The 56215-nt window shown below is 36.8% G+C and carries 71 protein-coding genes (2 of these 71 running past the window's edge); 15 read left to right on the top strand and 56 right to left on the bottom strand.

Going from position 1 to position 56215, the window contains the following annotated elements:
- Positions 1–63: the 5' end (the start) of a hypothetical protein gene (locus HCH28_RS01525; RefSeq protein WP_221679334.1), read on the bottom strand. 213 nt of this gene lie to the left of the window's left edge; the window shows 63 of its 276 coding nt (coding positions 1–63); its start codon is at positions 61–63; its stop codon lies beyond the left edge, outside the window.
- A gap of 222 nt (positions 64–285) precedes the next feature.
- Positions 286–1158, bottom strand: coding sequence for an agmatinase (gene speB / locus HCH28_RS01520; protein ID WP_221679333.1), 873 nt, complete (start codon positions 1156–1158; stop codon positions 286–288).
- A gap of 301 nt (positions 1159–1459) precedes the next feature.
- On the opposite strand from speB, the gene HCH28_RS01515 reads away from it, so the two are divergent.
- Positions 1460–3514 carry a transglycosylase domain-containing protein gene (locus HCH28_RS01515; RefSeq protein WP_221679332.1) on the top strand — a complete coding sequence of 685 codons (2055 nt, stop codon included), beginning with the start codon at positions 1460–1462 and terminating at the stop codon, positions 3512–3514.
- Positions 3515–3866: 352 nt separating this feature from the next.
- Here the strand turns inward: HCH28_RS01515 and HCH28_RS01510 are convergent, their stop codons facing one another.
- On the bottom strand, positions 3867–4385 hold the full coding sequence (locus tag HCH28_RS01510) for a YwhD family protein (protein ID WP_004231517.1): 519 nt from the start codon (positions 4383–4385) through the stop codon (positions 3867–3869).
- A 166-nt stretch (positions 4386–4551) separates the two neighbouring features.
- Here HCH28_RS01510 and HCH28_RS01505 point away from each other — a divergent pair, with 166 nt between their 5' ends.
- On the top strand, positions 4552–4737 hold the full coding sequence (locus HCH28_RS01505; RefSeq protein WP_004231516.1) for a 2-hydroxymuconate tautomerase: 186 nt from the start codon (positions 4552–4554) through the stop codon (positions 4735–4737).
- A gap of 120 nt (positions 4738–4857) precedes the next feature.
- Positions 4858–5526 carry a class A sortase gene (locus tag HCH28_RS01500; protein WP_221679330.1) on the top strand — a complete coding sequence of 223 codons (669 nt, stop codon included), beginning with the start codon at positions 4858–4860 and terminating at the stop codon, positions 5524–5526.
- A 52-nt stretch (positions 5527–5578) separates the two neighbouring features.
- Here the strand turns inward: HCH28_RS01500 and HCH28_RS25285 are convergent, their stop codons facing one another.
- The 3 genes from HCH28_RS25285 to HCH28_RS01485 all read right to left on the bottom strand — a co-directional run bounded on the left by HCH28_RS25285 (position 5579) and on the right by HCH28_RS01485 (position 13070).
- A complete protein-coding gene (locus tag HCH28_RS25285; RefSeq protein WP_221679328.1) occupies positions 5579–10963 on the bottom strand; it encodes a collagen binding domain-containing protein in 5385 nt (1794 codons plus the stop codon).
- Positions 10964–11336: 373 nt separating this feature from the next.
- Entirely contained in the window at positions 11337–12644 is a 1308-nt protein-coding gene (locus HCH28_RS01490; RefSeq protein WP_221679326.1) for an HD domain-containing protein, read from the bottom strand.
- A 201-nt stretch (positions 12645–12845) separates the two neighbouring features.
- Positions 12846–13070, bottom strand: coding sequence for a YuzB family protein (locus HCH28_RS01485; protein WP_004227652.1), 225 nt, complete (start codon positions 13068–13070; stop codon positions 12846–12848).
- Between the two features lie 235 nt (positions 13071–13305).
- Between HCH28_RS01485 and HCH28_RS01480 the strand changes: the two genes are divergently transcribed.
- Positions 13306–13956: an RsfA family transcriptional regulator gene (locus tag HCH28_RS01480; protein WP_004227650.1), complete on the top strand. Its 651-nt coding sequence runs from the start codon at positions 13306–13308 to the stop codon at positions 13954–13956.
- 36 nt (positions 13957–13992) lie between these two features.
- On the opposite strand, the gene lipL is transcribed toward HCH28_RS01480, so the two are convergent.
- Positions 13993–14826, bottom strand: a complete 834-nt coding sequence (gene lipL / locus HCH28_RS01475) for an octanoyl-[GcvH]:protein N-octanoyltransferase (RefSeq protein ID WP_221679325.1) — start codon at positions 14824–14826, stop codon at positions 13993–13995.
- A gap of 156 nt (positions 14827–14982) precedes the next feature.
- Between lipL and hemQ the strand changes: the two genes are divergently transcribed.
- Positions 14983–15732, top strand: a complete 750-nt coding sequence (hemQ, locus tag HCH28_RS01470; protein WP_221679324.1) for a hydrogen peroxide-dependent heme synthase — start codon at positions 14983–14985, stop codon at positions 15730–15732.
- A gap of 485 nt (positions 15733–16217) precedes the next feature.
- On the opposite strand, the gene HCH28_RS01465 is transcribed toward hemQ, so the two are convergent.
- On the bottom strand, positions 16218–16388 hold the full coding sequence (locus HCH28_RS01465; protein WP_004227634.1) for a hypothetical protein: 171 nt from the start codon (positions 16386–16388) through the stop codon (positions 16218–16220).
- 245 nt (positions 16389–16633) lie between these two features.
- Between HCH28_RS01465 and HCH28_RS01460 the strand changes: the two genes are divergently transcribed.
- Positions 16634–17059, top strand: a complete 426-nt coding sequence (locus HCH28_RS01460) for a cell wall hydrolase (RefSeq protein WP_004227631.1) — start codon at positions 16634–16636, stop codon at positions 17057–17059.
- Positions 17060–17081: 22 nt separating this feature from the next.
- Complete coding sequence (gerQ, locus tag HCH28_RS01455; RefSeq protein WP_004227629.1) at positions 17082–17417, top strand: spore coat protein GerQ; 336 nt, start codon at positions 17082–17084, stop codon at positions 17415–17417.
- A gap of 82 nt (positions 17418–17499) precedes the next feature.
- Here gerQ and HCH28_RS01450 read toward each other — a convergent pair whose 3' ends face one another.
- The 5 genes from HCH28_RS01450 to HCH28_RS01430 form a co-directional block, all read right to left on the bottom strand.
- A complete protein-coding gene (locus tag HCH28_RS01450; protein WP_255600391.1) occupies positions 17500–18675 on the bottom strand; it encodes a M20 family metallopeptidase in 1176 nt (391 codons plus the stop codon).
- A 164-nt stretch (positions 18676–18839) separates the two neighbouring features.
- Positions 18840–19220 carry a DUF423 domain-containing protein gene (locus HCH28_RS01445; protein ID WP_004227623.1) on the bottom strand — a complete coding sequence of 127 codons (381 nt, stop codon included), beginning with the start codon at positions 19218–19220 and terminating at the stop codon, positions 18840–18842.
- 26 nt (positions 19221–19246) lie between these two features.
- A complete protein-coding gene (locus HCH28_RS01440; protein ID WP_202342029.1) occupies positions 19247–19513 on the bottom strand; it encodes a YwdI family protein in 267 nt (88 codons plus the stop codon).
- Entirely contained in the window at positions 19513–19689 is a 177-nt protein-coding gene (locus HCH28_RS01435; protein WP_048393435.1) for a hypothetical protein, read from the bottom strand. The genes HCH28_RS01440 and HCH28_RS01435 overlap by 1 nt, the downstream gene beginning before the upstream one ends.
- 75 nt (positions 19690–19764) lie before the next feature.
- Positions 19765–20442, bottom strand: coding sequence for a uracil-DNA glycosylase (locus tag HCH28_RS01430; protein WP_004227613.1), 678 nt, complete (start codon positions 20440–20442; stop codon positions 19765–19767).
- A gap of 175 nt (positions 20443–20617) precedes the next feature.
- Between HCH28_RS01430 and thiD the strand changes: the two genes are divergently transcribed.
- Positions 20618–21448, top strand: coding sequence for a bifunctional hydroxymethylpyrimidine kinase/phosphomethylpyrimidine kinase (thiD, locus tag HCH28_RS01425; protein ID WP_221679320.1), 831 nt, complete (start codon positions 20618–20620; stop codon positions 21446–21448).
- 45 nt (positions 21449–21493) lie between these two features.
- Here thiD and HCH28_RS01420 read toward each other — a convergent pair whose 3' ends face one another.
- On the bottom strand, positions 21494–22003 hold the full coding sequence (locus tag HCH28_RS01420; RefSeq protein ID WP_255600527.1) for an acyl-CoA thioesterase: 510 nt from the start codon (positions 22001–22003) through the stop codon (positions 21494–21496).
- A gap of 235 nt (positions 22004–22238) precedes the next feature.
- On the opposite strand from HCH28_RS01420, the gene HCH28_RS01415 reads away from it, so the two are divergent.
- The 3 genes from HCH28_RS01415 (at position 22239) to bshB2 (ending at position 24135) form a co-directional block, all read left to right on the top strand.
- Positions 22239–22520: a hypothetical protein gene (locus HCH28_RS01415; protein WP_221679317.1), complete on the top strand. Its 282-nt coding sequence runs from the start codon at positions 22239–22241 to the stop codon at positions 22518–22520.
- Between the two features lie 561 nt (positions 22521–23081).
- Positions 23082–23432, top strand: a complete 351-nt coding sequence (locus tag HCH28_RS01410) for a YojF family protein (RefSeq protein WP_004225428.1) — start codon at positions 23082–23084, stop codon at positions 23430–23432.
- A gap of 13 nt (positions 23433–23445) precedes the next feature.
- A complete protein-coding gene (gene bshB2, locus HCH28_RS01405) occupies positions 23446–24135 on the top strand; it encodes a bacillithiol biosynthesis deacetylase BshB2 (protein WP_221679315.1) in 690 nt (229 codons plus the stop codon).
- Between the two features lie 42 nt (positions 24136–24177).
- On the opposite strand, the gene HCH28_RS01400 is transcribed toward bshB2, so the two are convergent.
- The gene (locus HCH28_RS01400; RefSeq protein ID WP_004225430.1) at positions 24178–24921 is read right to left on the bottom strand and encodes a TerC family protein; all 744 of its coding nucleotides are present in this window, start codon (positions 24919–24921) and stop codon (positions 24178–24180) included.
- Between the two features lie 289 nt (positions 24922–25210).
- Between HCH28_RS01400 and ilvA the strand changes: the two genes are divergently transcribed.
- The gene (gene ilvA, locus HCH28_RS01395) at positions 25211–26473 is read left to right on the top strand and encodes a threonine ammonia-lyase IlvA (protein ID WP_009371610.1); all 1263 of its coding nucleotides are present in this window, start codon (positions 25211–25213) and stop codon (positions 26471–26473) included.
- Positions 26474–26720: 247 nt separating this feature from the next.
- Here ilvA and HCH28_RS01390 read toward each other — a convergent pair whose 3' ends face one another.
- The 6 genes from HCH28_RS01390 to HCH28_RS01365 form a co-directional block, all read right to left on the bottom strand.
- The gene (locus HCH28_RS01390) at positions 26721–26864 is read right to left on the bottom strand and encodes a hypothetical protein (RefSeq protein ID WP_221679313.1); all 144 of its coding nucleotides are present in this window, start codon (positions 26862–26864) and stop codon (positions 26721–26723) included.
- 87 nt (positions 26865–26951) lie between these two features.
- Positions 26952–27746: an ABC transporter ATP-binding protein gene (locus tag HCH28_RS01385; RefSeq protein ID WP_004225432.1), complete on the bottom strand. Its 795-nt coding sequence runs from the start codon at positions 27744–27746 to the stop codon at positions 26952–26954.
- On the bottom strand, positions 27739–28767 hold the full coding sequence (locus HCH28_RS01380) for an ABC transporter permease (RefSeq protein WP_009371612.1): 1029 nt from the start codon (positions 28765–28767) through the stop codon (positions 27739–27741). The genes HCH28_RS01385 and HCH28_RS01380 overlap by 8 nt, the downstream gene beginning before the upstream one ends.
- 84 nt (positions 28768–28851) lie before the next feature.
- Complete coding sequence (locus tag HCH28_RS01375) at positions 28852–29874, bottom strand: ABC transporter substrate-binding protein (RefSeq protein WP_221679312.1); 1023 nt, start codon at positions 29872–29874, stop codon at positions 28852–28854.
- 563 nt (positions 29875–30437) lie between these two features.
- On the bottom strand, positions 30438–30977 hold the full coding sequence (locus tag HCH28_RS01370) for a hypothetical protein (RefSeq protein WP_221679310.1): 540 nt from the start codon (positions 30975–30977) through the stop codon (positions 30438–30440).
- Positions 30978–31086: 109 nt separating this feature from the next.
- Positions 31087–31278: a hypothetical protein gene (locus HCH28_RS01365; protein ID WP_221679308.1), complete on the bottom strand. Its 192-nt coding sequence runs from the start codon at positions 31276–31278 to the stop codon at positions 31087–31089.
- 77 nt (positions 31279–31355) lie between these two features.
- Between HCH28_RS01365 and HCH28_RS01360 the strand changes: the two genes are divergently transcribed.
- Positions 31356–31568 (top strand): helix-turn-helix domain-containing protein, encoded by a 213-nt coding sequence (locus HCH28_RS01360; RefSeq protein ID WP_221679306.1) that lies wholly within the window; start codon positions 31356–31358, stop codon positions 31566–31568.
- Positions 31569–31644: 76 nt separating this feature from the next.
- Here HCH28_RS01360 and HCH28_RS01355 read toward each other — a convergent pair whose 3' ends face one another.
- A complete protein-coding gene (locus tag HCH28_RS01355) occupies positions 31645–32307 on the bottom strand; it encodes an EcsC family protein (protein WP_221679305.1) in 663 nt (220 codons plus the stop codon).
- Between the two features lie 122 nt (positions 32308–32429).
- Between HCH28_RS01355 and HCH28_RS01350 the strand changes: the two genes are divergently transcribed.
- Both HCH28_RS01350 and HCH28_RS01345 read left to right on the top strand, forming a co-directional pair.
- Entirely contained in the window at positions 32430–32951 is a 522-nt protein-coding gene (locus HCH28_RS01350) for an SHOCT domain-containing protein (RefSeq protein ID WP_221679303.1), read from the top strand.
- Between the two features lie 15 nt (positions 32952–32966).
- Complete coding sequence (locus HCH28_RS01345; RefSeq protein ID WP_221679302.1) at positions 32967–33146, top strand: hypothetical protein; 180 nt, start codon at positions 32967–32969, stop codon at positions 33144–33146.
- A gap of 74 nt (positions 33147–33220) precedes the next feature.
- Here HCH28_RS01345 and HCH28_RS01340 read toward each other — a convergent pair whose 3' ends face one another.
- The 34 genes from HCH28_RS01340 to HCH28_RS01175 form a co-directional block, all read right to left on the bottom strand.
- Complete coding sequence (locus HCH28_RS01340) at positions 33221–33766, bottom strand: hypothetical protein (protein WP_221679300.1); 546 nt, start codon at positions 33764–33766, stop codon at positions 33221–33223.
- On the bottom strand, positions 33757–33933 hold the full coding sequence (locus HCH28_RS01335) for a hypothetical protein (RefSeq protein WP_221679299.1): 177 nt from the start codon (positions 33931–33933) through the stop codon (positions 33757–33759). Before HCH28_RS01335 ends, HCH28_RS01340 begins: the two co-directional genes overlap by 10 nt.
- 413 nt (positions 33934–34346) lie before the next feature.
- Positions 34347–35015, bottom strand: coding sequence for a M15 family metallopeptidase (locus HCH28_RS01330; RefSeq protein WP_221679298.1), 669 nt, complete (start codon positions 35013–35015; stop codon positions 34347–34349).
- Entirely contained in the window at positions 35012–35416 is a 405-nt protein-coding gene (locus HCH28_RS01325; protein ID WP_221679297.1) for a phage holin family protein, read from the bottom strand. The genes HCH28_RS01330 and HCH28_RS01325 overlap by 4 nt, the downstream gene beginning before the upstream one ends.
- Before the next feature lie 72 nt (positions 35417–35488).
- The gene (locus HCH28_RS01320) at positions 35489–35650 is read right to left on the bottom strand and encodes a hypothetical protein (RefSeq protein WP_221679296.1); all 162 of its coding nucleotides are present in this window, start codon (positions 35648–35650) and stop codon (positions 35489–35491) included.
- Positions 35650–35937: a hypothetical protein gene (locus tag HCH28_RS01315; protein WP_202341517.1), complete on the bottom strand. Its 288-nt coding sequence runs from the start codon at positions 35935–35937 to the stop codon at positions 35650–35652. Before HCH28_RS01315 ends, HCH28_RS01320 begins: the two co-directional genes overlap by 1 nt.
- Before the next feature lie 4 nt (positions 35938–35941).
- On the bottom strand, positions 35942–36670 hold the full coding sequence (locus HCH28_RS01310) for a hypothetical protein (protein WP_221679295.1): 729 nt from the start codon (positions 36668–36670) through the stop codon (positions 35942–35944).
- Positions 36667–36939: a hypothetical protein gene (locus HCH28_RS01305; protein WP_221679294.1), complete on the bottom strand. Its 273-nt coding sequence runs from the start codon at positions 36937–36939 to the stop codon at positions 36667–36669. Before HCH28_RS01305 ends, HCH28_RS01310 begins: the two co-directional genes overlap by 4 nt.
- Positions 36939–37754, bottom strand: a complete 816-nt coding sequence (locus HCH28_RS01300) for a putative phage tail protein (RefSeq protein ID WP_221679293.1) — start codon at positions 37752–37754, stop codon at positions 36939–36941. The genes HCH28_RS01305 and HCH28_RS01300 overlap by 1 nt, the downstream gene beginning before the upstream one ends.
- Before the next feature lie 10 nt (positions 37755–37764).
- Entirely contained in the window at positions 37765–38112 is a 348-nt protein-coding gene (locus HCH28_RS01295; RefSeq protein WP_202341521.1) for a phage tail fiber protein, read from the bottom strand.
- Entirely contained in the window at positions 38109–39149 is a 1041-nt protein-coding gene (locus tag HCH28_RS01290; RefSeq protein ID WP_221679292.1) for a baseplate J/gp47 family protein, read from the bottom strand. Before HCH28_RS01290 ends, HCH28_RS01295 begins: the two co-directional genes overlap by 4 nt.
- The gene (locus tag HCH28_RS01285) at positions 39150–39596 is read right to left on the bottom strand and encodes a DUF2634 domain-containing protein (protein WP_221679291.1); all 447 of its coding nucleotides are present in this window, start codon (positions 39594–39596) and stop codon (positions 39150–39152) included.
- Entirely contained in the window at positions 39586–39876 is a 291-nt protein-coding gene (locus tag HCH28_RS01280; protein WP_221679290.1) for a DUF2577 family protein, read from the bottom strand. Before HCH28_RS01280 ends, HCH28_RS01285 begins: the two co-directional genes overlap by 11 nt.
- The gene (locus tag HCH28_RS01275; protein ID WP_221679288.1) at positions 39876–40853 is read right to left on the bottom strand and encodes an XkdQ/YqbQ family protein; all 978 of its coding nucleotides are present in this window, start codon (positions 40851–40853) and stop codon (positions 39876–39878) included. The genes HCH28_RS01280 and HCH28_RS01275 overlap by 1 nt, the downstream gene beginning before the upstream one ends.
- Positions 40853–41269 carry a hypothetical protein gene (locus HCH28_RS01270; RefSeq protein ID WP_221679286.1) on the bottom strand — a complete coding sequence of 139 codons (417 nt, stop codon included), beginning with the start codon at positions 41267–41269 and terminating at the stop codon, positions 40853–40855. The genes HCH28_RS01275 and HCH28_RS01270 overlap by 1 nt, the downstream gene beginning before the upstream one ends.
- Positions 41270–41282: 13 nt before the next feature.
- The gene (locus HCH28_RS01265; RefSeq protein ID WP_221679284.1) at positions 41283–43310 is read right to left on the bottom strand and encodes a phage tail tape measure protein; all 2028 of its coding nucleotides are present in this window, start codon (positions 43308–43310) and stop codon (positions 41283–41285) included.
- Between the two features lie 200 nt (positions 43311–43510).
- A complete protein-coding gene (locus HCH28_RS01260) occupies positions 43511–43903 on the bottom strand; it encodes a phage tail assembly chaperone (RefSeq protein ID WP_112117161.1) in 393 nt (130 codons plus the stop codon).
- A gap of 24 nt (positions 43904–43927) precedes the next feature.
- Positions 43928–44362: a phage tail tube protein gene (locus HCH28_RS01255; protein WP_112117160.1), complete on the bottom strand. Its 435-nt coding sequence runs from the start codon at positions 44360–44362 to the stop codon at positions 43928–43930.
- Between the two features lie 14 nt (positions 44363–44376).
- A complete protein-coding gene (locus HCH28_RS01250; RefSeq protein ID WP_221679282.1) occupies positions 44377–45435 on the bottom strand; it encodes a phage tail sheath C-terminal domain-containing protein in 1059 nt (352 codons plus the stop codon).
- Between the two features lie 3 nt (positions 45436–45438).
- Complete coding sequence (locus HCH28_RS01245; protein WP_221679280.1) at positions 45439–45921, bottom strand: phage tail terminator family protein; 483 nt, start codon at positions 45919–45921, stop codon at positions 45439–45441.
- The gene (locus tag HCH28_RS01240; protein WP_221679278.1) at positions 45918–46346 is read right to left on the bottom strand and encodes an HK97 gp10 family phage protein; all 429 of its coding nucleotides are present in this window, start codon (positions 46344–46346) and stop codon (positions 45918–45920) included. The genes HCH28_RS01245 and HCH28_RS01240 overlap by 4 nt, the downstream gene beginning before the upstream one ends.
- Complete coding sequence (locus tag HCH28_RS01235; RefSeq protein ID WP_255600387.1) at positions 46343–46681, bottom strand: phage head closure protein; 339 nt, start codon at positions 46679–46681, stop codon at positions 46343–46345. Before HCH28_RS01235 ends, HCH28_RS01240 begins: the two co-directional genes overlap by 4 nt.
- Positions 46659–46919 (bottom strand): head-tail connector protein, encoded by a 261-nt coding sequence (locus HCH28_RS01230; protein WP_221679274.1) that lies wholly within the window; start codon positions 46917–46919, stop codon positions 46659–46661. The genes HCH28_RS01235 and HCH28_RS01230 overlap by 23 nt, the downstream gene beginning before the upstream one ends.
- A gap of 4 nt (positions 46920–46923) precedes the next feature.
- Complete coding sequence (locus HCH28_RS01225) at positions 46924–48261, bottom strand: phage major capsid protein (RefSeq protein ID WP_221679273.1); 1338 nt, start codon at positions 48259–48261, stop codon at positions 46924–46926.
- A complete protein-coding gene (locus HCH28_RS01220; protein WP_370635277.1) occupies positions 48254–48838 on the bottom strand; it encodes an HK97 family phage prohead protease in 585 nt (194 codons plus the stop codon). The genes HCH28_RS01225 and HCH28_RS01220 overlap by 8 nt, the downstream gene beginning before the upstream one ends.
- Positions 48807–50021 carry a phage portal protein gene (locus HCH28_RS01215; protein WP_221679271.1) on the bottom strand — a complete coding sequence of 405 codons (1215 nt, stop codon included), beginning with the start codon at positions 50019–50021 and terminating at the stop codon, positions 48807–48809. Before HCH28_RS01215 ends, HCH28_RS01220 begins: the two co-directional genes overlap by 32 nt.
- 49 nt (positions 50022–50070) lie before the next feature.
- On the bottom strand, positions 50071–50742 hold the full coding sequence (locus HCH28_RS01210) for a hypothetical protein (protein WP_221679270.1): 672 nt from the start codon (positions 50740–50742) through the stop codon (positions 50071–50073).
- Positions 50743–50801: 59 nt separating this feature from the next.
- Positions 50802–52520 carry a terminase large subunit gene (locus HCH28_RS01205; RefSeq protein WP_221679269.1) on the bottom strand — a complete coding sequence of 573 codons (1719 nt, stop codon included), beginning with the start codon at positions 52518–52520 and terminating at the stop codon, positions 50802–50804.
- Entirely contained in the window at positions 52517–53047 is a 531-nt protein-coding gene (locus HCH28_RS01200) for a phage terminase small subunit-related protein (protein WP_221679268.1), read from the bottom strand. The genes HCH28_RS01205 and HCH28_RS01200 overlap by 4 nt, the downstream gene beginning before the upstream one ends.
- A gap of 122 nt (positions 53048–53169) precedes the next feature.
- On the bottom strand, positions 53170–53517 hold the full coding sequence (locus HCH28_RS01195) for an HNH endonuclease (protein WP_221679267.1): 348 nt from the start codon (positions 53515–53517) through the stop codon (positions 53170–53172).
- Positions 53514–53816, bottom strand: coding sequence for a Rho termination factor N-terminal domain-containing protein (locus HCH28_RS01190; RefSeq protein WP_221679266.1), 303 nt, complete (start codon positions 53814–53816; stop codon positions 53514–53516). The genes HCH28_RS01195 and HCH28_RS01190 overlap by 4 nt, the downstream gene beginning before the upstream one ends.
- Before the next feature lie 293 nt (positions 53817–54109).
- Positions 54110–54793, bottom strand: a complete 684-nt coding sequence (locus HCH28_RS01185; protein WP_221679265.1) for a hypothetical protein — start codon at positions 54791–54793, stop codon at positions 54110–54112.
- A gap of 98 nt (positions 54794–54891) precedes the next feature.
- The gene (locus HCH28_RS01180) at positions 54892–55857 is read right to left on the bottom strand and encodes a hypothetical protein (protein ID WP_221679263.1); all 966 of its coding nucleotides are present in this window, start codon (positions 55855–55857) and stop codon (positions 54892–54894) included.
- A gap of 221 nt (positions 55858–56078) precedes the next feature.
- A protein-coding gene (locus tag HCH28_RS01175) for a hypothetical protein (protein WP_221679261.1) crosses the window boundary here: on the bottom strand, positions 56079–56215 show its 3' portion. Its footprint extends 67 nt past the window's final position; only the last 137 of its 204 coding nucleotides appear in the window; the start codon falls outside the window, past its right edge — the gene reads right to left on this strand; it ends in the stop codon at positions 56079–56081.

Below are 56215 nucleotides of genomic sequence, written 5' to 3'. Positions count from 1 at the left end.
CCAAAAGTATTCCATTGTACTGACAAAAATGAATAAATCATTAATGAGAAGTGACCAAATCATAATACTCCTCCTTCCTCTATTAAAATTGAAGAAACATACATTTTACTAACTAAAAGATGACATTGTTTTCATCAATCTTTCTCTCTTTGTTATATAAACTATTACCTTACTTATCTACGCTATAAAGTAAAATAAGTTTCAATTTTATGCTAAGGCTCATTCTTCATTTCAAAAATATAAAAAGGGGCTTGCTCATAGCTCACCCCATTTAACCAATCTTATTTATTTTACCCAGCCTAAGATCATTTCTCGTAATAATTTTGAGGCTGTGTTTGCTGTCATCTCTGAAGAATCGTAGATCGGTGCTACTTCAACTAGGTCGAAACCTACTACATTTACACCACTTGCTGCAATAGCATGGATGGAAGCGAGTAATTCTTTCGAAGTAATACCACCACAGTCTACTGTACCAGTTCCTGGTGCGTGTGCTGGATCTAAAACATCAATATCAATTGTTACATACACATTGCGTCCAGCTAGTGTTGGTAGGACCTCTTTTAACGGTTCAAGCACTTCAAATTTTGATATGTGCATGCCGTTCTCCTTTGCCCATTCAAATTCCTCTTTCATACCTGAACGTATACCAAATGAATAGACATTTTTTGGTCCTATATGTTCCGCAATTTTACGAATTGGTGTAGAGTGCGAAAGTGGCTCTCCCTCATATTCCACACGTAAATCCGTATGTGCATCAAAGTGAATAATAGCAAGATTATCATATTTAGCTGATACAGCCTTCATTACTGGCCAAGACACTAGATGCTCCCCACCCATGCCGACAGGAATCTTGCCATCCGCTAATATTTTTTCAATAAATTTTTCAATTTCATCTAATGAACGCTGTGCATTCCCAAATGGTAGTGGAATATCCCCTGCATCAAAGTACTTTACTTCCTCAAGCTCACGATCTAGATATGGACTGTACTCTTCAAGACCAATGGATACCTCGCGGATACGCTGTGGACCGAAACGTGATCCTGGACGATAACTCACTGTCCAATCCATTGGCATGCCATAAATTACTGCCTGTGCATCGTCATATGTAGGATGACTTTTTATAAAAACATTTCCTGAATAAGCTTCATCAAATCTCATTGCTAGCCCTCCATATAATTAATCATCATTTTTCGTCTTCTTCTATTATGGCTTACAGGATTGTAATGAAACCTGTATCCTTTTATCCTCGTATACATTATTGGAACGTCTAGCAAATTTCGATTAAAATCTACAAGGTGCGATTTTTTTGTCGAATGCCAGCATTTCAAGTAGTACAAAAAAAGTATAGATGTTTTTGAATAAAGTGCAATAGTTTTTAGTTAGAATTTAGATTAAAGATGAATGTTCGAACACATACTAAAGCTAAGTTCGAAGTTGTGAGAAAACGAGGTGAAGTCGGATGAAACGAAAAAGCTATCATCGAAAGCAGCAACGTGTAAAGCGCACACGCAAAAGCCTTACGTTATTTGTGGCCTTTACATCTGCAATTGTCGTAGCGTTTGTCGCACTCCGCATCTATGTTCAAGTGGCTGGTGCACCGCCTTTAACCGTACCAAAGGCTTCTATTTTCTTAGATGAAAATGAGAACCAAATTGGGGATCACTTTACAAATCAACGACGATATTGGGTCGGCCTCGATGAGATGTCACCTTATTTAAAGGAAGCAGTTGTTGCTGTTGAAGATAAAGATTTTTATCAACATGGAGGTTTCGACTATTCACGTATTGCTGGTGCCATTTTAGTGGACATTAAAGCTGGCGGTAAGGTTCAAGGAGCTAGTACTATTACGCAACAATATGCTCGTAATCTTTATCTTTCCCACGAAAAGTCTTGGACACGTAAATTAAACGAAGCCCTGTATGCTTATAGATTAGAAGTTTTTTATGACAAGGACAAAATACTAGAGGGCTATTTGAATACGGTATATTACGGTCATGGCATGTATGGAGTAGAAGCTGCCAGTCGTTTTTATTTCGGAAAATCTGCCAGTGATTTAACACTTGCTGAAGCAGCAATGCTAACAGGCGTACCAAAAGGACCTAGTATCTACTCACCAATTGCCAATTTAGATAAGGCTACCAATCGTCAACACGTTATTTTAAAACTTATGGCAGACCAAGGTGCCATTACACAAGACGAAAAAACGCGTGCTGAAAATGAACAGCTCGTCTTAAAAAATGATAGCTGGGTTGCAACCAAATCTGTTGCTCCATATTTCCTGGATGTGGCTTGGCAAGAAGCCAGTGAAATCTTAAAATCAAAAAATCTTGATATTAGTGAAGGTGGCTGGACAATTCAAACAACGCTTAATCTGGAGCATCAAAAAGCAGCTGAAGAAGCAGTAGCCAAAAATATGCCTGCCAATGATCTGCAATCTGCGTTTGTAAGTATGGAATCTAAAACAGGAGCTGTCACTGCACTAGTTGGTGGTCGTGATTATTCAGTAAGCTCATTTAACCGAGTTACACAAGCCAAACGTCAACCAGGCTCTACTATTAAGCCGATCTTATATGCAGCGGCGCTAGAAAATGGTTACACGCCACTAACTTTTTTAGATGTTGGTGAAACAACTTTTACGTATGATAATGGGCGTGGCACTTATGCACCTAAAAACGTCAACGGTCAATTTGCAGATCATGATATGACGATGGCACAAGCTATTGCTATCTCAGATAATATTTACGCAGTAAAAACCTTAGAGGACATTGGCTTCAAAGAGTTTCATGATATGGCAAACCGTTTTAATGTAGGAATTGGTGCGAAGGATAATTTATCCATTGCACTAGGAACGATTGAAACGACATTATACGAAATGACAAATGCATATAATATTTTGGCGTCGCAAGGACAGCAAACAACACCAACAACCATTGTATCCATTAAAAATGCACATGGAGATGTTATTTATGAAAACAAAGATGTAGCAAGCAAAGCTGAAACAGCCATTTCTAAAGAAAATGCATACATCTTAACAGAAATGATGACAGGTATTTTTGATCCTGTTTTCAGTGACTATTCACCCGCTACAGGAATCAGTATTCGTTCACGTATGACACACACATATGCTGCTAAATCAGGTTCTACGAATAGTGATCAATGGTTAATTGGTTTTACTCCAAAACTAACTGCTGGTGTATGGAATGGCTATGATCAGGGTAAAAACCTTACCACGAAGGAAGATACTGCTGCAACAAAGCAAATCTGGATTGACTTTATGGAAACGGTCAACAAAGGTACAAAAAATGAGGATTTCAAAAAACCTAAAGGTGTAGAGGGCGTTGTCATTGATATTGAAACAGGTAAATTAGCGACTGACGCTTGTCCTAAACAACGTCTAGTCTATGTAGAGTCGAAGGATGTACCAACTGAAAAATGTACAAACTTCGATATTCTCGACAGTAATACATGGGGAGAATTTTGGAATATGCTACCATTCTCTATATTTAAGGACTAAAACGAGGTAATTTCGGAAACCTTTTTAATCCTAATACGTTTTAAGCTACGAAGGCTCTCGACAAAGTAACTGATATACGAAAAATAAGAAAAGCTTTCTCTTCCCCGGAGACGTGTCCGTGGGAACAGAAAGCTTTTCTTTTTTATGGTCCGCGAAGTATGAGCATCATGGGGCATTTGGCTTGGGTTTGGGTTGTTCAAATGCCGCATAGCGCTCATCACATTCGCGATACCAAGTGTCCTAGCTTACTAAAATGTAAGCTCTGCCTCAAGTGTACTTTGTTTCAAACACACTTTCAACCTAATATCGAAAGCGATTGCAAAATGTCACAGATTGTTCAATCATTACGAGTCTATTCGACAAATAAGTCTTGACGTAATTGCTCCTCACTACGTTCCCACAATTCTGGATTAAGTTGCTTAAGGAAAGAAGCTAACACTTTTTTAGACGGTGCATCCATATGCTCTACAATAATATGACGTTTCATGGACTTATCCATTTTATTTACATGATCAGCTAGAATTTTATAGCCACGTCGTTTTTCACGATTTACAACCATCTCACAGGCTGTAACCCCTGCATAATATGGCCCATTTTCTTTATGGTCTATCGTCACCCACACGAGCCAATACGGTTTCCCGCCCTCTGAATCAGCACGGTCCATTGTAAATTTAATTCCACGCTCTACGTCACTTCTTGCATGCATGGCACCAATTTCAACCGAAGCCGTCCCCTCTTCTACATCAACTATTACGGGCGATACATTCTCTAATGAAAGCGAACCGATACCAAACCCTTTATGTCCATCTGTTGGATCGTTTTTTATAATGGTAAAACCCATTTTTTGTTTTGGTTTTTCTTCATTTGTCATACTTAAATATCCTCCATTCTGCTATTATAAAGGAAAGCATATCAACGCATATTTTATCGAAACAATCACTATTTTCGCCATTGCGTATATGCCTCAACGCAAGTAAGAAGTTTATACTTTCTTATAAACTAACTATACAACATTATTCTATAAAGGAGGCAATATTATGCCATATGTAACAGTGAAAATGCTTGAAGGTCGTACAGAGGAACAAAAACGCGCTCTTGTAAAAGAAGTAACAGAAGCAGTATCTCGCACAGTTAATGCACCTGCAGAAAATGTAACAGTTTTTATTGAAGAAATGTCTAAAAACCATTACGGCGTTGCAGGCGTTCGTTTTAGTGACAAATAATAGTAAGATGGATGGAGCAAGCATCTTAACGCTCTATCCATTTTTTTAAATGAGCATAAGTTAACCATCTTTTGCTGGAATAAAACCTTCTATTTCAAAAACAAGGATGTGATCTACGTAATGAATAAACTGAAGATAATACTGCTCATCACTATGCTCGTCCTTGGCCTAATACTTGTATTTATCAGCCCCATTCAAAATGCAATCATTGCCCATTTAAGCCATCAATTAAATACTACTGAAATCAGTGTAGAAGAGATTGAAAAGAATAATCAGGTTAATGCAGATTATGTATTTGAGGATGTACAATCGCTGTCCATAGCGGAGGTCTTAAAGGCTCAAACAAAGGCGAATAAAATGCCCATAATTGGTAGTATCGCCATACCAAGTGTTGACATGCAACTTCCAATTGTCAAAGGTGTTGAAAATGCTGCACTGGCCGTAGGGGCAGGTACCATGAAGCCAAATCAAAGCCTCGGGCAGGGAAACTATGCCTTAGCAGGACATTATTTTGAAGAAAAGGATATCTTATTTAGTCCTCTATATAAAGCAAGTATAGGAGATACAGTCTATATAACGGATTTAACGAATATTTATGAATATCAATTAGCTTCTAAGAAAGTCATTGCTGCAACAGATATTTATGTAATCGATGATATTCCAAATAAAACTGTTTTAACACTCATTACTTGTGCTGATAATGGATCAAAGCGTCTTGCCATACAAGCTGATTTTGTTCAACAATATCCATTTGATGAAGCACCTGAAGAGCTATCAGAAGCATTTTAAAAATAGGTGCAGCCCCTAAGATTTAAGAGTCTTAGGGGCTTCTTTTAAATAATTATTTAACTTCAGCGTTGCGGCGACGTAAGAAGAATAATGCACCAAGAATAAGTGCTACTCCAATCAGAGTTAGTGCTGTTTGATCGGCACCATCTGTCTGAGGTAATTTACCTTGTGCTTTTAATTGAGCTTCTAATCGTTTTGCATCCGATTTAATTTTGTTAATATCAAGTGATTCTGCAACAGCTTCCTGTTCCTCTTTAGTTAATTGACTATACTTATTCAAGAAATCCTTATAAGCATCTAGTGTATCTTTTGTAGCTTTAGTTGGATTATAAGGCGGTAAGTTTTTCCCTTGATCAATGACACCTTGAACAGAAGGTTTAGATCCCTCAGTTTTTCCAGGATTGGCCGAATTGTTTGAATCTGGATTTGGTTTGTTTGGTTCTACTGGATTCTCAGGATCTGGGTTGTTCGGATCCACCGGTTTCTCTGGATCTGGATTTGGTTTATTCGGATCCACTGGTTTCTCTGGATCTGGATTTGGTTTGTTCGGATCCACCGGTTTCTCTGGATCTGGATTTGGTTTGTTCGGATCCACCGGTTTCTCTGGATCTGGATTTGGTTTGTTCGGATCTACCGGTTTCTCTGGATCTGGATTTGGTTTGTTCGGATCCACTGGTTTTTCTGGGTCTGGATCTGGATTTCCAGGATTAGGTGTAGGAGGTGTTACTGGTAGATTTGGCTGAATTTTAGCCTCGCATGTATTACCCACGATAACTGTACCAATAATTGTCTTACCATTCTCTCTTACAATATACTTACCTGGTTTGATAATTGAATTACTGATTGTAATTTGACCCTTACTATCTGTTATAAACTCTGTTGAACCATTATCTTCAACCTCTATACCATCTTCACCTGTAATTGTTACTTTTACGCCTACACGTGGTTGACCAAACATATTGTTAATTGTCAATGTAAAGGCTGGACAAACTGGTGCAATTGATAATGTAATTTCACAAGGAACACTCGCATAAGAAACTTCAATCTCACCTAAGTAAAGATTTTTATCATATACTTCATATTTACCCGCAGGTGTTGTTTTAGATACAAATGTTAAATTTCCATCTTTATCTTTATTCGTTGTGATTACTTTTCCAGATTTATCTTTAATAATGACATCGTTACTTGGCTTTATGATACCATTATTATCTTTGATCATTACTGTGAAGTTTTCACATTTTGGGGTTGGTTGAACGCTCTCTTTACAATCGATATTGCTTTCAAACTCATCAATTTCTTCTCCATCAACTACAACTGTGTAAACCCCTGGCTCTAAATCATTTAATTCAATTACACCGTCTTTTGTAGTTTTTGTAGCTATAATGTTACCTGTATCTTTATTTTTAACCGTTACTGAAGTACCATCAGCAACTAAATTACCATCAACATCATAGACAGTTAATTCAAACGTTTCACATTTTGGTGCTAACTGTACTTCACTCTGACAATTATCATTGTGATACGTAACATTTACTTCCCCTAAATATTGGATACCCTCATATAGCTTATATTTTCCTGCTGGAGTTGTTTGATCAATGATGAATTGACCATCACTATTTGTTGTGCCAGTAGCTATAACAGTATTACTTAGATCTTTAAGTGTAACTGTTACATTTGGACGTGGATTTCCATTCTCATTTTTAACAGTAATTGTAAAGTTAGGACAAGAATTTGTAGGTTGGATAGTATCTTGACATTCTCCCGTACCATACTTCATGGTAACAGTACCTAATGGGATATCATTTTCATCCACTACTGTATACACGCCTGCTTGGACTTCTTTACCACCTGTACCAGGTCGCTTAATATCTGATACTTGCCCCGCAGCATTTGTTGTACCCGTGTATTTTGCATTGCCGTTGCTATCAATTAATTTAATATTTTTATTAGCAATAGCTTTACCATCAATATCTTTCACAGTTAATGTGAATGCTGGACAGGCATTTGTTAAATTAACATCCTCAATGTTATCAATAACATAGGCTTTACCATCCACACCTGAAGTAATATCTATATTTGCTCCCATTGTAATCGTGATTGGTGCAATCGCAATATAGCCCGCTTGTGATTCCTCTCTTAACGTATACTTTCCGTAACGCACTTGTTCAAATGTCAATGTACCATCTGCATCTGTTGTTCCTTCATCAAGTTTGATTGTGTTATTTTTATTCCATAATTCAAACTTAACACCAGCAAACTCTTCACGTTTACCTGTTAAAGGATTTACTTTATATTTTTTTAATTGCAATGTACCCTTAACACCTGATGCACTTGTATCAGATGAGCTATACTTAAATGTTTTGCTATCGCCCCCGTGGTCACTTGTACCTGCAGCTGTTGCTCCAGCGTAACCAATAGAGGCACTATTAGAAATTGTTTCACCCGCGTTACCATCCCCCATAAAGAATGTGGAATACGTAACAACATAACCTTTGCCATTTAATTCTCCCAAATTAAGACTAAAACTACCATCTTGATTGAAGACGATTTCGCTAGCATCCACAGTAATAGGGGATCCTATATTTTGAGAAGTCCCATTTGTATTTAGTTTAATCTCTTGTTTCTTGAACGTGTTTGTTAATATTTTTTGGTTACTTGATGGTTTGTCTGTTAATGTAATATTTCCTAATTTTGAATTAGAAGCATTCACTGTAACTGTCCAATTAATAATATCGCTGGCTGGAACAGGTGTCGCTGATTTTTTAATTAACTCATTTGCAAGATTACTAATTTTTGCTGTTGCATTATAATTATAGCTTCCATTGTGTGGTGTATCTAAAGTCGCTGTATTTGTGTAATCTCTTGAAGCAGTAGTTGAGTTTTGACCATAAATATCGTCAGCATCTTTTGTTTTGTATTCAATTAAATACGCTTCGTTGTTATCAGTAATTGGATCTAGGTTAATAAACGTAATTTCAAAACCTGTAACCTTGTTATCTGTTAGTGTTTCTGTAACAGTCCATTTAGCAGGATCTAATGTACCATTTTTTGTTCCCTCTTCTGTTGTTAAGTTTAGCTTAGAAATGGTAATTTGATCTTTTAATGTTTGACCATCTGGAACAGGAATATAATGACCCGCACCTAATGTATCTGTTAAGGTAGCACTGTTTATATCTTGTTTATTGATATTAACCCCAATACGCCAAGAAAACTCTTGTGTCTGGTTATCTACGACAACTTTTTTGTAACCATTATTGTTTGTTGGAGAAGTAGAATCTGGCGTATAATTAGCAGTTCTATCTAATGCTTGGTTATGAGAATCTATTGCGCCATCCCATGTTGCATCAGCCGTATTAATATACGCTGTTGCTACACCTCCGTTTGGCTTAATATCGTACTTTGTTTTGTATCGAATAGTAACTGTGCGGTCTTTTGGAATGTCACTTGAAAATTCCATTTTAAAACCTTCGTTGCCTATAGTTGGGGCACTCCCCCCCTTATCTGTAATCGTGTACGTTAAACCATTTGCACCAGTAACCTCATAGAAGTCAGTACCGTTCCATGGTGTTAAAGTGTGTTTTAACGTTTCTCCAGCTTTATTTGTGGTTGTAAAGTCATCTTCTATTACAAAGTTTTTCAAATCTTTCTCAGCATTAATGGTTAAAGTCCATGTAATTGTTTTGTTTACATAGTCAATTGCCCCGCGTGCTTTATTAAAGATGTTTGAAGCCAGGTCTAGAGTTGCTGTGTCTGAACCACTATCTCCTCTTGTTACAGTATTTGTAATCGTGCCCGTATTTGCATCTGTAACAAATTCATCTTCCAACTCTGTATCATAAACGATTTTAAAGGCAGATGTTACTTCACCATTTGGACCTGAGGTGTTAGTTGATTTATCAAAGTCAATCTCAAAATCATAGTCATGTTCAGTTAAAGCATAGTCTGTGTCTTTAGTTAAAAGAGTTGAAGATTGTTCACTTTGACCATCACTTGATAATATTACACGATATACTTTAAAACTACTGTAATCAATTTTATGCTTACCAGTTGTTGGCGACGAGCCTGTTAGTGTATCTGTTAGTTTCGCTTTATCAGCAGGTATTTTTTGACCTAGCCAGTTATACTTGATTGTCCATGTCGAATTATATTTATCGCCACTTCTTGTTTTATCTAAGCTTGGTCCATACTGTACAGTTTGTGTTCCATTGGCTGTTGTGTTAGCAGGGATATTTGTCCCTGTCAAAGTAGCTACGTTTGTATATGGCATACTTGATGCAGTTGGATCTGCTGTTACAACAGTGTTATATGTTACTTTGTATGCATAGTATCCATCTGTCAATGAGATAGGGAATGAGGTTTCATTGCTTGTATCGTCTACAGCACCTGGGCTGTTTGGATTAAATCCACTCAAACCTATTTTATATCGCTCAACTGTAATATTTCCTGCCAGCTCATGCTTTATATCTGGTACATCATTCAAACTTGCACTTTCAAGTTTTTGCCCACCAGTATTCACCCAAACTGTCCATGGAATCGTTACTTCACCACTTGCGTCACGTGTAATAGAACCAGCATTTTTAGTTAGTAATTGCCCATTACCTGTAGGTGCAAATTCAAAGTCTAGTTGAACATCCGCTCCTCCAAGCACAGGGATTATTAATGATTGTTCAAGTTCACTTTCATCAGCAAAATTACCAAATTTAGCCATAAACTCAAAGTTCATACTACCTGATTGCCCTTGTTCTAATTCACTATCTATTGTGACTGTTACTGTTTTTGTAGCACTGTTATAGCTTGCCGAATAGGCTAACCAATCACCAGTCTCCGTTAATGTTCTTGATTGATTAAAAGAACCTGCTGTGTATTCTTCAATCATATTGGCAGGTAATTGGAATGTGAATGTAGAACCTATTCCATAATCAATTGTTGGATCCAAAGAGAATGTGTAGTTTAAATATACTTCATCACCCTTTTTGGGTTTTGGCCCTGAATAATTTGCTAAATCTGTAGCATTTGTAATTAATGTTCCACCTTGTGAAAAGAGCTTTAAGCCACTAAATGACATTGTCACATCTGCTTGCATATTTTCAATAGGGTAACCGACTGGCGCACCTAAAGGCATTATTAGCTGTGGCTGGTTTTCTAATTGCTCTTCTTCCGGCTGTTCTTCTGGCTGTCCTTCTGGTTGTCCTTCTGGTTGTTCTTCTGATTTTGTTTCATCTTCAGGAGTTGTCACTTCAGCAGTATCTTCACTTGGTAATTCACTTGGAATGTTTGGGTTTCCTTCTTCTCCATCAGAATCAATCACAGTATTTTCGCTAGATTCATTTTGAGGAGTCACAGGAGGTTGACTCTCGTCGGCAAACACTGAAATTGGTGAAAGTACTGTTTGAAATACAAGTAGCAAGATAATAATCGCTATGTTTAATTTTTTCATGTTTCTCTCCTTTTTTAGTTAGAGAGCTAACTGATACTGTTTGCTACAAAGATTGATCCTTTCGTGTTTAGGAAAGGAATGAACAAACAATAGGTCACTCTCTCTTTCCTTTAATTTTTATGGAAACATCGCAAATAAAATTCAACCATTATCTTAATATAGGTCATTAGAATTATTCACGAATTTCCCAACACATCTACAAGGTACTTTTGTATGAAAGCAATCAATGTGCACCACCTCCATTTCAAAATTATTGATTAATTATATCTAATTCAACTTAACAGTTTCTAAACAATTATCTAAAAATAATAAAGCAGTAAACAACATCCTACTGGAATGTGTTTACTGCTTTATTATTTTTAAAATTTATATTTTATTTATTGTCTTTCCTTAATAGCATTAATATTTGTTTTTTTACAGTTGAGTTTGTTGAATCGTCCTCTAAGAAATCTAATGGGAAATAGATTTTATGATCTCGTTTCATACGCCCTGAGATGGCATCCACAATAATGGACTCACGTGAAAGCTCCCGTAGCTCACCATTTTTCATTTCTAAAAAAATTGGGACACGCACTTCTTCCTCTCCTGGTCTGTAAAAATCATATGGTAGATCTGCCGTTGTATCATGTACAAGATAATATTCGGGGTCTAATCCAGCCTTTTTGAAAAGCTCTTGAAGTTTTTGATATTTATTGAGCTCTACTCCAGGGTCTAAATCAATGTATTGAAATAGCTTACGATTCACAAAGCGGCGGCTTAAATCACTTAGAATTGCATCCTCCTCTTGCATCCATAACTGAAAATATGTAAAAAGTATACTCTCGTCTAACGCAAGATAATCCTCTAATGTAATAACATTTCGGAAAAATGCTAGGAAATGAGTAGGCTCATGCTTAAATGTATAGCCCTCTAAGCTTAATTGTTTTACTCTTTTTAATATATTATTTAAAATTACCTCTGCACTTCGTGAAACAGGATGGAAATAAATTTGTAAGTACATTTGATAGCGACTCATTATATAGTCTTCCACCGCATGCATGCCTGTTGCTTTAATTACTACTTGGTTTTTTCTTGGACGCATTACTCTTAAAATCCGCTCCATATCAAAATGACCGTAGCTTACACCTGTAAAATAAGCATCACGTTGTAAGTAATCCATACGATCTGCATCAATTTGGCTCGAAATTAAACTAATTACTTGCTTATTTGGATATGTCTTTTCAATTACTTGGGATACCTTTTCAGGAAAATCAGCTGCCACTTTTTTTAAGATCGCATTTACTTCCGTATCTTCCAACAAAATTTGCCTTGTAAAATATTCATGATCAAGCTCAAATACATTTTCAAAGGCATGGGAAAATGGGCCATGACCTAAATCATGTAAAAGGGCTGCACATAACACTAATAATCTTTCACTTTCATCCCAATCTGGACGCCCTACAAAGATATCATCTACTATGCGGCGTACAATTTCGTAAACCCCCAGAGAATGACTAAAGCGACTATGTTCTGCTCCATGAAATACTAAAAATGTGGTACCTAGTTGACGAATTCTACGTAAACGCTGAAATTCCCTTGTACCCACTAAATCCCATATCACTTGATCTCGAACATGTACATAACGGTGTACTGGATCTTTAAATACCTTTTCTTCTTCTAATTTAGCGTTTGCATATGTCATTTGGATAGCACCCCCATTTTGTTATAGCTCTATTATATGCGATAAATCTAGGACTAGCATACTTATTGCCATTTTTCTATAGATATTAACAACCTATTTCAATTACCTTTAACATTATTTTTATATTTATATTGGTCTAATTTCTCAACATATAAAAAAGCAAAATAAAAACTATCCCCCAAGTAGAGATAGCTTTTAGTTTTACTTTTTTAATTTTGCTAAAACCTTTTCCATTAGTTCATCTTCTGTTAATGCAGCAACAGGTCGGCTATTTACAAAGGTAAATGTCTTTTTGCGTCCTGGACCACAGTAAGAATGACAGCCAATTTCGATGGTTGCATCAGGATCGATTTCCTTTAATTTTGGAATTAACGTCTTTAAGTTAACGGCCTGACATTCATCGCAAACTTTAAATTCGTTTGCCATTTTGTCAACAACCCTTTCTATATAGTATTTTTCAAACATAATTTCGCTCTATTGCACACATGACCTTCACATATTTAAGTATGCAGCATGTGCACAAACCTACATCGGGTATTGTATCGTACTTTTCCCCTTCTATTCAAGCATAATTCCTTCTACATAGATGAATAAAAGGTTAAAAGATTGGTCATGCTAGTCTTAAATAACAAGTTCCAGATAAAGGTGGGAGGATTTTAATATGAGTAAAGTAAGACAAGATGCTTGGTTAAAAGAAAACGATGAATTACTAGCAGAGGCTGTAATCCGTCATGTAACAGAAGGAAGCACACAGCTTAATGCCTTTGAAGAAGCGGGTGATGCATTAAATCGTACTGCGGCAGCCTGTGGTTTTCGTTGGAATGCCGTTGTTCGTAAAGAATACGAGGAACAATTAGCAGAAGCTAAAAAGGAAAGAAAAGAGAGAATGCGAGTGTTGGGAGCGCCAGCAAGACGCCGTGCTTCTAGTATGTTTACCGTAAATAATAGTGCTGCAGAAGGAAAATCAATTCCGCTATCTGCCCTTTCTCTTGATATTGTCATAGCTTATTTACTACGTTTACAGCATTCTGGTGAAGTAGGAAATGAATCTTCAAAATGGCGACAACTTGTACATGTAACATCTGAGAAAAATAAAAAACTAGAGAAAACCATTACAAAACTAGAAGAGGAAAATCGAGCGATTCGCAAAGATTACGAGCAATTTGTTCAAATTATGAATCGTGCTAGACGTCTTGTTACGCTTGATGAAGAGGAAGAGCGAATTGCACCTGTTTTTAAAATGGAGAAGAACGGAAATCTTGTAACTAGCAGTTCTATTTATCAACCAGAAAATGGCGATGCGCTAAATTAGCCGCATCGCTTTTTCTGTTTCACATAATCAACTAACTTACTTACGTTCAAGCATTTTGGTGTTGCGCTCAAAAACACGCTGTAAATAAAAACCATACAACGTTAATTCTTCGTCGTAAAAGGACTGTGGACGTACTTCCTCGGCCAACTGATTAAGTAGTTGCTGTAGACGAATAACGACCGCTTCTACCGTTAAATTGGGGTCTACAAGCTCCGCTAGCGAAGCCATGACTTCAGGCACGATTTGAGGGTAAGCGAATTTTGTTTCCTCTTGTTGCAAGCTTTCTTCATAAAAGTCACGGATAAGTGCCGCGCGTTGCGAGCCACTCCCCTCAATACATAAATAAATTTGCACTGCCACCCCTTGACGCAGGCGTCTTTGTGAAATACCAGCAAATTTTTTCCCATCAATACTTAAATCATAAGAACCTGGGCAATAAGAGCCCACTATTTCATAAGCCTCAATTTTTTCAGCTATTTCTGGGAACAACCCCTTCACAAGTTCCACCATCACATCATAGCCATCATTTATACTGAGCGACTCTTTTTGTTCAGACAATACAATGGATATATTAAGAACCCCTTCATCTAGCACAACCGCTAGTCCACCAGAATTACGAACAATAGGATGATAGCCTCTAGATTCTAGTAATTCCATACCTTGCTGAACATAAGGTAAACGATGGTCTTGAATACCTAGCACAACAGATGCCTCATGAACCCATGTACGAATTGTTGGCGGAGACATCAATTGGCCAACTAATTGGCACAATGTATCGTCTGTCGCAAAAGATTCAAGCGGTGATCTTTGCTTCGCACTAATGGATTGATCATAATAACGCCAAATTGGCTGTTGTAAAATATGTTTCATATTGGTACTCCTCTTATTACATCTCTACTCTTTAGAATACCTTATCTTTAGATGGTGTCAAATTCGTGAATTACTATCATGAACTTAGGGATTTTGTGCAAACTATGATAAACTAATTTTTGAATGGTATTCACTTATAAAGGAGTGTTTTCAATAATGAATGAAGCAGCAATTACGTTAGATGGTTGGTACGCTTTACATGATTTCCGCTCAATTGATTGGGCATCTTGGAAGCTTGTTTCTGCTGAGGAACGTCAAGCAGCAGTAGAGGAATTTATTGCTTATTTAGAAAAACTAAACGAAGCAGACGTAGCTAAAACAGGTGCTCATGCTTTCTATGCAATCGTTGGTCAAAAAGCTGACTTTATGATTATGACATTGCGTGAAACAATGGATGAGTTACAAGAGCTTGAAGCAGAATTCAATAAATTAGCTATTGCAGATTTTACAATTCCTACATATTCTTATGTATCTGTTGTAGAGCTTTCAAACTATTTAGCTGGCGAGTCAAATGAAGATCCTTACCAAAATCCACATGTACGTGCACGTCTATATCCTGAACTTCCACGTGCTAAATATGTATGCTTCTATCCAATGGATAAACGCCGTCAAGGGAATGACAACTGGTACATGCTATCAATGGACGAGCGTAAATCATTAATGCGTTCACATGGAATGATTGGTCGCGGCTATGCTGGTAAAGTAAAACAAATTATCACTGGCTCTGTAGGCTTCGATGATCACGAATGGGGCGTAACTTTATTTGCTGATGACGTACTGCAATTCAAAAAATTAGTATATGAAATGCGCTTTGACGAAGTGTCAGCACGCTATGGCGAATTCGGGGAATTTTTCGTCGGAAACCTTCTTGATCAAGATAAATTGGTTAAATTCTTAACTGTTTAATATCTAATTAAAAATGCGAGTCCGTCAATATGGACTCGCATTTTTAAATTTCGTTTTCTTCTGCATTCTCGGATTCGAATATTAAAATTATAATATGGATAAAAATCCCGGTTAGAATCATAAGAAAAACTAAATACCAATTATATGGTTGATGATAATATTCTGCTATTCCAACTGCCAGAAAAGCGCTGATGATAATCGCTACAAACATACTAAAAACACGCATGGAAACGCTCCTTCATAAAAGCAAAAATAAAGTCATTTTTAGTATGTCACGCTATATTTTTAATATACTTACTAGGCAACATTAATTATGTCTTATTGAAATAGCAGCTAAAACAAGTATTCATCGCCTATTAAGGTAAAGGCATTTTTCCTGATGCTCTGCTTTCCACACTAGCAAATTTAGACTCACAATATAAAAAAGTGCCATCTTTTAGCGATGACACTTTCTTAACCCCAACACGTTTCTTCTACATCCTTCATTAAGAGCTCTCGTTCTTTACTTTTAAAATTAAGATAACCGTTTGAATAAAAAAACCAATCACTATAATGACAATAAAGAGATACCAATGGAGCGGCTGTCCATAAAACTCCCCTAATAGAAAAGCCAGTACTGCACTTAATAAGATCCCAAACCAAACGCCAATTTCCATAAGCCATCACCTCACATGTATTAGATACACATGCAATTCATTGATCTCACGTTCCCCTAAATCTATTTTTTTCTATTTACCCTTTTTGCTATAAAAACTATCGGGCCATGCAGGATTCGATGTATTTTCTACGTACTTGTCGTTATTACTACTATATGCATAGTAACTTTAATATGTGATTGTCTTTCTTAACAAAATTGAACATGACTACTATACCTTCATGCATATACTGTCTGCGAGGAGGTATGAAAATCGCTGTTATTAAGACGAATGATGCGCAGACAGCCCTACTCGCAAGACTAATGCGTGCCGAAGCAGAAGGCGAAGGAGAGTTAGGCATGCTGATGGTTGGGAATGTTGGCGTTAATCGTGTAAGAGGTGATTGTTTAGATTTTGGTGATATTCGAACGATTGAACAAATGGTTTATCAGCGTCCGGGAGGCTTTGAGGCAACACAAAAGGGTTATTTTTATCAACGAGCACGTGATCAAGATATTCGGTTAGCTAAAAGGGTGATTCAGGGTGAAAGATTTCATCCAGCTACCCGCTCTTTGTGGTTTTTCATGCCAGCAGGTGATTGTCCTGCACAATGGTATGGTCAATGGAATACTGGCAGGTTCAAATCCCATTGTTTTTTCTCGCCAACTGAACAAGATTGTCCTCAAATTTAAAAAGAAAGTAGGTTGATAATTGATGATGCCTTATTATTGGACACCAACAACGCAACAACAAATGACTCCTCCTCCAGTCACACTTCCGAGCGGACGACCACCTGGCCGTGAGGAGTCCTATATAGAAAATATTTTACGTTTGAACCGTGGAAAACCAGCTACCTTCCATTTTTCTTTTGAGCACGCAGTAGAGCAGGGAAAAAACACAAAAACTGTTCGTGGTGTGGTAGAAGCAGCTGGTCGAGATCACGTCATTATTCGTGAACTCAAGTCTAATCATCGTTTCCTTTTCCCTATGATTTATTTCGATTTTGCAGAGTATGATGAGGAAATGGCTTACTTTAATCAAAATCCATAATTCTATCTCTAAGTAAAAATCCGCAATACACTCACTGACCAAAAGTCGTTGGGCGTATGCGGATTTTTATCATTCTCTATGTTCAATTTTCTTTTAAATACGTTAAGGTTGCTTTACCTAAGGTTTTTGCTGCAATTAGCATGGCACGTTCATCAAAATCAAAGCGTGCATGATGATGCGGATAGGCCGTTTCCCATTCTGGCTTTTTAGCTCCTGTGAAGAAAAATGTGCCTGGTACTTTTTCTAAATAATACGCAAAATCTTCCCCAATCATAAATGGCGGACATGTTATTACTTGATCTACCCCTGGTACAGTCGGCGCCAATTGTGCCAAAAACTCAGTTTCTCTCTGATGGTTATACACAGGTGGATAACCCCTTGTGTAACGATATTCGTAACTTGCCCCAAATGCCAGACAAGTCGCATTTAATATTGCTTCTAGCTCTTGTTCCATTTGTATGCGTACTTCTTCTTCAAATGTACGAATTGTCCCCGCTAAAACTACCCGATCAGCTATAACGTTAAACGGATTAATTGCCTCAAAATGACCGATTGTTAAAACAGCTGATTTCAATGGGTCAATCCTTCTTGAAACAAGCTGTTGAGCATTGACGACAAATTGAGAGGCTAGGGTAACAGCATCAATAGAATGATGAGGCTCTGCGCCATGACCACCCTTTCCTTGAACCGTTATTTCTACTTTATCCGCGGCAGCCATGATGGCTCCATCTTTCACTAATATTTCTCCTAATGGTGTAGGTGCCCATAAATGTGTACCAAAAATAATATCTACACCTTCTAAACAACCATCCTCAATCATCGGCTTAGCTCCACCTGGCGCCACTTCCTCTGCATGCTGATGAATGAATACGACATTGCCCTCAATTTGGTCCCTCATTGCATTCAATGCCTTAGCTAGCCCAAGCAATGTAGCTGTATGTCCATCATGTCCACATGCATGCATTTTTCCAGCTATTTTAGATTTGTAAGGTACATCATTTTCTTCTTGTATCGCTAATGCATCAAAGTCAGCTCGTAATGCCACCGTTTTGCCCGGCTTACCGCCACGTAGTATCGCTACGACGCCACGTCCTCCCACTCCTTCTCGAACCACATGCCCCAATTCTCTATGAAAAGTAGCTATATAGGATGGCGTTTCGACTTCTTCAAAGGATAATTCAGGGTATTCATGTAAATAGCGACGAATCCCTACCATCTCATTATAGTTAGCATCCAGTAATGTAAATAGTTTTTCCATACTATGTAACCTCACTTTTGGTATTTTCGAAATATTGCAAGTAATATTAGTAGTGTACTATAAATTCTTACAAAATGGATAGGGATTTAAATCCCTATCTTTGAAAGATGACTGATAACAAAGAAAAACCCTCCTACAAATAATGTAAGAGAGTCAACTTAAAATTAACGAGCATGCTTGAGAGCAGTTAAAATAATAAGTAGCCATCCAGCTAAAAATAGTACGCCACCAATTGGTGTAATAGCCCCTAATACTTTAATACCACTTATTGCAAGAACATATAAGCTCCCAGAAAAGAAAACAATACCAAGGTTAAAGAAAATACCTGCTAGATTTAATTGTTTCACTTCACCTAATAGTTTAGAGCTCATTAACAGACCAATGAATAGTAATCCTGTAGCGTGGAACATTTGATATTGAACAGCCGTTTCCCAAATACCTCGACTGTATTCATCTAAAATTTCCTTTAAAGCATGTGCACCAAATGCACCCAATGCTACTGCTAATAGGCCATGAAGAGCACCAGTCACGATAAATCTTTTCATTTTCATTACCCTACCTTTAAAATGGATTAAAAATCAAAAATGGAATCTCCATTTGCCCCATCTTCTTCAATCTTTGCTGTATATAAAGTGGATGGTTTTGACTCTGACACAAGCATTTGCGGTACATGCTTATGAGGAGTGATTGATGGTGCATCACTTGAAGAATCTAAAACCACATCACATAATGCTCGAATGGCTGTAAGCGTCTCACGAATTTGCTGATCATTCCCCGCATTTTTTGCGTTAGATAATTGTTTTTCAAGTTGCTGTATAACGGCTTGATAAGAAATCATTACATTCTCCCACTTTCTACTTTTGGTACGAATTTTAAACAATCCACACCCGAGGATTGCTTCACAACAACGGATGGTATTTGCTTTGTTTTAAAGCCATAAGCTGCACATGCTCGTGGGTTTTGAGGGTCCCAGGTTACTTTAAAAAATTGACACTTAAAACAATTCACCTTCATCAATGTCCCTCACTTTCTTCTATATTAAATGTAACATGATTGCTAAAGCGTATAAAGCAAACGATTTGTGCCAATCTATTCTAAACACCAATCAATCGGCTGCTTGCCCCACTCCACTAATTGTTGATTAATCTTTGAATAAGGTTTACTGCCAAAGAATCCTCGATAAGCACTTAAGGGACTTGGGTGTGGCGCTTCCAGTATGACATGAGGTGTTTTATATTTTCGGATTAATTGCTTTTTGCGTTGCGCTGGTTTACCCCACAATACAAAAATTAGTGGTTCTTCCCTTGCAGCTAATAGATCGATAACAGCATCGGTAAATTGCTCCCATCCTTGTTCTTTATGGGAGTTCGCTTGTCCTGCTCGAACCGTAAGCACCGTATTTAATAGCATAACACCCTGTTCAGCCCACTTTGTTAGCGTTCCATTTTGAGGAATTGGACAGCCTAAATCATCCTGTAGCTCTTGAAACATATTCCGTAAGCTAGGAGGATGTGGAATACCTGGTTTAACAGAAAAGCTTAGCCCATGCGCTTGATTAGGCCCATGATAAGGGTCTTGTCCCAAAATAACAACCTTCACATCATGATATGCTGTTGTATAGAATGCGTTCATCACATCATTCATTGGTGGATAAATAGTTTGTGTCGAATATTCATTTGCGACAAATTGACGTAGGTGTTGATAATATGGTTTTTCTAATTCTTCTTTGAGTACTGCTTGCCAATCATTCGGGAATACTTGTTTCATCGTTCTTTAAGCCCCTTTCTCTTCTTACAACGGTACAAAAAATTAAAGATGAATTCAAGCTTCAGTTGAAACTGACCATATAAAAATATAGTATTCTGGCTATTTTTATAGAATCAGAATCGGACTATACTAGATGTTAATTTTATAACTCTTAACGATAAAGGAGATCCTTTACATGACTCTAAAAAAAACATTAACAATTGCTGGTTCAGATACATCAGGCGGTGCAGGAATGCAAGCTGACCTTAAAACATTCCAAGAGCACGGTACATATGGTATGGTGGCATTAACAGTTGTCGTAACAATGGACCCTAATGGCTGGACACATAACGTCACACCTTTGCCAACTGATTTACTACAAAAACAAATTGACACAGCACTTTCCACAGGAATTGATGCCATTAAGACAGGAATGCTCTCAACAGAAGAAATTATTCGTATTGCTGGAAAGGCTATTGCAAATTCAGGGACTTCAAATGTTGTCATCGATCCTGTTATGGTATGTAAAGGGGACGATGAAGTACTGAATCCCGGTAACACAGATGCCATGATTCAGCATCTTTTACCACTAGCAGCGGTAACAACACCAAACCTTTTTGAAGCTGGACAATTAGCTGGCACAGGTACACCAAAAAACATTAACGACATGAAGATTGCCGCTCGTAAAATCCATGAACTAGGAGCTAAAGCTGTTGTCATTAAAGGTGGAAAAGCACTGGCTACTGAAAAAGCAACAGACTTATTCTTTGATGGTGAAACATTCTACTTATTAGAATCTGAAAAAGTCGCATCTACAAATAACCACGGTGCAGGCTGTACATTTGCTGCTTCTGTGACAGCCAATCTTGCAAATGGTCTTACTATTAAAGATTCTGTCATTGAAGCAAAAGAGTTTGTATCCGCAGCTATTGCACATGGCTGGGCGTTAAATGAATATGTAGGTCCTGTCATGCATGGAGCGAAATCTCGCTTTGGTGCTCCACACGTAACAGTAACAGAGATATAAGGATGAAAGGGATGTCTCAAAGTCATTTGAGACATCCCTCTTTTTTTACATATAATTCTCCATCATTTCTAGCCGATAATCCCATGGATCATTCATAGATATAAATTGTGCTAATGCTTTACTTTCCTTTTTACGTTCAGCACGCGCCTTCGCTCGTTCTGAAGCTGTTTCATGCAATTTTGTCTCTTCTACTGTTTCAGGAATTACTCTTGGGACCAGTGCTGGATTGTTATTTTCATCCAATGCCACGAAAGTTAATAATGCAGTCGCTGCCACCTTCCTCTCCCCAGTTTTCAAGTTTTCAGAAATAACTTTGACAAAAACCTCCATAGAGGATCTTCCCGTCCAAGTTACATAGGATTCGAAATAAACCGAATCTGTTGGGCGAATGGGATGTAGGAAATCGACTGAATCAGTTGAGGCTGTAACACAATCTCTTCTGCTATGCTTTGCAGCTGAAATGGAAGCAACTTGATCAATATCGCTCATCAACCGTCCGCCAAATAATGTATTATGATTATTCACATCGTTTGGAAATACACGACTTGTACGCATCACTCTTGATTCCTTACAATATTTAAAGTCCTTATTCACACCTATTCCCCCTCTAAACGTCTTGTTTATTCCTACTATAATGCTATATTTAAATGGAAAAATCAATATAATTATTAGAAAATTACAAACATTAAACAATTCGTTAATGATGAGTATTTATCCAATAAAGATTAAAATAGGACAAGATACCTTAATGCCTCATACCCCATATATTAGCTGTATGGGAGGGGAAAAAATGAAAAAAAACAAGGTAGAAGACTTAACGGAAGAATCAGGTTTACTAGCTGGAGAAATCACCTCTTCAAAAGTTGAAGTAATTGCCTCCATCATATTAACACTTGGTTATTCATTATCCACCCTTGCCACAATATTAGCTCTGCAGGAGGAGGAAGAATTGGCACAAGCCAAAACCACTGAAACCCAAGATCAAAACCTTTATTTGAAGCAAATGTTTAAACAATTACAAAATGTTAATAATCGTTTAGATACAATTGAACGAAAACTTAATCGATACTAACAAATACATAGCCTACACGAATGTACAAAAAAACCGCGACTCCCTGTCATAAAAGAGAGTCGCGGTTTTTATTATACTATGATAATGAGCTTCATTTTTCTTCCCTTTTTCACAGCTACCTTGCATAACCTGTTCAAGGAACGTCATCTATTGTACCAAGATAGAATTCATTATTTCTGAAATAATACTACCTTTAACAGGTGGAGCTGTCTAACACACACGAAATTAGGAAGAAGTCATGGTTGCAATATCTTTTCAGATGTGAAAACGGATACAATGTGAAACGACACAGTTTGTACATATTTATTTTCACACTCCCTATATTGATACATTACAATAATTTTTTCAAGAATATTGCTTAAGAACTTGTCATAGATTTAGAGATGGTGATTTATTTCCTTGGATGCTAGGATTCATTTTCACACTCTCAAATAAATTTGGACCAAAATGCGGTAAGGTTTATAAATATAAATCATCACTTTTTTTATCAAAGCAATCAATTTCCCTTTGCGAATTTTTTTTACTATACTTAAAGGAGAAATGATCGAGAGGAGTGTTAAGATGCAAGAAGTACAAGTAGAGACGTTGCAAAAATTGCTGAATTCTTTCGCCAACAAAGACGTTTATATTCATCTTGAGACGACAAACGGATCTTATGCAGCACACTATGATGAACAGTTTTTTAATGCAGGTGCTTTTATTCGCAATGCTAAAATTAACTATGAGCTTGCTAAGGTTGTAGATAATGCACCTCATCGTGTGGGTTTAAAATTACCTCATGGCTGGGTTTATGCTCAAGGCATTACACATTTTGAATTAGATGATTTAGGCCGTTTATTAATGGCTGGACTAGACTACTCTGGAAAATTGGCGATTGCGCTTGAAATTAGTGAAACGCCATTTACTTACTAAGGGGGACGACTATTTGAATTTACAACCACAACGTCATATTTTAATTGTGTACCCTCACCCAGATGACGAGGCTTTCTCAGTTGCGGGGACCATTGCCTACTATACGAAGAAAATGAATACACCTGTTACATATGCCTGTTTAACATTAGGCGAAATGGGACGTAATTTAGGTAATCCACCCTTTGCTACACGCGAGTCTTTACCTGAAATCCGTCGTAAGGAATTGGTTGCAGCAGCAGAGGCAATGGGTATTCAAGATTTACGTATGCTTGGTCTACGGGATAAAACAATTGAATTTGAAGATGATGAGAAAATGGTAAAACTAGTGGAAGGGCTAATTGAAGAACTAATGCCTTCTTTAATTTTCACATTCTTACCTGGCTTTGCTGTCCACCCAGACCATGAAGCAACAGCACGTGCTGTTGTTGAAGCTGTACGTCGTATGCCAAAGGCTGCTCGTCCACAAATATTCGGTTGTGCCTTCGCCAATGATACGATTGAAAAAAATGGTGAACCACATGTGGTCCATGATATTCATGAAATGCGAATGGACAAATTAAAAGCATTACAAGCCCATGCATCTCAGACTGGTTGGATGATGCAGGAGACTGAAAAACGTATTGATGACGGGGAACCAATGAGCGAGAGTTGGCTTAATGTTGAAAAATTCTATATTGTTGATCCAGATAAATATGTAAAATAAATAAAAGTACTGTTCTCATTTTTGGAGAACAGTACTTTTTAATTAAGCAGCTCTTACTCTCTTCATCATATGCACAATAATTGTAATAGAAAAAGCAATCACTAAGAAAAGGAAGAATAAATAATGAGGGATGTGGATATTGAAAACACTCACTAACATTTTTAAGCCGATGACGCCTATAATAATGAAGGCTGTTGCTTCAAGCTCTGGTATTTTTTCAATGATGATTAAAAAAACACCTGCAATCGTCCTCATCATTAATATTCCTAACATCCCTCCGATTAAAAGCACCCAGACTTGATCTGATATCGCAAAGGCGGCAAAGATTGAGTCAATTGAAAAAGCAATATCCATTAGCTCAACAGAAATGACAGTTGCCCAAAACGTGCCGAAAAGACGCACCATCCATCCTGACCTTTTTACCTCTTTTACACTATCCTCATTCCCTATGTGAAGGAAATGAGCAACACAAAGCCAACCTAAATACAAAGCACCTAATACTTTAATAAACCAAAATTCTACTAGATAAACACCTATGCCAATAAATAAAAATCTAAAAAAATAGGCACCTAGCATACCATACATTAATGCCCGCTTGCGCTGTTTATCTGGTAAATGTTTCACTAGTACTGCTAATACCAATGCATTATCTGCCGACAGCAAACCTTCTATAATAATTAATGAGGATATTAGTCCCCAGGAGACAGGGTCCATTAGTACTTCTTGCCACATCGCCAAATCAAAAAACTTCCAATATGTTGATAAAATCCCTTGAATGATTTCCACTACATACCCTCCTACTTGTCCTAAGCTAATCTAGTATATGCTTGACCATTTTTGTTATGAGAGTAGTATTTTTTAGATTTGAGACAACAGATTTTCTCCACTTAAATTGAGGTAATTCTAGGTCTGACACATTGCTTTTTTATAAAAGAATTAGCTATATCAAGATAAAACGCTTACATCTCAAAATAGACACGGAAAATTTAGAATTTACTAAAAATTAATCACAAAAAGCAAATAAAGTGTGCTATCATAGATAAATGTTTTAAACGTATAACGGAGGATGAATACTATGGAAGTTGCTGATACTAGAACCGTGCAAGTGGAGAATGTCCTGATTGCACATCATTTTTTAAAAGATGTAGTTGTGCACACACCACTACAAAAAAACGACTATTTATCCGAGAAATACGGAGCTAATATTTATATTAAACGCGAAGATTTACAGCATGTACGCTCATTCAAGCTTCGTGGTGCCTATTATAAAATTAAAAAAATCGAGGATGAAGCGCGCAATGCTGGGGTTGTCTGTGCAAGTGCAGGCAATCATGCCCAAGGTGTAGCATATGCCTGTGCCCAATTAAAAATTCAAGCAAGCATTTTTATGCCACAAACAACGCCGAAGCAAAAAATAGACCAAGTACGTATGTTTGGACGTGAATATGTGGAAATTATTTTAGCAGGAGATACATTCGATGACTCTGCTGAAAGCGCGTTGAGCTATTGTGAAGAGCATGATAAAATCTTCATTCATCCATTTGATGATTTCGATGTCATTGCTGGCCAAGGTACAGTAGCGGTAGAAATTATGAATGATATGGAGGAACCAATCGACTACGTATTCGGTAGTATTGGTGGTGGTGGCTTAATGTCAGGCGTGTCTGCCTACATTAAAAATCTCTCTCCTACTAGCAAAATTATTGGTGTGGAGCCAGCAGGTGCAGGTAGTATGAAGGCTGCCTTTGCTGAAGGTGGCGCAGTTGCCCTTGATTGGATTGATAAATTCGTTGATGGTGCTGCAGTAAAATGCGTTGGTCACCACACTTATGATGTTTGTCGTCGCTATTTAGACGATATTGTTCTGGTACCTGAAGGCAAGGTATGTACGACCATTCTAGATCTATATAATAAACATGCGATTATTGCTGAGCCTGCTGGAGCATTATCAGTAGCAGCCCTTGATTTTTATAAAGAAGAAATTAAAGGTAAGTCAGTCGTTGTCATCATCAGTGGTGGGAATAATGACATTGGAAGGATGCAGGAGATTAAAGAAAAGTCACTTATTCATGAAGGCTTACTTTACTATTTCATCGTCAGCTTCCCTCAGCGTGCCGGAGCATTACGTCAATTCCTCACGAGTGTACTTGGACCAAACGATGATATTACTACCTTTGAATATACTAAGAAAAACAATAAAGAAAGTGGCCCTGCACTAGTCGGCATTGAGCTAGGTGATCGTGCTGAATATGAAGGACTACTTGCCCGAATGGATGAATTCGGCTTCAAATACAAAGAAGTAAACAACGATATTCAACTATTTGGCTTACTCGTTTAAAATGAAGAGTCTCACTTCTCTGAAAGTGAGGCTTTTTTTATGTAATAAAGTTTATCGATCCTTTAATATCCCCAAATAAAAATTATTCAAACTAGTGCATAAGCGTTTTATATGAAGTTGAAAAAATAATATCGTCTGCGGAAAGAAACATTCTGGCAAGACGAGGGTTGACCTCCGTTCCGCCAGCGTTCAGGGGGCGTCTGATGAGCCGCTAAAGCCCCTAGGAGTGAGGCTGGCTCCTCTTCAATCAACCATTTTGAAAATATGTCTTTTCATTTTCTTTCATACTAGCAGTAGAGAACAATGTGGAAAAACGATGTGTGACAACGCCTCTCCCATAGGATAGATCGGCACCCCCTACACATGGATTTAGGGAACCTGCAACAGACATTCATTTTCACCATTCATAAAAAACACTATTGAAGAAATTTTTTAACACTATAAAAAACGCCCATACAAGTGTATGAGCGTTTCGATATTAACCTAATAGAGCACGGTCTGAATTCATTTTTTCCCCACGAATACGTTCAAACTCAGACATTAAATCAGGGATTGTTAATTCATGTTTTCGATCTTCACCAACTTCTAAAATGATTTGGCCTTTATCCATCATAATCAGACGATTCCCTAAATCTAATGCTTGCTGCATATTGTGCGTTACCATTAATGTGGTTAAATTATCTTTTTCCACTAAGTACTTCGTAATACGAGTAATTAACTCTGCACGTGATGGATCTAGTGCAGCTGTATGCTCATCCAGCAATAAAATAGATGGCTTTGTGAAGGTAGCCATTAAGAGCGACAAAGCTTGACGTTCCCCACCTGAAAGTAAACCTACCTTAGCAGAAAGACGATTCTCAAGATTTAAACCAAGCATCTCTAGCGATTCTTTAAAAAATTCACGACGCTTTTTGTCCACACCATTGCGTAGCCCTCTATGCTTATTTCGAGAGTATGCTAATGCTAGATTTTCTTCAATTGTCATCGTAGGTGCCGTTCCTGCCATTGGGTCCTGGAAGACACGACCAATGTATTGAGAGCGTTTATATTCAGGCAAACTTGTCACATCATTACCATCAATCAATACTGTACCGAAATCGGGTGTTAAAGCACCTGAAATCATATTCATCATCGTTGATTTACCTGCACCATTACTACCTATAATTGTCACAAAATCACCTGGCTTTAAATGTAGGTTTATCTCCGCAAGTGCAATCTTCTCATCAGGTGTTCCTTCATTAAATACCTTATTAATACCATGTAATTTAAGCAAGGCCATTTCCTCCCTGCTCTACTTTTTTTACTTGTGAAAGTTCTGCAGCTCGTTTAGCTTTACGTTTACGTTCTTTACTCTTATTGATAAATTGAGGTAAGATCAGTGCCAAAATAACGATGATCGCCGTAATTAATTTCATGTCCCCTGAATCAAGGAAATCTACACGTAATGCTAAAGCTAATATAATTCGATAAATGATGGCTCCTGCAATGACTGCAAACGTTGTACGGATAATGGTTTTAGTCCCAAAAATAGCTTCACCAATAATAACGGATGCGAGACCGATCACAATCATACCAATCCCCATACTAACATCAGAGAACTTCGAGTATTGTGCGATTAAAGCTCCAGAAAATGCGACAAGCGCATTGGAAAGTCCTAGCCCCAAAATGATAAGTGTATCTGTATTTGCAGAGAAGCTGCGAATCATTCGTTTATTATCACCAGTTGCTCGGATAGCTAGCCCAACCTCTGTCTTTAAGAACCAGTCTGCTATTAACTTAATTAAAATCGTGATGATTAATACAACAATCAGCACACTCCATGTACCTGGTACATGCTGAAAGCCTATGCTTTTTAATAGGTTATTGATAGCATCATCGATCCCTAAATTACTCCAGAAAGATTGAAACTTTGAAAAGATTGTTTCAGAGTTTAGTAGTGGAATATTCGGGCGACCTATCGTATTTTCTGCAGTTAACCCCATGATACGTAGATTAATCGAGTATAAAGCAATCATCATTAAAATTCCTGATAAAAGCGGATTAATCTTTCCTTTCGTGTGAAGAATTCCTGTCATACATCCAGCAATAAATCCAGCAACAATTGCCACTAAAGTCGCTAAGATTGGGTGGTAGCCAAGCAAAACCATTGTTGCTGCAGTTGCCGCCCCTGTTACAAAGCTTCCATCAACCGTTAAATCCGGAAAATCTAACACCCGAAATGTTAAATATACACCAAGTGCCATAATTGCATAGATGATTCCTTGCTCCACTGCGCCAAATAATGCTAAAAACATCGTTGAATCATCTCCTAAATCTCTTTATTATTTATATCGCTTGTAAAATGAAGATAAAGCGGGGATAGTTCACCCCGCTTCGTTTTACTGTTCTAGAATTTCGGCACCCCAAGAATCTTTAATTTCGATTCCTAAATCATCTGCAACTTTTTTATTAATTAATAGTTTCAGATTTTGTGGGTATTGTGCAGGTGTATCGGCAGGTGTCGCTTCACCTTTTAAAATTTTCACAGCCATTTGACCTGCTTCATAACCGATATCGAAATATTCAAACCCATAAGCAGCTAAACCGCCACGTGCTACAGAATCTAGTTCTCCTACGATTAATGGTAATTTATTCGTATTGGCAACATCAATTACCGACTCTAATGCAGAAACTACTGTGTTATCAGTAATAATATAGAAAGCGTCTACTTTACCAATTAGAGATTCTGTCGCTTGTTTTACATCTGCTGAAGTAGATGCTGATGCTTCTACCACCGCTAAACCTTGTTCGTCCATAACCTTTTTCACTTCTGAAACTTGTGCAACTGAGTTTTGCTCACCGGCATTGTAGACCATCCCTACTTTTTTCGCGCCAAGTTCTTTTAGGAATGCTACAGTTTTAGAAATCGTTTCAGGATGTAAATCGATTGTGCCTGTAATATTTTTCCCTGGCTTCTCCATTGAGTCAATTAACTGTGCACCAACAGCATCTGTAACAGATGTAAAAATAATTGGAATATCACTTGTTGCTGTTGCAGCGGCTTGAGCAGAAGGTGTAGAGTTTGCAAAAATCAAATCTACGTTTGCACTTACTAGATTGTTAGCAATTGTTGTGTTAAGGCTATTATCTCCCTGTGCAATTTGTGAATCGTATTCAACTTTTAAGTCAGCATCTTCAATTGCTTTTTTAAAGCCTTCCGTTGCTGCGTTTAACGATGGATGCTCAACAATTTGAGTAATCCCGATTTTATATGTTTTATCGTCTGCATTTCCGCTCTCACTAGCATTGTTTGTTTCATTTCCTTTTGAATCTGTTGTACCAGAGCCACCGCTACCACAAGCAGCAAGAAGCAACACTAATCCAAAAAGAAGGAATGACAACTTCTTTACATTGCTTTTCACAAATAATCCCCCCGATTATATTCTCGAATATCTATCGCACTTTATCCAAACAAAGTGTGAATGTATCGCTATATTATCGTTATTATCGAGCTCCGTCAACAACATTATGAATGTTCTGACTTTTAAAATTGACAAAATATTTTAGTTTTTCATTTAATTTGGCGCTTTAAACCGCTAAACTACGCTGTTTTAGTTATTCTAGTTCCTTTTTCAACATAGTAAAAAATATTTATGACAATTTTGCGGCGATAGGACATTATAGACAAAGTCTGACATTTGACTTCTACTAGATATCTATAATAGAATATTTACTTGTGTGAAAGCACCGTGGTTCGTAACCATCCCACGAAAAAATTAGGTTAGAATTAATTCCAATGAATAATTTTAATTAAAACAAAAACTCAGTGTTATCAACGTTTATCAACTTTCTCCAAAAATTCACGTTAGGTTTAGCTAAGATTAGTTTTTGTTTCATTTTACACATTTTTTTCACAAGCAAATATTATGACCACCCCATTTGGAGTGGTCATTTTTTTATATAATTAAGATTTTGGAGGTATATATTATTTTAATTTTTCCTTCTCTAAAATATCTAAAACTCTTTCAACTAAAGCGTTAGCATCCTCTGCCTGTTTTATTGCTTTTTCTGTTTGTTCATCAGACTTTTCCCATCCAGTTATCACTCTTTCAAGAATTTCATTTTGCATCCTTTTGTTATTTAGACTCAAATTAATAATAGTTAATCCAATAGCAATAATTGAAAAGGCAGTAGCTAATATTTCTGCATTTTTCACCTGGATATTCAAGAATGGTAATGTTAACAGCGAAAGAATAGAAAGGGCTAAACTTATACTTTTGAAAAATTGTAAGCACTTTATTACTTTACTATTATTAGATGAATAAGTATCTGATAGATATTGAACAATATCTGCAAGGACAAAAAATGTACCTGATAACGAGATTGCAAGGACAAACATTGAATTTATAACAGTAATACCAAAGATACTTGATATTCCTATAATCATAAATGTTACACCAATCATAATAACTATAAAATTTATTTCTGATAATCTTGCAGTAGAAAATTTTTTTGTATCCTGCATGTAGTACCTCCATATTTTTCAATTACTAAAAGCTTAAAAACCTACTAAATTTTAGCATCTTTTTGGATATACTGGTACTATTCAAAACATTATATTTATTATTCCCCTTTCACCATTCAAGCCAGTAATAAAAAGGTACTGGACGTTCTCTATCTGCTGTTTCTTCTATAGATGATGAGTTAGTCACATTCCTATTTGAACGCTCTACAGCCTTACTATAAACCCCTCCAAATACGGCTCTCAATGTGTTTGTAACTGTCAGAATACCTTCTTTAATATCCATAGCAATTTTAAATAGCACGTTCTTAGCTTTAATAATTTCAGTGTATTTATAAGCTATAATAGTGGTAACAATAATTATTGAGGCGGTATAAAAATATGAGCATGGCAAAGAAAATTAAGTTGTTAATGGTTGAAAGAGATGTAACGGCTGCTAAACTGGCTGAAAAGCTAGGCACTTCGCAATCCAATATTTCTAATAAGCTGAAGAGAGATAATTTTAGTGAAAATGAATTAGAGGAAATCGCAAACGCATTAGATGCAAAATATGAGGCTCATTTCGTTTTAGAAGATGGATGCAAATTTAAGTAGCAGATAACTAACATTGGTTTTCTATAGTTAAAAAAGTACCTGTTCCAACAGGTACTTAGTGTTTCAATTTAATTTTTTATTGTATGTCAATGACCATTCCCTCACCACTATTATAACCACCGTCTTTAAAAGTTTCTTTGGCCATTCTTCCAACCATATATGTAGATGTCGCATCAAAAGTGCCGCCCACAATTCCTCCAATTAAAGGGACTGCTTTACCTAAATTAATTACCCCTTTTTGGCCAAATTTAGTCACTAATCTAAAACCAACTGCTTTATTTATTGCCTTAAGGACTTCACCAGGTATTCTTTTTATCTGGGCTTGACCTGCTTTCACACCTATTTTTATAGCACCTTGTTTAACAATATCCGCAACTCCTTGTCCAGTTAAGCAAGCATAAACAAATGTCTGAACTTGGTCGTCTTTCAAATCGTATCCCCTTATATGTGCAATAGAAGCAATCATTCTAATTTGGACATATGTTACCGAAGCAATATTTGCTGGAATTGCAACTGGTAAAGTTACAATGCCTCCTAATCCAGTAATAAATCCACTTGTTGCACATTTTGATTGCTGCCATTTTATTAACTTATTAATTGCATCGTCAGGAGTTTTTGACTTTTTCAAGTAGTCATCAGCAAGTTCATATGCTGACAATGTTTTCGGTAACCCTTCGATAGCACTATTATATGCCCAGTCTAGCACTTGCAAAACTTTTCCTTCTGTTAACTTCGCCATTTCATCACCTACTAGATATATTATATAATAAGAAAATAATATCATATAATATCCATTATCTATATTTTATTGTAATGATTTTCTATATAATGAAATTACAAATATCTGTAAGGAGTGCAGACATGGATACAATTGCAGAAACTATTAAATTCGCTGGCTTTGGTAAGAAGAAAGCTATGGCTAAACAGATTCAAATGTTCGATGATAGGCTCACAGATCAAGGCGAAACTCTGCTTGCTGTATGTGCATCTGTTAAAGGTACTAAACAGCTTTATGTAACAGATAACCGAATCATTTTACACGAAATCAAAGGCATTGTTTCTAATGACGAAAGAAGCATTCCTTTAACATCGATTAGCAGTATTAACATTTCCAATAAGCTTGTTTACTCAACAATCGAAATCGTCTCAACTGGAAATAAGGCAATCATTGACGATGTTCCAGCGCATATTGCACTTGAAATTAAAGCAGCTATTGAGAACCTAAAGGCAATGGCCAAAACATCTTCTGCTCCTGCAGGTAAAGTGGAAAAAGATATGTATGATGTCGCTGACGAGATCCGCGAATTGAAGGATTTATTGGATGATGGGATATTAACGCAAGATGAATTTGACGCGAAGAAAAAGCAATTATTAGGGATATAAGAACGAGGTGAAAGCATGTTCGATTTTCAAGCCAAAGTAATAGAAAGAATACTAAAAACAGTAGAGGCGAATGTAGAGAATATAATTAACTGTGGTAACTCTGAACCAAATCAAAATATTGATTACAACGATCCTAAGCGTAAAGAAGAAGTTGATAGTCACACACGATCTGCATTACGAAGAATGAGTTGGTAAAAATAAAACCAGGCGCTCTTATGAGTACCTGGTTTTATTTTTTCATATGGTTCTATGTAGAAATAAGGTCTGTCTTAAATTTTAATTCCTGCCATCATTTTGTTATTATGATGGTTTTGTTGAATAAATTTGAACCCTTCATTCTTATAAAAACTATGAAGAACAGGTACATCATCATACTCAACAACCGCTGAATAAACACCGCCTATTTCACTAGCAAAATTTATACAAGTATTTAAAGCTCTAAGCAGAATTTCTCTGCCTGGGACTTGGTGACGGTATTTATCTGACCTACCTAATTGTGCAATTAATAAAGTTGGAAATCTTTCCGCACTTTTATTACCTGATATAATTCTTCTTAGCGATTTTGAAACATCTAAATGGAAATCAAATGTTTCTATACGCAAAGAAAAGTAGCCGACAATTTCATTATTATCGACTACTAAGTATGTTCTAACAGATCGTCGATTCTCGCTGTCAATTGCTTTTTCATGCAAAAAATTTTGAACATCTGGATTTGCTGAACATGTAAATGTGTTTAACAAAGCCTTTAAACTTGCTTCCGAGGCTTTTTGATCGTTAACACTTTGTATAAATCTACTTAAACGAATTATCTGCATTCATACGAATTTAAGATGTTAAGCGCTAAATCCTCACATTCTGAGGTAGTTAAATCGAAATCATTAATATCGTCAAAATGCACCGGGTTAAATGTGTTTAATTCAACAAATCTCTTTGCAGTTTCTTCATTGATAATTAACTCATCGTAATAAGTCAATGTAGCCATAAATTCTCCCTCCCTAATAAATTAACAGTTGCAAATTACTCTATTCTATGCTCCTGTTAATTATATATTACCCAAATTGTAACAGTCTCTAACCTTCACATCAATGATAAATACTTGATAAAAATCATTTTCATGTCATAAATATCATTTTGTTATCATGTTTTTTGTATTTTTTTTGCATTTGAATCAAGAGAGTTCACTCTTGCTCTACTTTGTCGTAGCTTTGGTGACTTAATAATAACTTTGCCACTAGTGTTTTCATTGCATGGTTAGCATAGCGTAACACTACATCATTCCCTCAATAAAAGAACTTTTGTTTGTATTATTTTTGAACAGACGTTTGTATTTTGACAAGTATTAATTTGTGGAAATAAAAAAAGCCCATTACCTTAATTGGTAGTGGGCTTTTGCTGTTATGCGCTACGTTGTGAAATGATAATCTTCAATCCTTCAAAGTCACCACTTGTCATGGTTCCAGTATCGAACTTCTCCAACCAAGATTTATTAATTAATCCTTTAGTGACTGCTTGTTGAATGTAATCACGTACTGCAGCCTTTGCGGTTGTGCTTGTGAATTTCATAATATCATCATCCTTTTCTGATTGTTGTGGTTTATCCTCTACAATGAGCTGCACTCTTACAGCACTACTTGTTGGCACGATTACTTGTCCTTCTAATTTATAGCCTGCAGGTGCTTTCCAATTAGTCGGTATTTCAAAATGAGGCGCATCATACTGTCCTACTGGCCAATATCCTCCCCATTCAATGCCTAGTTTTTTAGCAATTGCCCCCACCTTTGATAAAGTGGAAATATCATATAGATTCCGTGGTGGTGCTACAGCAATGTCCCAGGCTCTACGTGATGTATGATTACTATTGCGTGTCCAGGTAACTACTTGTCCTGGTCTTGTTCGCCCTTGCTCATATAAGTAGTTTTGTCGTGCTTGGCTGCGGAATGTCTCTGTGATAAAAATGTCTACTATCCCAACTTTGAAGCATTCCTGAAAGAGTAGACGACAAGCTGTTTGAGCAGCTGCAGCTAATTCACTTAAATCTCGACATGTTTGAGTTACGCTTGTCATTTAACCTCACCCTCTCCTGTTTTATCCTTCACGATTGCTAAAATATTTTTGATAAAGTCAGGCATTGGCAAGCCCATTTTTGTACCATTCTCTGTGATCGAAATAAATTCTAGTACACAAAATGCAATGGCTGCTCCATCCCCTGCATACTCGATGCCAGGAATCACAACAGACAATAAGTAAACTGAGCCAACTAGCATTAAGTAATAAATTTTTCGTATGATGCCGTTGAAACCTGTACGACTGTTTAAATTTTGATTTACAATACCGCCCATAATTCCTGTAAGGTAATCAATAGCCATAAAACCTATTAGAACAGTAACGGCCATTCCTAGACCATCGACTGAATATGAAACTATAGTGCCTATTGTTCCACTCACTAAAGCAATCCATTTTTCCATCTGAACACTTCCCTTTTCCCAATATAAAAGCCCTTCACAATTACTGTGAAAGGCATAAAAAATAACGCTTGCTTATGCTTGCGTTTGCTGTGCGTCCATATCAGTTAATAACTGCGTATATTCTTCATCTGCCAGCTGATTGTTGGCGTAGAAGACATTTACTTTCTTTAGCATATCATCATAGCTGTAACGGTTGCGATCAATTAAAAATTTACATAAGTCATATACCTTCATTACATTTTTCCTCCCTCGATGCCCATTTCATTCATGGTAATTAAGTATTCTGTATTGATAAGGGTTTGTGCCTGCATTTCTTCTACTGTTGGCGGTGGCTCAATTGGTGATGGATTCTGTAAAACTGGCGCTGTAAATTCGCCTGTTTTATTGTTATAATCCCACCCCTCTTGTATATGATTTTTGCCAGTAATATCAACCAAAATAATGTTTGGTGCAAAATCAGGTTTTTTGTCTGCTTCAAAAATCCAATGCGCTTTGTTGTAAAGTATCTGTGCAAATCTCATTTAATCACTCCCACCATTTTACTGTTAGTATACCGTCTCCACCAGCACCACCTAGCCCTTGATACGACCCACCACCAGCTCCACCTATACCAATAGTAACTGTAATAGATTCCGAGGGTGTTACTTTTACCAGATGGTCAATGACAAAATCGCCGCCACCGCCTCCATGATAAATAGGATTGGCACCGCCACCACCACTGCAATAGGCACCTCTGCCACCACCTCCGCCACCTCCACTATAGTAACCGCCACTACCACCAGCACCACCTGGATTATTTGAATTACTCGCAGCTGCACTCATGGCTGCATGACCATTTGAGCCACCCTTACCTCCAGCTGCGCCACCTGTGGAAGCACTAACAATATAAGAACCACCAGCGCCGCCCGATAGTGTTAGTTTGTTACCAAAACTTGTTGCCCCTCCCGTACCACCTGTCAAATATAATACTGGATTCCCATTTGTATAACCACCACCTCCGCCACCAGCGCCACCGCCTGTCACATAAACTTCGGTAACACCTGCAGGTACAATGAAAGTTCCGTTTGAGGTAAAAACTTTAGTTTTCATAACTTTCCCTGTATCTTTATTTTCAATTTTTGTACCCATATTACTTACACCTTGTTTAATTAAATCAACATCTATTTTTGTGGCATCTGTGGTAGTTTTAATGTTATCCACCACAGCTTTAATTGCCGTTTGCATGGATTTAGTGGCTACATCAAGTACGTTCATTCTATTACCTCCTCATAGATAAATTGAGGCTCACCGTTTTCTGTACGGAAACCCCATCGATACCATTTACCATTATCAAAAAAACGGTGAGGCATCTGTGCAAGTAAATGTTCGTTAAGATTCTTTTCTAAATCCCCGATGGATTCAGTTGTTTTCTGTAATTCTCCAACAGCTTGATCTAATACATCCATATTTTCGTTCAAATCTGATATAAGAACGTTATCAGTAAGATCAGGCTTTTTTAATTTTAAATTTTGTGTATGTTGCATTAAATCACCTCTCCCCATACTCTTAATTCATCCCATGTGAGATGTCGTACACCGCCCCAAGTTTGATCTTTCAGGAAGTCCCACGGATTATATGTGTAGGTATATTCAAAGGCCAAATGAGCAGGCAGCACAATGTCCAATGCTTGCATTAAGCCAGCCATATTATTAGGAATGCCCTTTATACTCACAAATTTAATTTCATAAACACCTGGCACGTCCGTTTTATTTATTGCTACTTCACCATTGCTATAAGCAGCTGCAACCGATTTAATGGTTTCCTCTGTTGTTTGGTCAAAGCTGGCACGATAACGTGAGGAAATTTGTTCCCTACGTTGATCGTATCGCAAAGAATTATTTGTTCTGATTCCAAGATCACGTTCGTAAATATACAGTGTTTCAATAGCAGTATCTAAAAATATATTTCGATTCACTATTTCTAACTGTTGTTCCGTATTTCTAAACTCTCTATCATAGGCGGTTAATACCACAATAAACACTGGTGATTTTCGCTCATAAACAGGTAAATACCGCAACATGTCTGTTATATAATCGCGAGTCGAAACAACCATATTTGTAATCATTTCCGATGTTGTTTGAACAATAATAGGGGATAAAACGACTTTAACTTCATGTGTTTGAAGCTCTGTAATAACTTCATGGGTTGCTCCTGAAAAAGCTACTGTGACACCTTGCGTCTTTAATTCGGTTTCGGACTGCAACAAAGCTAACCTAAAACATTCCCATTGGTGCGGTGTTAATTCACCCCAGGTAAAGACTGCAGCTTGCCCCCATTCAGACTCATAGATTGCATGCATTTTGATTCACCTACTTAATCCGAACAATCAAGTAATTTTTCGGGATCTTATACTGGCTAGACACTTCTATGCTTTTCGAAAACTCTGTCTGTGATCTGAATAGTGGATTACCACCTGTTAAAGCATCATAAATGCCCACATGTGTTATTGTCCCCCAGGACTCAGAAGCGATAGGGAAAAGGACATCACTTGCATTAGAAGTTTGGCCATCTGCTGGATCAGCAAATGTTACAGCTTGTCTTGCATAACTCGCTTGGGAAACTTCAACATCATTGTTGAATAAGGCTATATAGACAGGCGTTGTTTTTAAATGATCCTTTAACACTTTGTTTTTTAAATAATTACTCATATGATTCATTCGTTCACACCTCCCATTACTGCTACGGAATCCTCAGGAATAACAACATTTGTAGTTAAGCCATTTATAAGTAAGTCCTGGTAATCCAAGATCCCTTCACTATCAATAATTAATGCGCCTATCTTTGCATAACTAACAAACGATGTTTTAAAAGCAATCTCTTTCAGGAATGTTGTAATGTTTGCTTTGATATTGGTAATTGCTATTTCTTCGGTATACCCTGGCATTATTGATAATGTAGCAGTCAGATTCAATATAAATGCCTCTGCAGCAATAACAAGTAAATCCTCCACACCAAAAGGCATTTCTTCTTCGATATGCGCCCTTACATCGTCGACTAATTCGATGGATGCAGGTAATTTATTCGCATCGATTACCACTACTTTCATAGTTAGTGGGCCGTTGTAGCGTGGGAAAACCTTTGCGTCACCTGTTCCAGCTACTTCTAATGCCCATTCACGATAATGATATTTATTACCTGCTTTACCTGGACGCTGCAGCTTATCATAATAACGTTGTCGCAAATCCTTATCTGTTTCTTCATCATAGCCATTCACGACAGGATCAGGATTATAGACATTGACTAATCCATTAATAGAAACAGGAAAGTTTTTTATGGCATTGGCAGGGACATTTCCAACCTGGCCAAACTCATTACACTGTACGCGAATATGGGCAAAACCACTTTCATTAAGAATGGCGTCTTCAATTACTGTGAATAAAATTGTGTCAGTACCAACTAGCTCACCCACTTTTACAAGTGTTCCAGCTGTACCCGAAACAATGACCGTAGTTGTTGCTTGTGTGGCCAACTTTCTTTTAATACCTGTTCGTTGATAAACGGTTCTTGTTAGCTCGTCACCTGTCTGCTTCTCTATATCTAATTTCTCTTGTACTGCAGCTATTTTCTTTTGTTGCAAAGCAAATTCAATAGCTGGCGCTTTTGTTATATCGAATATATAGTTACCTGGTGATTTATCGTATTCATTATCAATGTTTGAAAGCATCCGATCATGTACGACTTTTTCACTTTCCATCTATACCTTCACCTCCATGTCAAAAGAAGGTTCGTCAAAGGCCCCCTCTACAGGAATCACCGTGAATTTTATTCGAATCCATTTTCCATCACGAACAAAACGCCAATCCTGTACTGCTTGAATGTGCGTATGTTCTAATAGACTAGATGTAATTTCTCGTTTAATTTCTGCCTCAATTAAGGCCCTCGGCAAACTTGACCCTATTAATTCCTCTAAAATCATTCCGTACGGCACCTCTTTATAAACGCGGAATCGATGCCGTTCTGTTTTAAAGATTTTTAAGATCCATTCTTTTAGTGTATCAATTCCATACACAGGTACTAACTTTCCATTTCGTCTATAAAAATCTTTATTATCAAAGTCATATAAAAAAGACTTACCAAGTGGTGGCAAGTCTGTCTTTACTTCCTTTTTATCAAATTCTAATTCTGCTATTTTAGGTAACATGGGACTCACCTACTCTGTCCAGCATTATATACATCTGTTCATCAACTGTAGGCATTAAAATAACTTCATCCCCTGTTTGTAACCATGTTGGTCCTGGATACTGATAGTGCAAATAAATGTGTTCAGCCACAATCAATTTTGATTGATCTAGTGTTACTATTTCATTTAATTTAATAACTATGTTCGGTAATGGAGAAATAACGGTTCCTGTTGTCATAGATACAAGTGTAGGATTATCACGTTCTTTAATCATTTTAGCTAATTCCGTAATCGGATCCATCACATCACCTCTAAACTTGGTTTCATTTTGTGGATACCTTTTGCAATGGTATGTTCAACTGCAGTAATTAAAAATTTACCCTTTATACCTGTTATAGGTTCTTCTAATTCAAAAAGTCTACCAGCTCGGAAATTATCGTCACCTAGCAATTCAACGCTATTTTCTTCCACAACTTTTGATAGCAATTTTAATTCGTTTTCAGCAACCTGTTTAGCACTCTTTTTCTCATTCTGATCTAATTTAACAACTTTAGTAATACGGCCATATTTCTCGACCATTTTACTATCAGACTTTGTTAAAACTACTTTGTCATTATTCCCAACCACTTGAATTGTATTGGCCATGTCTGTAATGCTACGTCTTTTTGATGGATTCATAATGGCTGTTCTTATATCGTATTCAGGACCACCCTCAAACAAATTGAATTTACCTGTCACAAGTGAATTACCTTGTTTTTCGATATAAAACTTTCCAGCCCTCATTTCCATTAAATATTTTACGCCTGATTTCTGCTCTGCCATTTTGATAATTTCTTTAATGATCTCACTTACCTTTTTGTCATTAAAAATCTTATCTACTTTCACTGGCAAGCTAGTAATATTTCCAATAGGTATGCCAAAATCATTGAGGATTTTTTTAATACAGGCATCCCCAGGTAATTTATTAAATTGATATACTGCAGTAGATTTATTTAAGTAAAACGCATAATCAAATCCAATATACCCTATAGGTGCTATGCCGTTTTTTAATTCATCAACAATAATAGCGCGAGTAATTTCTTGGCCATTATTATAGAGTGCAACTAAATCACCAATGTCACAAGGATTAACAGGAAAGTAGTTGGTATCATTAAAAGCGATACTAAAGTTTATTTCATCGCCTAATTCATCCTTATTACTTCGCCACATCAAAGTACCTAACATTGGTGTGATATTGGTCATTGTATCGCCTTTGATTAACCATAATTCATGCGCCATTACTTCACCTTCTTTGTCTCTAGAATGATCTCCTTAAATTCAGATAATGCCAGTGAATAATAAACATCCCCTGACCCATCTTGAATACCATATTCAAAGTTATCAATTACGACTAACATATTAATAGGTGTGTTTGTTGCTATTAAACGAACAGGAACCCTTTTCCACGATTCTATGATTTCAACATATTCCCATCCTTTGTAAGTCCGATCTCGCGAAAAAGGATAATCTTTTACAGGAAAAAAAGATTCAATTGTAAGTGACTTTAAACCACTACGCCCTATTAACTTAATGTCTCCCTGGTTAATGGTTGTAAATGTTTCATGACTCATTGGACTAGGTATTTTAAATTCAGCTGGCACAATAGGAAGTTGAATAATTTGCTTTCGATCTTGTGTACTTAAAAATATATCCATCTATCCTACCTCCTTATATATTGGCCAATCTTAATTTAAGCATTGGGACAAACTCGTCCATTATTTCTTTCGCTGTTACGCCTTTAGCGTTTAAGTTTTGAATAATCACTTGTACACCGCCATTATTTGAAGCTGTTGGTTGTGGCGTAGCTCCTGCAGGTGTAGGCGTTGTTACTGTTCCTGGTGATGGTTGCACCATTTGATCCACATTATCGATTGATCCACCTGCAGCACGAATCCTTTCAGATTGTCGAGCAGGTATAACCATTTCGTCTTTGTGTAATTCTGCAATGTACCCATCGTATGGCACTCTGTTTAACCCATCGGCATGTGATCCTGAAACGAATTTACCAACAGCACCTGCAGCTTTTCCAATAGCTCCACCTATTTTCGAAACCCATTCAGGTGGTTGGAAGTTGCTAATGGCATTTTTAAAGCCCATAAATTTATCATAGAGTCCTTTGAAAAAGCCTGTTACTGGCTGAATCTTTTGAGCAGCCCAATCGTAAATGCCTCCGAATACCTCTTTCGTTTTCTCCCACAAGCTACCTGCAGCTGCTTTTACAGTATCCCAATTTCGATATAACAAGACACCTGCAGCAACTACAGCAGCTATCCCAACGACTACCCATGTTAAAGGACTGGCAAGCATTGCTGTATTCATTGCCCATTGTCCTGCAGTGGCAAGTCCCATAGCTGTTTTAAAGCCTTGTACCATCGTCGTTACTGTGGTGATAACCTTTAATGCTCCCATTCCTGCAGCCACTACCCCTACAGCTGTTCCAACACCAATAAGCGTTTCTTTAATTGGCCCCCAATTATCACGGACTGTATTACCAAATTCAAATGCTTTCGTGACAATGCCTTGAATTTTTGGCACCAATTCATCAGCTTTTTGAGCAACACCTTGTAAAAACTCCTGCGCCCCTGCTCCGTTTACTACATCAGCTATACCGACCTGTAGATCTCGCCATGATTGTGTTAATTTTGATTTAAAGCTACTTTGTAGTGCATCTGCTGCTCGTCCTGTTGCTCCCTCAAAGCCTTGTACAGATTTAGCGCTATCTGCCATCGATAAAACTACATCTTCGCGCAAATCTTCCCACATGGTCCCAAAAAGCGCAACGCCTGCAGCATTTTGTTCAACAGGATTTTTCATGGCTGCTAAACCTGCAATAGTAGCAGCAAAGGCATTGTTTGCCGTTTCTCCACCTGCAGTAAATTTCTCAGCCATTTCATCGGCATTTAATCCAATGGCATCGAAACCTTCTTTCGTTCCTTTTGAGCCATCGATTGCACGGATACCAAACTCTTTTACAGCGTCCCCGACTTTATCCATGTTCCAGGCTCCATTTTCAGCGCCTGAAATTAAAATGCCTGTAAATTCTTCTGCAGACAATCCAAGCTTGCTAAAATGGACGCTATACTCATTAAACGTATCAAGTAAATCATCTGAGTAATCGCCTGTTTTTTGAAAGGCATGAGTCATTAAATCAAGTGCTTTTGTTTCACTCAGACCTTTGAAGTTACCTGTCATAGATTTAACAGTTTTTCCGACTTCTTTTGATTCAGCACCCCAGGCTTGTGAAATGGTTGCAGCTCCTTTGGCCACCTCTGTTAATGAATCTCCCTTTAAATTTTTAAACATAGCACTTAAAGTTGAAACATCATCAGCCACTTGGTCCATGTTTTCACCAAAACCTGCTTTGAATACATCTTTGGCCACATTTTCAAGCCCTTTTAATTCGGCTCCTGTTGCTCCTGTGCGAGCTTCTAAACGTTTAAAGGCTCCATCAGTATCAACTATCGACTTCGCGACACTTGCGCCAAATGCAGCGATTCCAGTTGCACCCAAAGCACCTGCGCCCATTGCTACTGTTTTAAAAACTCTAGCTGCCCCTTGTCCAAACCGTTGAATTTGGTTGCCCACTTTCGCAACGCCTCGTCCAAAATCATCAGCTCGATCACTAGCGCGCCTTAAATTACTAGAAAAATCGCGATCTTGCAATGTGAGAACAGCTGATATTACCCTTCTTCCCAATTCCTCACCGCCTTTTACAAAAGAAAAAAGCTAAAGCATTTTTGCTCTAGCTTTCATTTCCTCGTCTTTTTCTTCTAAATATTTTTCTATACTGGCCATCATTATTAACTTTGTATCATAGTCAAGATTTAGAAGATATTCAGGTTTAAAACCGCGTTGAATATAGTGATGAAGAAAATAAAAATCATCATCACTATCAATTAGTTTTTTATAGCTTTAACTCCACCTTTTTTATATCCTGCCATTTCCATTGCTAACTCTGATAACTGAGCAATTTCACCAGGATCGAAAATCTTATGAACAATGTCAGTTGGTAGTGTACATTCATACATTTTTTGCAACTCAGCATCTTTTAAATTCGGCTCTACTAATGTGTTATATACCATGTATTCATCTGCGTCTGTATCATTATTATCATCACGCAACATTTTCATAGTATCCACGCAAAGAGATTTTTCAGGTTTACGTAAGACTACCTCCACGCCTAGACGTTCCACAAGTACTACCTCTGTGACATCATCCTTTACCTGGTACTTTTCTTTCTCTTTCATCAAGTCCGTAAGTGTTAATCGTTTATTCACCTTTTTAGTCATTTATATTTCCCTCCGATATATGTTTTAGGCTGTAATTGAATCGATCAGATCGTAATCAGCAAAGTTAAATGGTAATTCCTCGGTTCCGATAGTTTTTTGAGCAAATTGCATTAACATAAATTCATTAAATGTCACTTCACTAATAGCAACTCGCTCCGAACCAAATGCATCAGGATCAGCAAGTTTACCTACAATGCTCACATCAGGTACGATTCCTTTTTTTACAGAATCCGCAAGTAGAATTGCACCACGGCTATACACTTTCTTCAACTTCATAGTTCCTTCACCTGACCAGCCTGTCATTTTTTTATGAGTTGCTGGATCTTCTGCCATATTCACATCTTCAAATCCAATGGAAACTTTAGCTTCAAATTCCTCAATATCTAGCCATTTTTCATTATTAACCCACACGCTGCCATATGTGCCATTAATAACGCGATTAGACTTTAATTTACCCATGTGTCAATCCTCCTTTAAATCGCAATATCTAAATCTAAGTCCTCCATAGCATCCACAATTTTTATATTTCCTTCTAAAAATACGTTTCGCTTAAAGGACATTTCTCTTACTTTTTGGTCATCCCATTCAGATGTATCAGTGCCGATTCCTTCCCATGCTAAACGCTGTTTTCGTACACTTACTTCTGCTTTATTTTCAAAGTTAGGATCTAATATTTCTTGATCTCCAAGACCAGCAAAATATGCATTAATAGACCTGATAAATAACACCTGATTATCGTAAATATTATTGAGCTTGCCCACATAATACTTATCGAATGTCATGGCAATATCATCTTTTATCATGTCCTGTACTTCCATAATGCGAATTGATTTAAAGTCCTCTGTCTTACTTCCAGTTGTTGTTGTAAGACTGTTCACCCCACGGCCAATTTTAATGTTCTCACCATCATTGATAAGAATAAGCTCTCCATCATCAACGGCCTTATCAGGATCTTCAAGCTCGTTGATACTATCAACCTCTGACAACACAAAATAAGTAGATGATCGTGTAAATGGTAAACCTGCCATAATGCCAGCAATACGTGCTGTATACTCTGCAGTTGTGTACTCTTTTTCACCGACTTTGATTCCAGTTGTAGTGAAATTAATGATTCCTTCATGATCTGCTTCATTACTTGGCAATACTGCTTTAAAAGTTTTCTTTTGATTTTCACGCTTTGTTTTAATCCAAGTTGCAATGTTTGCTGTGTCTTTATCTTCAATGCCTGGAATGGCCAAGTAATTGAATCGTTTATTATTTAAGCGTGTTAGTGCTGCGTTGTAATCAATTGCAGTTGTCGGTAAACGTTCAATAATAATTTTGCTTGGTGTACCCATAAACGCTAGATGAATGTAATCTAAACTTCCAGGCGACCATCCATCTGTTGGTACATCTTCAATGCTTTTGTAAGTCACTGTATCAGCTGTTTGCACATCATCTTTAAGAATCAATGCTACGATTCCAAGCTGACTTCGCTTGATAGCTGTAACGGCTTTACCAATAAATTCGATATTTATTTCAGGTAGGCCCATTATTTAGTCCCCTTCCTCATAATCCAACTCGCCCATAAGCTCAATTGGATGTTTTTCATAAAAATCTTTACCGTTTTTAATTTCATCTTCGATGTTTACTCCTGAACCAGGCTCACGGCCATCAAAGAATTGGAGATCAAATTCAAACTGCAGCACACCATCAATTTCATCGAAATTAGGTTCGCCTATATCCAAATGGCGATCTCCTACAGAAAATTTAAGATCAAATAAATTCCCTATTGTTTCTTGAACATCTAACAATTCAATCGCGTTATCATCGATTGTTGAAGGAAAATAAAAAATGCGAACCGTGCAAGACTTTTCAACTTGTGTCAAATAGCCCTCACGCTTCACATTATCTAATTCCACTTTGAACGATGGCCGTGTAAAGCCATCCTTTACAGATTTACTTGATACCTTTATCCCTTCGAAATTTGCTTTTAAATTCTTGGTCACTGTTGCTCTAATATTTTCAAATGTAATCATAGCTTGTTTTTCCTCAACAATTCATCTAGCCATTTTACAGTTTCTTTCTCTACGTCACCCGATGACTCAAATTCTCGCATACCTTTATCAAGTACCTTCTTACCTGGTACAAAATCACCTGTTTCGTTTCCTTCGTGATCTACCATTCTATGGCCATCCTCAATTAAATGAGCGTGAGGTGCTGAATTAATAACGCGTACCACTAGTTCACCTTGATAACCAACAAAAACTTTGCCTCGTTTCCACTTTTTATGATAGGTACCTGTCTTTTTCTTCACTAGAGAACGACCTTTTTTAGCAACTTTAGTTCTCGCTTTTGAACCAATTTTACGCATTAACTTTGGTGCTTCTTTAGGTACCTTTTTAGTAGCAACATCGAATAAATCTCTTTGAAAGTCAGATAAACCCTGCATTTGTATACTCATTGCAACACCTCCTGGACAAAGATCTCCAGCCACTTGTTTTCAAAATAAGGATTTAAAATATACTTGATTTCAAATGTATGTCCTTTATATTGAATCTGCATTTCTTTTGTAATATCTTTGCCAGCTGTATAGCGCACCTTAATTTTATGGGTAACGTTAGTAAGAATGGTATCTGCAGCTTGCTTTTGAAGTGACCCTGTTTGAGGTACTATTTCAGCCCAAATTGTTTTGATAGGTTCAAATTTATTGGTTGTTTCGCCTAACCTATCTTCAACCTCAACATTTCCTAAGATACTAATTCTTTTTTTCAGCTTATTGGATTGGTTTTTCGGCATCGTCATACACCTCCAAAATCATAAAAGGTGTAATGGCATCAAGCGCTTTTTTTAAATCATCTTCTGCAACGCGGTATTCATACATAATTCCTGCAACCATCAATACCAAATATTCTTGTTCGGCACCTGTTGCTTTTTTCACATACCGCCTGGCATTTTTTAAATAAAAGGACAGTGAAGTATCTCCCTCACCGTCCTCATGGATGTGTTCCTTAAATTGTTCTAATAGTTCGTCCATCTAATCAGCTCCCTGGTTTAGTGGCCCCTACTTCATAACGGTAAACCGCTGGCTCGTATGGTGAGTAAATTAATTGGCCATCGATAAGATTGTAAATTTGGAAGCCAATTTTATTTGTACCTGCATATTTTTCAACTAGCTTTTGAAGCTCCATTCCACCTTTAATTTCTTGAATGTGGAAAGCTTTAAAATCTCCAAAATAAAATACTGGCTTTGTTGGATCAGTACCATCAGCTGCATCCGTAAAATCTAAATTATGGCCAAGTAATTTATAGCCTAAGCCGTCTGGTGTTTCATAAAGAAGTGGACGGCCATTTGCATCTAATAAACCTTCAAGAGCAGTCACAGCAGCACCATTTACAATCCACATTGATTTTTTACGTACTACAGTCGTTACTTGTCCTTTCATTTTAACAAGTTGGGAATACAGCTTATTAGCTAATCCTGCGGCTTCTAAATCTACTGGTTCACTCTCATAAAAAGCGACGGCTTTCTTAGCTAATGCTCCTGGATTTTCATTTCCCACGTCATTACCATTGAACATATAATTTGTTTCTTTACGAACATAAGCTTTCTTCAATTCATCAATTACAATCTGTTCAATATTTACCCCTGTGCGTTTTAATAATTTTTTCGTGATTGTAGCAAGGGCATCAAATTCAGCTGGATCTAAATCAATTGAATCGAACTCGATGTCTGTTTCTTCAATTTCCGTTGAACGTTCTTTCTTATTGACATTAGCTTCTGCTTTTTTAACTAGAACTGGATATTTCACATCTGCATCAGTCTCAACATAAGAACCGTATTTTCGTAATAAGTTTTCATCTTGTGCATATGAGATTACTTCTTTAGCAATCTGAACTGGCACAGTTACAGAGCCATTCCCTACCTCAATACCAAGCGAACGTGCCTCAGATTCCGAAATGTTACCGACTACAAAATTAGCAAATGCTGAACGAATTTCAGCTTCACGTTTTTTAGTAGACTTAGCATTACGAGTTGATAAAGCTTTTCCAATAGCATTTACTGCCGTCTGCGCTGATTGCGAAATACCACTACGTTTTTCAGGCTCAGTTTTTTCCTTATCTTCTTCCTCTTCTTCTTCCTCATCCTCGTCAGGATTGTCAGCACTACGGTTTTCAGGATCTTCATTACCTAGATCTTCTTCTAAATCACCAAGTGCTTGTTCCGTTTCTGTTAGCTCAGTAGATAATTCGTCAATCTCAGCTGTCACACCGTCAATTGCATCCTCTGCAATATCACCAGCTTCTAACTGTGATCGTAGTTCTGTTAAACGACCTTTTAGACGTTTCTGTAATACTTTTAATAGTTTTTTATTCATGCTTGTTTTCCTCCAAAACTGAGTTTATTTGTTGTATTAATTTCAATCGTTGTTCAATCGACTTATTGGCTTCTTTTGAGCGCAATGATACTTCTGTATCCTCATACGCTGGAATACTTACGACACTAATTTCATGTAACTCTACGGTGTTAATTGTTCGAACAGGTATTTCAGGTTCATAATCCCATGTTTCACTTGTAGGAACAAAACCGAACGAGCATTGCGAAATATCGCCACGTCTTAAACTCTCTGATAAATCCCTAGCTAACGTTGTATTTGGCAAATCAACTTCGAATTTAAGCCCTCTAGCGTCCTCTGACAAGCGCAATGTTCCGCTCTTGGTTCTTCCTAAGACATTGTTCCAATCGTGGTTAAATAAAGCGCGTATGTCGTCATTTGAAGCAATTGCATCAGCAAAAGCACCTGGTGCTATAATTTCTGTAAACATGCCCCATATATCTGTTGGAGAATTAAATACAGCTGCATAACCTTCAATCACATTCGACTCATTATCGCCCTGGCTTCTCGTTTGAAGTCCCTGTATATCAAGTGTCCGAATCTCCTTTTGCTTGGCCACCATCGTCACCCCCCTTCAAGCTGTCGTCTGTCGCTTTATTAATGTCTTCACCTGCAATTAAATCCTTCGAGATATAAAGCTTCATCGATTCCTCAGTGAATAAGCGATCAAAGCCTAATAAATAATCGCGAGCATCATCAGGTGTTGCGACCATTGTTCTAACCAGGTTGTAAGCAATATTTGTTTTCGTGCTGTATGGGACAAAGTCCAAAATATTAATCTTGAATTTCAGCCGTAAATTCGAATTTGGGCCGAAAAAAAGAAGACTCAAATGGTCTTCAAAGTTTTGCATTATGGATTTAACAGACTTGTTGTGTAAGTACATCATGGCTTTCTCTAAATCTGTCTTTAACATGGCTCTGTAAGTCTCAACATCGATATTTAAAAACTTTCCAAGATCCTTCTTATAGACATTTAAGTAAGAAAGTATTTTGGCATCATCAATCGGGCTTTTCAATTCATCGATTAAATACCCTTTCCCTAAAGGAATGAGCTTAATTGTACGGCTATCGTCAATTCCTTCTAGTTGGTCCAGGATCGAATTAATTAGAATGGATTGAGCGCCATTCTTAGGGTTGATATGAGCATCTAGTTTTAATAAAAACGCAAGTATGCCGCCCTTTTTATACTTATCTGTAAGCACCTTCTCAGCGCTCATAACACCTTCTAATGTGTCCCTTCCTAGCTGTTTCAGTCCTACACCTTTTAAATGATTGAGCCCAATATTCTTAATGTGACGAATCATCTTTGAAGGGATTTCAGTACCGTTTATTTTGAAATGCTCCTCTAAATTATCATCCAATTCAGCGTCAACATTCGATACAATATGAATCTCCTTACCTGTGTAAAACGGAAAAACTTCCCCCTCAACTAAATAGATGTTTACCATTAGCTTCATAAATTCCGTGCCAGTTAAATATTTGTTTGGTTTGCGTAGCACTTTCAAGATAGGATGTTTTGTTATGTCCTTTCCTGTTTCCTGGTCCTCAACAACTATCTGGGCCAATGTAATTTGGTTACTTATATCTTGTAGTAATTCATACACATCACTTGAATGTAATATGTTTTCGTCATTAGCAAACCACCCATTCAGCCGAACACTTCCACCTAACGAAGCATCAATTAAGCCTCGCTTTTCGAGCTGTCTTACTAATTTTCTCGAAAACCAATTTCGTATTCCCACTATCTCGCCTCGCTTTCAACCATAAAAAATAAGCCTTTTATTGCCTTGCTTAGGGCCTTTTGCTATCCATTTTTTTCTCTAAATACTCGTAATATTCCATTGCATCTTGCTCATACTCTGCTACGCTTTTTCTAAAGATATGCCGTATTTTTCTGTATACTTTATTTTTTGTAAGATAATCTTGCACCTGTGAGTCCTCTAACTCACCAATCGCTCTTTTCCATTCAGCTTTAAAATAAATTCGTAAAAAATCTTTTAATACATTCAAAAGATTTATTTCTAAAAACAAATCATCTCTAGTTGTCCAAACAGATTCATTCCTATAAAGCGCAATTAAGTCCTGAATAATAACTGTAATCATTTCGTTGTTTTCACTAGAATCAGGACCAAAATAAAGCATTAGTAAAGTACCGTTTTTTTGCACTTCGTTTCTCAATCTTATGATTTCTTTGTTAATATCTGCATCTTCTTGACTAAAGTATTTTAAATCCAACAGTCTTGTTAAGTCATAACAGGATGTAATGAACTCCGCACTCTTTTCTCTAACTTCTTGTATCCACTCAATTCTAGATTTAGCAACTATGTTTGCTTTGAAATTGGCTTTGGTAGTCAAACTAGCAATAAAGGTATTTATGAAAATTGCAATGACTGCAGCTATAGCAGTTATGCTTACCCATATAAAGTTCCCATTATTATCAAATAAAATGTTTGCAATAACCATTTATATTATCTCTCCTTTACCAAATGATAGCAAAATTAAAGTTCAGGAGAAACATTATCTTACCGATAAATTGATTTAACATATTCGTCTAAGCCGTCCATGCTTTCAGCCATCATGTTTAATGTCTCTTTATGAGCAATTAAAAAAGCGACAAAGCCATCTATATGTTCAGGGCTTTTTCGCTTGGATGGCGCTTTTAAATTATTTATATTTGTTACGACTTTGGCATTGGACGCGCAGAAAATAAGTAACGGATTATCTGTTATAACTTTGTCTTGTAAAAGAAGGATTTCAAAATCATCAAATGGTTCGTTCATGACAGCTGGATACTGTGGCACTTCTACACACGGTATACCTAGCATTTCCCATTGTTCAACGAGCTTTTCCGCTAAAGCAGGATCATAATTTATTTGTCTTAAATCAAAATTATCAAAAACCCATTCAACATATTCGTTTACCATATCTTCACTTACTGTTTTACCAGGGCATAATGTAACGAATCCTTTTTCTGCAAGTTCTCTGTATGGAACATTCCGCTGTAGTTCCTTTTCTTCAATCCCAAACTCAGGAATAAAATACATTTGTTTCACTTTTAAGATTGGTTCGCCATCATCATCAAATGTCGGTACATTAATATCCACACACGTTAAATCGGTACGTCTTGATAGATCGACACCAACAACACATGTTAAACCTTCTATCTCTCCAAGATCCTCAACAAGCATTTTTTCTAATTGGTCAAGTTCGAAATAGGTTTCAGCATAATTGACGAATACATTTAAGTGTTTAGATAAAAATTCAGCGCGGTTAAAGCTGTTGTTTTGAGCCTCTAGAAATGCCTTTTCTAAAAATTCCATGCTCACAGAAACACCGATATTGGGATTTACCATTCGCCACACTTCGCGATCTTCCCAATCAAAACCCTTGTTCGGTTCGTATATCATCACAAACCAAGAATCATCATTGTCATTCTTCATAGCTTCTTTTGCATACGCATGAATCTGAGCTCCTAATGCTCCTGTTTGTTTACCAGCTGTTGTTGTAATGATGTTCAAAGGTTCTTCCTGGGCAATTTGAGCTGATCGCAAGTTATCATATTGTTCTCGGTCCATTTGAGCATGGACTTCATCGAAATAATTACAATATGGATTTTTACCCTCGTTCCCTGCATTATCTTTTGTTAGAACCTTCAAAGTGTTGGCGTATTTTATGCCATCTTCAACAAAGGTATATTTGACAGATCGGACCGAATCCTCTTTACCCTTGTAAATTCGTGTACCTGGCCTTAAATCAGGACTATTTTCAATTGTTAGGCCAATAGGAATTGCAGCATTTTGACATTGTTCAAATGTATTTGCTGATATGTAAAAGTCAGCACCTTTAACACCTTCGCCATACATACCATAAATTACAGGACTGCCGCCCATAATCGTTTTACCGTTTTTCTTCGGCACCTGCAGATAAGCATTTCGTACAACTCGCACAGCTTTTCCGAATTCATTTTTACGTTGCCAGCCGTAAATGTTAGCAAAGTAAAACTTCTGCCAGGATTCCAAGATTAAAGGTTGTCCAGCCCATCGCCCTTTAGCATGTTTTAAAAATGTTTCTGTGAAATAGAGCATGTCATTGGCTTTATCATTATCAAACCAAATATCTTTTCGCTTCTTCCATCGTTTATAGCGCTTCACCATTAGTTTAATACTGTGAGGATAAGCTTTTGGATTAGAATCAAATTCTTTTACAAATTCATCAGAGTAATTTACTTCAAAATCTATCATGATCTCATTTTCCTTTGTCTAAATTGAACGAGCTTACTACTTTCGCTTTCAGGTTCAGGATCTTTCTTCTTTTCCTCGTCACCTTTCGCTAGTAATGTTCCCGATTTTTTAATGAGATCTTTGTTTTTGCCATCTAATCCAAGTTGTCCAAGTAATCGGGCTAATTCCTTTCGAAGCTTTTCAACATTTTCACCAATGTCTTTTGCCTTTTCATATTCTTCAAAACAATCCAGGTACACATCAATCAACAAATCCAAAGCAGGCGAATAGGTTCCAGCCTCCACCAATGAGTCTATTATCCGCTTATGCTGCAGTTCACGATTAGAAGGTTTACTTTTTGTCACACTTTCATTTTCTTCTACTGTGACATTCTGAACTAAGCCCAATTGTTCAAGCCAATTATAGCGACTTTTCCACTTTCTAACCGTAGACTCTGCAGCACCAACAGCCGTTGCTATTTCTGCATTTGAAAGACTTCCTTCACTCTCTTTAAAAAGCTCAAATGCCTGTTCATGTTTTTTGGTCAATACCTATTCACCTGCCTTTGTCACACTTAAAATTTTTTCAAAAAATCAATTTGAGGCGCGCAATTACATGCTCATACGGTCTACAGCAAAATGGCCAAAATAATAATTTGGTAGGGGGGCTATCACCATTTAAAATTATGTTTTGGCTTTGGTTTTGTCTCATGTTCAACGATCATGTGACACGTTGGACATAAGGTTGTGACGTTGCCTGGATCAAGCTTCAAGTCAGGTCTATCATTAATCGGTATGATGTGATGATGCTGCGCTGTCTTACCAAACACAAACTTATTGCACCGTGTACACCTTCCCTTGTCTCGCTGATAACATTCAGCCTTTAAATCCCTCCATGCCTCTGTGCTATAGAACGGCTTATTACTGGCACCTACATTCCTTTTCTTCCGTCTATGCTTATCGCAATATCGCCCCTTACTGATTAGTTGTCGGCATCCTTGCTCACTACAGTATTTCATTCTTCATCAACTGCTAACTGTTCCTCGATATACTCACGAATAGTCTCAGACTTCTTTAAATTACCTGGTACTTCAATATTGTTTTCTTCTGCATACTCTCTCAGCTGTGTAGCAGTCTTGCCCTCTAAACTAAATACTGGTGCGTCAGTTAACGGTTTAGTTTCTACATATAGCATCGACTCAGGTTTCTCAGTTACTTTGAAAGATGGCCTCATACCTGCAGGTACAAACAACACCTTCTTAGCTTCACTGTCCCAGTATTCTGTTCCATTAGCTGTTGTGCGAATTGGTACTTTCATATTGAATCAATCCTCTCTTTTACTTAATTCATTAACTTCGGTAGCATAATCATGAAATGTCTTGCCCCTCACTTTTTTTTAATTTTGATTTCATTAATGACTTCACTCGATGTTTGCTTTGCATCTGATTGTCCTCGTTGATAAGGTGCATCTGATTCTTTTTGTAGCCTTATCATTTAAATGATCGAAAGAATGAAATTTATAGTAATTAATATGAATGTGAGGATTACAATAATCTTCTATGTACTCACCACCTTTTAGGCATAATAAAAAGCCACACAAATTAAGCGTGACTAAGTACTATTCTTTTTATTTTCAGCTAATCGTTTTCTTGAAATCTGCTTATCTTTAGCAAAAATTACTGTAAGGCCTATTATCCAAACGACTACTACTAATATACTAGTTTTTTCACTACTATTCATATTAAAAATGATACCTGAATCTAATACAACCTTACCTTGTTTAAACCAAAGGAAAATTTGTATTATTACAAAGTTAGTAAAATAGAATATTATAAGTGCTAGTATTCTTCTGTATCTATACATATTAATTTTGTATTCATCGTGACTCATAGTTGCTTTTTCATGGTCTTCAAACTTAATCTGTTTATCATAGTCCGATTGAAAATCAACCACTTTTTTAGCTAATTTATTTTTTTCAATTACACTGACAAAAGGTGATTCTAGTATCTCTTTAATTATACTGTTATTAATAGGCTCAATATTCTTTATATCGTTAAATTTTATATTGTTCTCATCAGCTAAGCTAAATAAAAATTTATAGAGTAATTTAGCTTCAAAAGCATCTTCTTGGACTAACATTTTTCTAACAAAAACAAGAAATTCAAACTTTACCTTTTCTACTCTTCTGTTATATTCTTTATTGCTCTTGATATTTTTTATGAACTCATATATTAAAGTTGCAATAAGACTACCTATTACTCCTATAGTTAAATTGTTATTAATAAAACTTATCAAAGTTCTCACTTCCTCTTACTACTATTAATAGCTATTAAGTATTTTCAATTAATACAATTTTGACATAATCTAAAAGCCACACCTTTTAGATGTGACTTTTATTTATTATTTCTTTTTTCAAGAATGTATTCATCCATTAATGCTAAATATCGTATTTGTTTTTTCAAATAAACTTGACATTTATTTATATAATCGTCCTTTTCATTTTGAGGATTATTAGAAAATTGATAAATAATCCCTAAACTAAATACAAAAGAAAATGTTGCCCCTTCAGAAGCATAAACTGCTCCATCTGAATAATGCATCATTTGTTCACCATAACCATTCACTTCTTGATCATAGTCATTTATTAAATTTCGCAATTCATTTCTTATTTCATCATTTATATCAATTCCAATTGAATTTAAACACATATAAGCGTAAGTAAATAACTGAGAATAAAAAGGTAAATAGGGGTAAATCTCATCTATGAATTTATTCAAATTATAACCGTCTTCATTATCTGACAATGCTTTATTACTATTAAATCCAGTTGCAGCTATCTCATTAAATCTTTTTTGCTCTGTATCCAAAGAAAGTAAACTTTTCTCAATTAATGATATTCTTTCAGTCAAAAACGTAGCAGCATTATTCATTATTTCACTTGATTTCAAAAGTGTCTCAGTATCCAAACTATCAGTAGCCCTCTCTATTTTCTCTGCTGATTCAGCAATCTTCTCACTAGAAAGATTACTTGAAAGAGTTTGAAATAGTGTAAACCCTATAGCTACTACTGCTAAAATAATTGAAACAATAGTTCCAGCAAATCCCCAATGATCAATCACTTCACTATTTTCTCTATACTGATAAGTGAATAAACTAATTGATCCTAAACAAATTATTAAAAGCCAGTATAATAAATCTTTAACTTCTATCCAACTTGTTAAAGATTTTTTCTTTAAGTCCTTTTTAATAAGTGGTGGGATTTTTACTATTAAAGTAAGAATTACTATAGTAATAATCAGCATAGTTGGAACTACTAACAACCACCAAGCATTAAATTCTACCAAAACCATATCTTCCATAATTACCCCTTTACCAACAAATAATAACAAATTATACTATTATTTTAGGATAAATGGAATAGTGAAATGACTACTCCTTTTGAAGTAGCCCTTCATGTTTGTCTCCAACAAATAAGTACAAGCGAACATGTTTATTTTGTAATTCGTATTAACGGAGGCTTTTGATCACTACACCCCAATACGTTATTAAGATCGTGCTTTCTTTTTAATTAAGACTGATATTAGTTCAACAAGTATTTTTGTATTCCATCAGACAAATAGAATTTGTTTATATAACCCTCACCATCTGTTGGAGGTTTTAATATTTCTTTAAAATCATCTTTGGTTAAATGAGAGAAATACACACCGCCTGGTCTGC

The sequence above is a fragment of the Lysinibacillus sp. K60 genome (assembly GCF_019731275.1).
In the GTDB taxonomy this organism is placed as follows: domain Bacteria; phylum Bacillota; class Bacilli; order Bacillales_A; family Planococcaceae; genus Lysinibacillus; species Lysinibacillus capsici.
This window is presented reverse-complemented; position numbering and strand designations above follow the sequence as displayed.

Coding starts and splice junctions, on each gene's coding strand:
- hemQ (WP_221679324.1), top strand. CDS start 14,983: ATGAATGAAGCAGCAATTACGTTAGATGGTTGGTACGCTTTACATGAT.
- HCH28_RS01320 (WP_221679296.1), bottom strand. CDS start 35,650: ATGAAGGTATATGACTTATGTAAATTTTTAATTGATCGCAACCGTTAC.
- HCH28_RS01190 (WP_221679266.1), bottom strand. CDS start 53,816: ATGAAAGTACCAATTCGCACAACAGCTAATGGAACAGAATACTGGGAC.
- HCH28_RS01235 (WP_255600387.1), bottom strand. CDS start 46,681: ATGCCGAAAAACCAATCCAATAAGCTGAAAAAAAGAATTAGTATCTTA.
- HCH28_RS01260 (WP_112117161.1), bottom strand. CDS start 43,903: ATGACTAAAAAGGTGAATAAACGATTAACACTTACGGACTTGATGAAA.
- HCH28_RS01205 (WP_221679269.1), bottom strand. CDS start 52,520: ATGATAGATTTTGAAGTAAATTACTCTGATGAATTTGTAAAAGAATTT.
- HCH28_RS01230 (WP_221679274.1), bottom strand. CDS start 46,919: ATGGACGAACTATTAGAACAATTTAAGGAACACATCCATGAGGACGGT.
- HCH28_RS01180 (WP_221679263.1), bottom strand. CDS start 55,857: ATGGAAGATATGGTTTTGGTAGAATTTAATGCTTGGTGGTTGTTAGTA.
- HCH28_RS01195 (WP_221679267.1), bottom strand. CDS start 53,517: ATGAAATACTGTAGTGAGCAAGGATGCCGACAACTAATCAGTAAGGGG.
- lipL (WP_221679325.1), bottom strand. CDS start 14,826: ATGAAACATATTTTACAACAGCCAATTTGGCGTTATTATGATCAATCC.
- HCH28_RS01285 (WP_221679291.1), bottom strand. CDS start 39,596: ATGTTACCTAAAATAGCAGAATTAGAATTTGATAAAAAGGAAGTAAAG.
- HCH28_RS01270 (WP_221679286.1), bottom strand. CDS start 41,269: ATGGATATATTTTTAAGTACACAAGATCGAAAGCAAATTATTCAACTT.
- HCH28_RS01370 (WP_221679310.1), bottom strand. CDS start 30,977: ATGCAGGATACAAAAAAATTTTCTACTGCAAGATTATCAGAAATAAAT.
- HCH28_RS01515 (WP_221679332.1), top strand. CDS start 1,460: ATGAAACGAAAAAGCTATCATCGAAAGCAGCAACGTGTAAAGCGCACA.
- HCH28_RS01275 (WP_221679288.1), bottom strand. CDS start 40,853: ATGGCGCATGAATTATGGTTAATCAAAGGCGATACAATGACCAATATC.
- HCH28_RS01380 (WP_009371612.1), bottom strand. CDS start 28,767: ATGTTTTTAGCATTATTTGGCGCAGTGGAGCAAGGAATCATCTATGCA.
- HCH28_RS01355 (WP_221679305.1), bottom strand. CDS start 32,307: ATGGCGAAGTTAACAGAAGGAAAAGTTTTGCAAGTGCTAGACTGGGCA.
- HCH28_RS01450 (WP_255600391.1), bottom strand. CDS start 18,675: ATGGAAAAACTATTTACATTACTGGATGCTAACTATAATGAGATGGTA.
- HCH28_RS01415 (WP_221679317.1), top strand. CDS start 22,239: ATGAAAAAAAACAAGGTAGAAGACTTAACGGAAGAATCAGGTTTACTA.
- HCH28_RS01360 (WP_221679306.1), top strand. CDS start 31,356: ATGAGCATGGCAAAGAAAATTAAGTTGTTAATGGTTGAAAGAGATGTA.
- HCH28_RS01255 (WP_112117160.1), bottom strand. CDS start 44,362: ATGGGTAAATTAAAGTCTAATCGCGTTATTAATGGCACATATGGCAGC.
- HCH28_RS01345 (WP_221679302.1), top strand. CDS start 32,967: ATGTTCGATTTTCAAGCCAAAGTAATAGAAAGAATACTAAAAACAGTA.
- HCH28_RS01410 (WP_004225428.1), top strand. CDS start 23,082: ATGCAAGAAGTACAAGTAGAGACGTTGCAAAAATTGCTGAATTCTTTC.
- HCH28_RS01510 (WP_004231517.1), bottom strand. CDS start 4,385: ATGACAAATGAAGAAAAACCAAAACAAAAAATGGGTTTTACCATTATA.
- ilvA (WP_009371610.1), top strand. CDS start 25,211: ATGGAAGTTGCTGATACTAGAACCGTGCAAGTGGAGAATGTCCTGATT.
- HCH28_RS01295 (WP_202341521.1), bottom strand. CDS start 38,112: ATGAATCATATGAGTAATTATTTAAAAAACAAAGTGTTAAAGGATCAT.
- HCH28_RS01315 (WP_202341517.1), bottom strand. CDS start 35,937: ATGAGATTTGCACAGATACTTTACAACAAAGCGCATTGGATTTTTGAA.
- HCH28_RS01245 (WP_221679280.1), bottom strand. CDS start 45,921: ATGATTACATTTGAAAATATTAGAGCAACAGTGACCAAGAATTTAAAA.
- HCH28_RS01460 (WP_004227631.1), top strand. CDS start 16,634: ATGAAAATCGCTGTTATTAAGACGAATGATGCGCAGACAGCCCTACTC.
- HCH28_RS01445 (WP_004227623.1), bottom strand. CDS start 19,220: ATGAAAAGATTTATCGTGACTGGTGCTCTTCATGGCCTATTAGCAGTA.
- HCH28_RS01340 (WP_221679300.1), bottom strand. CDS start 33,766: ATGCAGATAATTCGTTTAAGTAGATTTATACAAAGTGTTAACGATCAA.
- HCH28_RS01305 (WP_221679294.1), bottom strand. CDS start 36,939: ATGCAACATACACAAAATTTAAAATTAAAAAAGCCTGATCTTACTGAT.
- HCH28_RS01240 (WP_221679278.1), bottom strand. CDS start 46,346: ATGAGTATACAAATGCAGGGTTTATCTGACTTTCAAAGAGATTTATTC.
- HCH28_RS01500 (WP_221679330.1), top strand. CDS start 4,858: ATGAATAAACTGAAGATAATACTGCTCATCACTATGCTCGTCCTTGGC.
- HCH28_RS01390 (WP_221679313.1), bottom strand. CDS start 26,864: ATGTCTGTTGCAGGTTCCCTAAATCCATGTGTAGGGGGTGCCGATCTA.
- HCH28_RS01485 (WP_004227652.1), bottom strand. CDS start 13,070: ATGGCAAACGAATTTAAAGTTTGCGATGAATGTCAGGCCGTTAACTTA.
- HCH28_RS01300 (WP_221679293.1), bottom strand. CDS start 37,754: ATGCATGCAATCTATGAGTCTGAATGGGGGCAAGCTGCAGTCTTTACC.
- HCH28_RS01435 (WP_048393435.1), bottom strand. CDS start 19,689: ATGAAGGTGAATTGTTTTAAGTGTCAATTTTTTAAAGTAACCTGGGAC.
- HCH28_RS01440 (WP_202342029.1), bottom strand. CDS start 19,513: ATGATTTCTTATCAAGCCGTTATACAGCAACTTGAAAAACAATTATCT.
- HCH28_RS01330 (WP_221679298.1), bottom strand. CDS start 35,015: ATGACAAGCGTAACTCAAACATGTCGAGATTTAAGTGAATTAGCTGCA.
- HCH28_RS01480 (WP_004227650.1), top strand. CDS start 13,306: ATGAGTAAAGTAAGACAAGATGCTTGGTTAAAAGAAAACGATGAATTA.
- gerQ (WP_004227629.1), top strand. CDS start 17,082: ATGATGCCTTATTATTGGACACCAACAACGCAACAACAAATGACTCCT.
- HCH28_RS25285 (WP_221679328.1), bottom strand. CDS start 10,963: ATGAAAAAATTAAACATAGCGATTATTATCTTGCTACTTGTATTTCAA.
- HCH28_RS01465 (WP_004227634.1), bottom strand. CDS start 16,388: ATGGAAATTGGCGTTTGGTTTGGGATCTTATTAAGTGCAGTACTGGCT.
- HCH28_RS01430 (WP_004227613.1), bottom strand. CDS start 20,442: ATGAAACAAGTATTCCCGAATGATTGGCAAGCAGTACTCAAAGAAGAA.
- HCH28_RS01290 (WP_221679292.1), bottom strand. CDS start 39,149: ATGGAAAGTGAAAAAGTCGTACATGATCGGATGCTTTCAAACATTGAT.
- HCH28_RS01350 (WP_221679303.1), top strand. CDS start 32,430: ATGGATACAATTGCAGAAACTATTAAATTCGCTGGCTTTGGTAAGAAG.
- HCH28_RS01280 (WP_221679290.1), bottom strand. CDS start 39,876: ATGGATCCGATTACGGAATTAGCTAAAATGATTAAAGAACGTGATAAT.
- HCH28_RS01310 (WP_221679295.1), bottom strand. CDS start 36,670: ATGAACGTACTTGATGTAGCCACTAAATCCATGCAAACGGCAATTAAA.
- HCH28_RS01335 (WP_221679299.1), bottom strand. CDS start 33,933: ATGGCTACATTGACTTATTACGATGAGTTAATTATCAATGAAGAAACT.
- HCH28_RS01325 (WP_221679297.1), bottom strand. CDS start 35,416: ATGGAAAAATGGATTGCTTTAGTGAGTGGAACAATAGGCACTATAGTT.
- HCH28_RS01420 (WP_255600527.1), bottom strand. CDS start 22,003: ATGCGTACAAGTCGTGTATTTCCAAACGATGTGAATAATCATAATACA.
- HCH28_RS01250 (WP_221679282.1), bottom strand. CDS start 45,435: ATGGGCCTACCTGAAATAAATATCGAATTTATTGGTAAAGCCGTTACA.
- HCH28_RS01490 (WP_221679326.1), bottom strand. CDS start 12,644: ATGACATATGCAAACGCTAAATTAGAAGAAGAAAAGGTATTTAAAGAT.
- thiD (WP_221679320.1), top strand. CDS start 20,618: ATGACTCTAAAAAAAACATTAACAATTGCTGGTTCAGATACATCAGGC.
- HCH28_RS01505 (WP_004231516.1), top strand. CDS start 4,552: ATGCCATATGTAACAGTGAAAATGCTTGAAGGTCGTACAGAGGAACAA.
- HCH28_RS01210 (WP_221679270.1), bottom strand. CDS start 50,742: ATGGTTATTGCAAACATTTTATTTGATAATAATGGGAACTTTATATGG.
- speB (WP_221679333.1), bottom strand. CDS start 1,158: ATGAGATTTGATGAAGCTTATTCAGGAAATGTTTTTATAAAAAGTCAT.
- HCH28_RS01225 (WP_221679273.1), bottom strand. CDS start 48,261: ATGAATAAAAAACTATTAAAAGTATTACAGAAACGTCTAAAAGGTCGT.